The sequence below is a fragment of the Micromonospora sp. BL4 genome, assembly GCF_003667505.1.
GTDB lineage: Bacteria > Actinomycetota > Actinomycetes > Mycobacteriales > Micromonosporaceae > Micromonospora.
The window spans coordinates 1-43,532 of record NZ_RCVJ01000189.1 but is presented as its reverse complement, the minus strand read 5'-3'; the positions used below and the strand labels follow the sequence as shown (position 1 = coordinate 43,532).

At 73.6% G+C, this 43,532-nt stretch carries 39 protein-coding genes; 13 read left to right on the top strand and 26 right to left on the bottom strand.

What is annotated here, in order from left to right:
• The 6 genes from EAD89_RS25395 to tsaB all read right to left on the bottom strand — a co-directional run.
• Positions 1-991, bottom strand: a 991-nt coding sequence (locus EAD89_RS25395; RefSeq protein WP_147458867.1) for an ABC transporter ATP-binding protein, incomplete at its 3' end; no start/stop codon positions are given.
• Complete coding sequence (locus EAD89_RS25390; RefSeq protein WP_121677464.1) at positions 991-2,691, bottom strand: ABC transporter ATP-binding protein; 1,701 nt, start codon at positions 2,689-2,691, stop codon at positions 991-993. The genes EAD89_RS25395 and EAD89_RS25390, both read right to left, overlap by 1 nt.
• A gap of 92 nt (positions 2,692-2,783) precedes the next feature.
• Complete coding sequence (locus EAD89_RS25385; RefSeq protein ID WP_121653987.1) at positions 2,784-3,038, bottom strand: hypothetical protein; 255 nt, start codon at positions 3,036-3,038, stop codon at positions 2,784-2,786.
• A 14-nt stretch (positions 3,039-3,052) separates the two neighbouring features.
• A complete protein-coding gene (gene tsaD, locus EAD89_RS25380) occupies positions 3,053-4,099 on the bottom strand; it encodes a tRNA (adenosine(37)-N6)-threonylcarbamoyltransferase complex transferase subunit TsaD (RefSeq protein WP_121677463.1) in 1,047 nt (348 codons plus the stop codon).
• Entirely contained in the window at positions 4,092-4,571 is a 480-nt protein-coding gene (gene rimI / locus EAD89_RS25375) for a ribosomal protein S18-alanine N-acetyltransferase (protein WP_121653985.1), read from the bottom strand. The genes tsaD and rimI overlap by 8 nt, the downstream gene beginning before the upstream one ends.
• The gene (gene tsaB, locus EAD89_RS25370) at positions 4,568-5,245 is read right to left on the bottom strand and encodes a tRNA (adenosine(37)-N6)-threonylcarbamoyltransferase complex dimerization subunit type 1 TsaB (RefSeq protein ID WP_121677462.1); all 678 of its coding nucleotides are present in this window, start codon (positions 5,243-5,245) and stop codon (positions 4,568-4,570) included. The genes rimI and tsaB overlap by 4 nt, the downstream gene beginning before the upstream one ends.
• A 366-nt stretch (positions 5,246-5,611) precedes the next feature.
• On the opposite strand from tsaB, the gene EAD89_RS25365 reads away from it, so the two are divergent.
• Positions 5,612-6,325, top strand: coding sequence for a helix-turn-helix domain-containing protein (locus EAD89_RS25365; RefSeq protein WP_121677461.1), 714 nt, complete (start codon positions 5,612-5,614; stop codon positions 6,323-6,325).
• A 17-nt stretch (positions 6,326-6,342) separates the two neighbouring features.
• On the opposite strand, the gene ung is transcribed toward EAD89_RS25365, so the two are convergent.
• The 6 genes from ung to EAD89_RS25335 all read right to left on the bottom strand — a co-directional run bounded on the left by ung (position 6,343) and on the right by EAD89_RS25335 (position 11,793).
• Positions 6,343-7,044, bottom strand: coding sequence for a uracil-DNA glycosylase (gene ung / locus EAD89_RS25360; RefSeq protein WP_121677460.1), 702 nt, complete (start codon positions 7,042-7,044; stop codon positions 6,343-6,345).
• Positions 7,045-7,112: 68 nt separating this feature from the next.
• Complete coding sequence (tsaE, locus tag EAD89_RS25355; RefSeq protein WP_121653981.1) at positions 7,113-7,595, bottom strand: tRNA (adenosine(37)-N6)-threonylcarbamoyltransferase complex ATPase subunit type 1 TsaE; 483 nt, start codon at positions 7,593-7,595, stop codon at positions 7,113-7,115.
• Entirely contained in the window at positions 7,592-8,698 is a 1,107-nt protein-coding gene (locus EAD89_RS25350) for an alpha/beta fold hydrolase (RefSeq protein ID WP_121677459.1), read from the bottom strand. The genes tsaE and EAD89_RS25350 overlap by 4 nt, the downstream gene beginning before the upstream one ends.
• Positions 8,695-9,813, bottom strand: coding sequence for an alanine racemase (gene alr / locus EAD89_RS25345; RefSeq protein ID WP_121677458.1), 1,119 nt, complete (start codon positions 9,811-9,813; stop codon positions 8,695-8,697). Before alr ends, EAD89_RS25350 begins: the two co-directional genes overlap by 4 nt.
• Before the next feature lie 88 nt (positions 9,814-9,901).
• A complete protein-coding gene (locus tag EAD89_RS25340) occupies positions 9,902-11,371 on the bottom strand; it encodes an NAD(P)H-hydrate dehydratase (RefSeq protein WP_121677457.1) in 1,470 nt (489 codons plus the stop codon).
• Positions 11,372-11,424: 53 nt separating this feature from the next.
• The gene (locus EAD89_RS25335; protein WP_121653977.1) at positions 11,425-11,793 is read right to left on the bottom strand and encodes a holo-ACP synthase; all 369 of its coding nucleotides are present in this window, start codon (positions 11,791-11,793) and stop codon (positions 11,425-11,427) included.
• 162 nt (positions 11,794-11,955) lie between these two features.
• Between EAD89_RS25335 and EAD89_RS25330 the strand changes: the two genes are divergently transcribed.
• Positions 11,956-12,252, top strand: coding sequence for a hypothetical protein (locus EAD89_RS25330; RefSeq protein ID WP_121677456.1), 297 nt, complete (start codon positions 11,956-11,958; stop codon positions 12,250-12,252).
• Positions 12,249-13,916: an alpha/beta hydrolase gene (locus tag EAD89_RS31285; RefSeq protein WP_305034192.1), complete on the top strand. Its 1,668-nt coding sequence runs from the start codon at positions 12,249-12,251 to the stop codon at positions 13,914-13,916. The genes EAD89_RS25330 and EAD89_RS31285 overlap by 4 nt, the downstream gene beginning before the upstream one ends.
• Positions 13,917-14,029: 113 nt before the next feature.
• Here the strand turns inward: EAD89_RS31285 and glmS are convergent, their stop codons facing one another.
• A complete protein-coding gene (glmS, locus tag EAD89_RS25320; protein ID WP_121677455.1) occupies positions 14,030-15,943 on the bottom strand; it encodes a glutamine--fructose-6-phosphate transaminase (isomerizing) in 1,914 nt (637 codons plus the stop codon).
• A 938-nt stretch (positions 15,944-16,881) separates the two neighbouring features.
• Here glmS and EAD89_RS25315 point away from each other — a divergent pair.
• Both EAD89_RS25315 and EAD89_RS25310 read left to right on the top strand, forming a co-directional pair.
• A complete protein-coding gene (locus EAD89_RS25315; RefSeq protein ID WP_121677454.1) occupies positions 16,882-17,385 on the top strand; it encodes an MmpS family transport accessory protein in 504 nt (167 codons plus the stop codon).
• Between the two features lie 146 nt (positions 17,386-17,531).
• A complete protein-coding gene (locus EAD89_RS25310; protein WP_121677453.1) occupies positions 17,532-18,728 on the top strand; it encodes a pyridoxal phosphate-dependent aminotransferase in 1,197 nt (398 codons plus the stop codon).
• 53 nt (positions 18,729-18,781) lie between these two features.
• Here EAD89_RS25310 and EAD89_RS25305 read toward each other — a convergent pair whose 3' ends face one another.
• The gene (locus tag EAD89_RS25305; protein WP_158610773.1) at positions 18,782-19,432 is read right to left on the bottom strand and encodes a PadR family transcriptional regulator; all 651 of its coding nucleotides are present in this window, start codon (positions 19,430-19,432) and stop codon (positions 18,782-18,784) included.
• A 75-nt stretch (positions 19,433-19,507) separates the two neighbouring features.
• On the opposite strand from EAD89_RS25305, the gene EAD89_RS25300 reads away from it, so the two are divergent.
• Both EAD89_RS25300 and EAD89_RS25295 read left to right on the top strand, forming a co-directional pair.
• Positions 19,508-22,336, top strand: a complete 2,829-nt coding sequence (locus tag EAD89_RS25300; RefSeq protein WP_121677451.1) for an FtsX-like permease family protein — start codon at positions 19,508-19,510, stop codon at positions 22,334-22,336.
• Between the two features lie 2 nt (positions 22,337-22,338).
• Positions 22,339-23,085, top strand: a complete 747-nt coding sequence (locus EAD89_RS25295; RefSeq protein ID WP_121653897.1) for an ABC transporter ATP-binding protein — start codon at positions 22,339-22,341, stop codon at positions 23,083-23,085.
• A gap of 18 nt (positions 23,086-23,103) precedes the next feature.
• Here the strand turns inward: EAD89_RS25295 and glmM are convergent, their stop codons facing one another.
• From glmM to EAD89_RS25260, 7 genes are all read right to left on the bottom strand, one after another.
• The gene (glmM, locus tag EAD89_RS25290; protein ID WP_121653898.1) at positions 23,104-24,459 is read right to left on the bottom strand and encodes a phosphoglucosamine mutase; all 1,356 of its coding nucleotides are present in this window, start codon (positions 24,457-24,459) and stop codon (positions 23,104-23,106) included.
• A 117-nt stretch (positions 24,460-24,576) separates the two neighbouring features.
• Positions 24,577-25,050 (bottom strand): 30S ribosomal protein S9, encoded by a 474-nt coding sequence (gene rpsI, locus EAD89_RS25285; RefSeq protein ID WP_121653899.1) that lies wholly within the window; start codon positions 25,048-25,050, stop codon positions 24,577-24,579.
• Positions 25,051-25,070: 20 nt separating this feature from the next.
• Positions 25,071-25,514 carry a 50S ribosomal protein L13 gene (rplM, locus tag EAD89_RS25280; RefSeq protein WP_121653900.1) on the bottom strand — a complete coding sequence of 148 codons (444 nt, stop codon included), beginning with the start codon at positions 25,512-25,514 and terminating at the stop codon, positions 25,071-25,073.
• Positions 25,515-25,725: 211 nt separating this feature from the next.
• Entirely contained in the window at positions 25,726-27,108 is a 1,383-nt protein-coding gene (locus tag EAD89_RS25275) for a NarK/NasA family nitrate transporter (RefSeq protein WP_121677450.1), read from the bottom strand.
• A gap of 122 nt (positions 27,109-27,230) precedes the next feature.
• Complete coding sequence (locus EAD89_RS25270) at positions 27,231-27,524, bottom strand: hypothetical protein (RefSeq protein ID WP_074314529.1); 294 nt, start codon at positions 27,522-27,524, stop codon at positions 27,231-27,233.
• Positions 27,514-27,801 (bottom strand): DUF6364 family protein, encoded by a 288-nt coding sequence (locus tag EAD89_RS25265; protein WP_121653902.1) that lies wholly within the window; start codon positions 27,799-27,801, stop codon positions 27,514-27,516. The genes EAD89_RS25270 and EAD89_RS25265 overlap by 11 nt, the downstream gene beginning before the upstream one ends.
• Positions 27,802-27,871: 70 nt before the next feature.
• Positions 27,872-28,579, bottom strand: coding sequence for a methyltransferase domain-containing protein (locus EAD89_RS25260; protein WP_121677465.1), 708 nt, complete (start codon positions 28,577-28,579; stop codon positions 27,872-27,874).
• A gap of 159 nt (positions 28,580-28,738) precedes the next feature.
• Between EAD89_RS25260 and EAD89_RS25255 the strand changes: the two genes are divergently transcribed.
• The 5 genes from EAD89_RS25255 to EAD89_RS25235 are packed head-to-tail and all read left to right on the top strand — an operon-like array spanning position 28,739 to position 36,309.
• A complete protein-coding gene (locus EAD89_RS25255; RefSeq protein WP_121677449.1) occupies positions 28,739-30,880 on the top strand; it encodes a molybdopterin oxidoreductase family protein in 2,142 nt (713 codons plus the stop codon).
• On the top strand, positions 30,877-32,313 hold the full coding sequence (locus EAD89_RS25250; RefSeq protein WP_121677448.1) for an FAD-dependent oxidoreductase: 1,437 nt from the start codon (positions 30,877-30,879) through the stop codon (positions 32,311-32,313). Before EAD89_RS25255 ends, EAD89_RS25250 begins: the two co-directional genes overlap by 4 nt.
• Entirely contained in the window at positions 32,310-34,877 is a 2,568-nt protein-coding gene (gene nirB / locus EAD89_RS25245; protein ID WP_121677447.1) for a nitrite reductase large subunit NirB, read from the top strand. Before EAD89_RS25250 ends, nirB begins: the two co-directional genes overlap by 4 nt.
• Positions 34,874-35,221, top strand: coding sequence for a nitrite reductase small subunit NirD (gene nirD, locus EAD89_RS25240; RefSeq protein ID WP_121677446.1), 348 nt, complete (start codon positions 34,874-34,876; stop codon positions 35,219-35,221). Before nirB ends, nirD begins: the two co-directional genes overlap by 4 nt.
• The gene (locus EAD89_RS25235; protein WP_121677445.1) at positions 35,221-36,309 is read left to right on the top strand and encodes a uroporphyrinogen-III synthase; all 1,089 of its coding nucleotides are present in this window, start codon (positions 35,221-35,223) and stop codon (positions 36,307-36,309) included. Before nirD ends, EAD89_RS25235 begins: the two co-directional genes overlap by 1 nt.
• A 40-nt stretch (positions 36,310-36,349) precedes the next feature.
• Here EAD89_RS25235 and EAD89_RS25230 read toward each other — a convergent pair whose 3' ends face one another.
• The 4 genes from EAD89_RS25230 to EAD89_RS25215 all read right to left on the bottom strand — a co-directional run bounded on the left by EAD89_RS25230 (position 36,350) and on the right by EAD89_RS25215 (position 40,969).
• Positions 36,350-36,973 (bottom strand): ATP/GTP-binding protein, encoded by a 624-nt coding sequence (locus tag EAD89_RS25230; protein ID WP_121653909.1) that lies wholly within the window; start codon positions 36,971-36,973, stop codon positions 36,350-36,352.
• The gene (locus EAD89_RS25225) at positions 36,954-37,319 is read right to left on the bottom strand and encodes a DUF742 domain-containing protein (RefSeq protein ID WP_007465174.1); all 366 of its coding nucleotides are present in this window, start codon (positions 37,317-37,319) and stop codon (positions 36,954-36,956) included. Before EAD89_RS25225 ends, EAD89_RS25230 begins: the two co-directional genes overlap by 20 nt.
• Before the next feature lie 90 nt (positions 37,320-37,409).
• Positions 37,410-37,817 (bottom strand): roadblock/LC7 domain-containing protein, encoded by a 408-nt coding sequence (locus tag EAD89_RS25220; RefSeq protein ID WP_007465177.1) that lies wholly within the window; start codon positions 37,815-37,817, stop codon positions 37,410-37,412.
• A complete protein-coding gene (locus EAD89_RS25215) occupies positions 37,814-40,969 on the bottom strand; it encodes a sensor histidine kinase (RefSeq protein ID WP_121677444.1) in 3,156 nt (1,051 codons plus the stop codon). Before EAD89_RS25215 ends, EAD89_RS25220 begins: the two co-directional genes overlap by 4 nt.
• Positions 40,970-41,413: 444 nt before the next feature.
• Here EAD89_RS25215 and EAD89_RS25210 point away from each other — a divergent pair, with 444 nt between their 5' ends.
• Positions 41,414-42,595, top strand: a complete 1,182-nt coding sequence (locus EAD89_RS25210) for an ABC transporter substrate-binding protein (RefSeq protein WP_121652500.1) — start codon at positions 41,414-41,416, stop codon at positions 42,593-42,595.
• A gap of 154 nt (positions 42,596-42,749) precedes the next feature.
• Here the strand turns inward: EAD89_RS25210 and EAD89_RS25205 are convergent, their stop codons facing one another.
• On the bottom strand, positions 42,750-43,517 hold the full coding sequence (locus EAD89_RS25205; RefSeq protein ID WP_233579103.1) for an ABC transporter permease: 768 nt from the start codon (positions 43,515-43,517) through the stop codon (positions 42,750-42,752).
• Positions 43,518-43,532 lie beyond the last annotated feature (15 nt).

Sequence of the window (43,532 nt, the reverse complement as noted above, 5' to 3'; positions counted from 1 at the left end):
GGGCGGGGCTGTCGCCGGTGCGGGCCACCCCCAGCAGGCGGGCCATCGAGGCGCCGCCCACCTGAAGTTCGTCCAGCCAGGACAGCAGCCGGTCGACCGGGTCCACCAGCTGCTGCACGTAGAGGGTCGCCGCGGTGACCTGACCGAGGCTGACCCAGCCGCGCAGGTAGAACCAGCCGCCGATCAGCAGCGTGGCCACCACCGGCACCACGTACCCGATCTCGGCCACCGGGAAGAAGACGGTCCGCAGGTTGAGGGTGTACCGCTCCGCCGCGTACGAGCGACGGATGTCCACGTCGGTGCGGGCCCGCCGGCGCGCCTGCTGCCGCAACGCCTCAGTGGTCCGCGAGCCCTCGACGGTCTCGCTGATCCCGTCGGTGATGTCCGAGTAGGCGGCGTTCTCCCGCAGGTAGCCGGCGGGGGCGCGGCGCAGGTACCAGCGGGTGCCCGCCCAGAGCATCGGCACCGCCAGCAGGCAGGGCACCGCCAGCAGCGGGCCGATCAACAGCAGCGCGCCGAGAATGAAACCGGTGGTGACCACCGCGATCAGCGTCTCGGGCACCGCCAGGCGGACGGTCCGCGACAGCGCGGAGACATCCCGGGAGGTGCGGGTGAGCAGGTCCCCGGTGCCGGCCCGCTCGACGGTGGCCAGCGGCAGGTCGAGGATCCGGTCCACGAACTCCTCACGCAGCTCGGCGAGGACCCGCTCACCGAGCCGCGCCGAGGCCAGGTGGGCGAACCGGACCAGCACCGACTGGGCCAGCACGAAACCGCCGATGAGCAGCGCGATCCGGTCCACGGTGGACTGACCGACGCCCCGGGAGATGCCCTCCACGAGGTCGCCGAGCAGCCGCGGCGCGGCCAACCCGGCGGCAGCGGCCAGCGCGTGCAGGCCGAGCGCGGCGGCCAGCGCGCGTGGATGCCGGCGGACCAGCGTGCGCGCGTACCGGCGGACCTGCCGCGCGTCGGCGACCGGCAGTGCGGTGGCCATCAGTCCTCCTCCCGGCTGACCGTCGCCCGGTAGCGCGGCTCACCGTCCAGCAGCTCGGCGTGCGTCCCCTCGGCCACCACCTTGCCGTCCTCCACGAAGATCACCCGGTCGGCTCGGCTGAGCACCAGCGGGCTGGTGGTGCAGACCAGGGTGGTCCGGCCGGCACGCGCGTCACCCAACCGCAGCGCGATCCGGGCCTCGGTGTGCGCGTCGACCGCGCTGGTCGGCTCGACCAGCAGCAACGTCTCCGGATCGGCGACCAGCGCGCGGGCCAACCGCAACCGCTGCCGCTGCCCGCCGGAGAACTCCCGGCCGCGTTCGGCCACCGGGCTGTCCAGCCCGTCGGGCAGCGCCTCGACGATGTCCGTCGCGCTCGCCGCGACCAGCGCCGCGGCGAGTGCCGCGTCGTCGCCCCGGTCGTGCGGGTCCAGCTCGGTGCGGAGCCGGCCGGTGAACAGATGTGCGTCGTTGTCGGCCACCAGGATCCGCGCGCGCACCGCCGCCAGCGCCAGCGACCGCAGCGGTACGCCGTGCAGCGTGGCATTCGAGTCGGTGTACCGGCCGAGCCGGTCCACGATGGCGGCCGCGTCCTCGGGGGCGGTGGCGGCCAGCGCGGTGAACCGGCCGGGAAGCACCACCACCCCGGAGTCGGGGTCGGCCAGCTCCCCCGGACCGTCCGGCAGCGCCACCGGCTGCGCCGGATCGACCAGTTCCGGGTCAAGTCGCAGCAGCCGGACCACCCGGCGGGCGGACACGTGCCCACGGGTCAGTTTGTCGACCGCCTCGGTGAGGTTGCGCAGCGGGTTGACCAGGAACGCCGTGTAGCCGTAGAAGGCGACCAGTTGCCCGGCGCTGATCTGGTCGCGCAACGCGAACCGGGCGCCCAGCCAGGTCACCAGCACCAGGAACGCGCCCGGCAGCAGCACCTGCGCCGCCTCCAGCAGCGACTCGACCCGGGCCACCCGCAGGCCACGCGTACGCAGCTCCTGCGACCGCGCCCGGTAGCGGGCGGAGAGCACCGGTTCGCCCCCGACTCCGCGCAGCACCCGCAGCCCGGAGACGATGTCGCCGGCCCGGGTGGTGAGCGCTCCCTCCGCGTCCCGGTACGCCTGCTGCTGGCGGTGCAGCGGCCGGATGAGCAGCGCCACCACCGCCATCAGCAGCGGTACGCCGAGCACCACGACCAGCCCGAGCGGCACCGAGGCGTTCAGCAGGATCACCGCGACGGTGGCGATCGCGACCAGCGCACCGGTGCCCCGGGCGGTGATGTCGATGGCGTTCCCGATCTGGCCGATGTCGGCGGTGCCGATGCTCACCACCTCGCCGGCGGCGACCCGGCGGGGCAGCGCGGCGCCGAGCCGGTTCGCCGCCTCCACCGTCAACTGCACCGTCCGGTACGCCCCGGCCAGAAAGTTGTGCACGGCGCAGCGGTGCCGCAGGATCCCGGCTGCCGCCTGGAGCACGCCCAGCCCGAGCAGCACCACACCCCAGGTGAGCAGGCCGTCCTCGTCGCGGCGTGCCAACCCGTCGACGGCCCGGCCGACGGCGGCCGGCATCAGCGCCTGCGCCACCATCCACACCACGCCGAGCGCGATGCCGGCGGTGAACAGCCGCTTGTGCCGGCCCGCCAACCAGATCAGGTAGCGGGTCGCCGACCGGGTATCGGGTACGCCGGTTTCGCCGGCCGGTGAGAAGCGCATAGCGGCTCGACGCTAGGCGGCGACCCTGGTCCCGGCGAATCAATTACCGCCCGAAGGTGCCGCAGCTCACCACGGAGAGCGGGTCGGCGGGGTCAGCGGTCGACCTGGGTGAAGTCCCAGGAGTGCGGGGCGCGGGCCACCAGTAGCGCGGGCGGCTCGGGCAACGGGCGCGGGTTGCTGCGCCACTTGGAGATGACCACGACCCGGTGGTCGGTGGACGAGAAGACCTCGCTGGACACGTGCAGCGGGTCGTGTTCCACCTCGGGCAGGGCGGTGTCGCACACCCAGGTGATCAGGTCCGCCACGCCGTACGCCTCGGCGCGCGCCTCCCACATCCGCACGATCATGTCCGTCGCCCCCGTCACACGCTGACCGTGGTCAACGGCAGCGCCGAGTCGGCCGGCAGGTCCAGCCGGCTGGGCGCGACCCCGGCGGCGACCAGGTGCGATCCGAGCGCGGCGACCATCGCCCCGTTGTCGGTGCAGAGCTTCGGCCGGGGCACCCGGACCCGGATGCCGTACTTCTCGGCCCGCTGCTCGGCCAACGCGCGCAGCCGCGAGTTCGCCGCCACGCCGCCGCCGATCACCAGGGTCTCGATGCCGTTCGCCCGGCAGGCGGCGAGCGCCTTGGTGGTCAGCACGTCACAGACCGCCTCCTGGAAGGACGCGGCGACGTCGGCCACCGGCACGGGCTCGCCGGCGCGCTGGCGCGCCTCCACCCAGCGAGCCACCGCCGTCTTCAGTCCGGAGAACGAGAAGTCGTACCGGTGCGCGGCGAGGTCCTTGGCGGCGGTCAGGCCGCGCGGGAAGGCGATCGCGGACGCGTCGCCGGCCCGGGCTTCGCGGTCGATGGGCGGGCCGCCCGGGAACGGCAGTCCGAGCAGCCGGGCGACCTTGTCGAACGCCTCGCCGGCCGCGTCGTCGATGGTGGCGCCGAGCGGGGTGACGCCCCGGGCCAGGTCGTCGATCAGCAGGAGGGACGAGTGCCCGCCGGACACCAGCAGCGCGATGGCGGGTTCGGGCAGCGGGCCGTGTTCGAGGGTGTCCACGGCGACGTGCGCCGCCAGGTGGTTGACGCCGTACACGGGTTTCTCCGCGGCGAGCGCGTACCCCTTGGCGGCGGCGACGCCGACCAGCAGCGCGCCCGCCAGCCCGGGGCCGGAGGTGACCGCGATCGCGTCGATGTCGGCCAGGGTGACGCCCGCGTCGCGCAGCGCCCGGTCCATGGTCGGCACGATGGCCTCGAGGTGGGCCCGGCTGGCCACCTCGGGCACCACGCCCCCGAACCGGGCGTGCTCCTCCACGCTGGAGGCGAGCGCGTCGGCCAGCAGGGTGTGTCCCCGCACGATGCCGACGCCGGTCTCGTCGCAGGAGGTTTCGATGCCCAGGATCAGCGGTTCGTCAGCCATGGTCGTGTGGTCCGTCCCCGGTCGGCTCGGCGACGCGCTGCATGACCAGCGCGTCGGTGTTGCTCGGTTGGTAGTAGCCGCGTCGCACCCCGATCGGCTCGAACCCGTACGTCGCGTAGAGCCGCTGGGCGGGGGCGTTGTCCACGGCGACCTCCAGCAGGGTGCTGCGGGCGCCGACCCGGGCCGCCTCGGCGAGCAGCTCCTCCAGCAGGGCACGGCCGACGCCGCGCCGCTGCGCGTCGCGGCGGACCGCGATGTTCTGCACCCACACCTCGTCCGGCGGAGCCCCGGCGAGCCCGGCGTAGCCCAGCACCGTGCCGTCGTCGTCGGTGGCGACCCGGTAGTGGTGCCCGTTGGCCAGCTCGTTCCAGAACATCGCCGGCGACCACTGCTCGGCGCCGAAGAGGTCTGCCTCGATCGGCAACACCTGGTCGATGTGCCACCAGCGGAACCGGTCCAGCCGCACGCTCATGGGAGGACCGGTTTGCGGCCGGTCGCCACCACGGCGTCCGGCCGGCGCAGGTAGAGCGGGGTGAGCCGTTCACCGGGCGCGCCGGCCCGGATCCGCTCGCCGGCGAGCAGTGCCAGCACGCCGGCGTCGGGGTAGCGCGGCTCGACCCGGACCGGCAGGCCCAGGGTCTCGGCGTACCGGTGGGCACCGTCGCCGACCGCGACCGTCGCTCCCAGTTCCCGGGCGCGGGCGGCGGCCACGGGGGGCGTGGACACCTCGGGCCCGACGATCCGCTGACCGGCGCCGTCGTAGACGGCCCAGTAGAGCTCCTTGCGGCGAGCGTCACTGGCGGCCAGCACCGGCTCGCCGGCCGCCGCCGGGTAGCCGATGCCGTCCAGCGAGCAGACGCCGTAGGTTGGGATGCCGAGCACCTGGCCCATGGTGGCGGCGGTGACCAGGCCCACCCGCAGCCCGGTGAACGGCCCCGGCCCGAGCCCGGCGACGATGGCGCCCAGGTCCTGCGGACGCGCGTCGACATCGGCGAGGACCGCGTCGACCTGAGGGGCCAGCAGTTCGCCGTGCGCGCGGGCGTCGACCGTGCACCGGTGCGCCCGGGACACCACACCGTCCGCCGAGACCTCCACCAGCGCGGCGGTCACCGCGGGGGTCGAGCTGTCCACCACGAGTACGAGCACGGTTAGCCAGCCTAGCCGCCACGCCGCCGCGCAGGCCCCTCTGAGCCGAGTCTCCACCGGCTCAGAGCTGTCGTCCAAGCTCGGTCACCCGGCGGGGACCGAGAACACGATCGGCCGGGAAACCCATTCCGGCCCGTCACCCGACGCCCCGGCGGAGGCGCGCGGCACCTGGGGCTGGGGCCGCTCACCTCAACGAGCGTGATACCTCTCAGGCATATTTATGCCTCAGAGGTATCACGCTCGTCAGGGCAAGGCCCGCCGCCCCGAGCACGTCGTCCAGGGGGACGGCCTCTGACAGGGGGCCGGCGAGTCAGCAAGTTGCCTCATTGGTATCGCCGTCGCTTCGGCCTGGTCCAGGATGCCGGGATGTCCTCCACTCGCCTCGTCCCCCTCCTCGGCGCCGTCGTGCGACAGCAACGGCACCAGCGCGAGCTGAACCAGCGGGAGCTGGCCGACCTGGCCGGGGTCAGCCAGGCGGCCGTCGCCCGGATCGAGCGCGGGGATCGGTCGCCCAGTATCCCGCTGCTGGAGCGGCTGCTCGCAGCCATGGACGTGCAGTTGGTCGTCGGGGTCGAGCCGCTGGACGCACACCTCGACGCCCGGATCGACGACCTGGCCGCCCGGCCGATCGCCGAGCGGATCGACGAGCTGGGACTGCACCGGATGCTGGACCGGCTCGCCGACTTCCCGCAGGTGATCACCGGAAGCACGGCGGCGCTGTTGCAGGGCGCGCCGGTGCCGGTCGAGGCACTGGAGATCGCCGTGCGTTGGCAGGACTCGAAACGGTTCACCCGCTGGCTGGAGGCGGCCTACGGCCAGCGGTGGAATGCCCGCTGGGGTGAGTTCGGCGGAGTCTGGTTGGAGCCCGAGGAGCAGGGCGAGCACCTCTGGACGACCCGGTACGGCGAGATCAGGGCCACGATGTGCGACGAACTGCCCGAAACAATCGAGGTGCGCCACGGTGCCCGGAGTTACCGTGTCGTGCCGCTGGTCGATCTGGAGCTGACCGAGCCGCGGGCGGCCGACCTGCTGCGCCGTCACCGCGCCCGGCAGGCCGCCAGCGGGAAGCGACGGTCCTGACCCGTCGGCGGACCGGGTCAGCCGGCGGTGCGCTCCCAGTCGATGGTGGGCAGGCCGGCATCGGCGAGCGCCTTGTTGGCCGCGCTGAACGGCCGGCTGCCGAGGAAGCCACGCGGGTTCATCGGGCTGGGGTGGCCGGCCTCCAGCACCACGTGCTGCGGGTTGGTGACCAGGGCGGCCTTCTTACGGGCGTACCCGCCCCAGAGCAGGAAGACCACCCGGTCCGATGACGCGTCCAGCGCCCGGATCGTGGCGTCGGTGAACTCTTCCCAACCGGAGTTGGCGTGCGAGCCCGGGGTGGCCTGACGGACCGTCAGCACCGCGTTGAGCAGCAGCACACCCTGCGCGGCCCAGCCGTCGAGGTTGCCGCTGCGCGGCTTGGGCACGCCGAGGTCCTCGCCCAGCTCCTTGAACACGTTGCGCAGCGACGGCGGCACCGCCACCCCGTCCCGGACGCTGAAGCTCAGCCCGTGCGCCTGCCCGGCCCGGTGGTACGGGTCCTGCCCGAGGATCAGCACCCGGGTGCTCTGCGGCGGGCAGAGCCGGTATGCGGAGAACAGGTCCGCCAGGGGCGGGAAGACGGTCTGCGTCTCGTACTCCCTGGCGACGAACTCGGCCAACGCGGCGGTGCGGGCCGGATCCAGATGGGGGGTGAGCACGGCACGCCACTGCTCCGGCAGCAGGGCCAGCATATCCAGGGCGGAGGCGTCGTCGGCCATCAGGAACCTTTCACACGGCGGGTCGGTCCCCCGACTCTAGGCACCGGGTACGACAGCGACCCGGCGGCCTAAGCCAACTCGGCGAGCCGCCGGGCCCAGTCGCCACCGACCGGATCAAGCTCGACGATCCGGGTGTCGTCGTCGCGGCGGTCGATGCGGACCCGCAGGTGCGCGTCCACCAACTGCTCCACCAGGCCCTCGCCCCACTCCACCACGGTCACCGACTCGTCCACCGAGGCGTCCAGGTCCAGGTCGTCGATCTCGGCGCGCGGGTCCGTGGCGTCACCCAGCCGGTACGCGTCGGCGTGCACCAGCGCCACCCGACCGCCCCGGGCCGGGTCGGGCCGGTGCACGCGGGCGATCACGAACGTGGGCGAGGTGATGTCCCCGAGCACACCGAGGCCTGCCCCGATGCCCTGGGTGAGGGCGGTCTTGCCGGCACCCAGCGGCCCGGTCAACAGCACCAGGTCACCGGCGCGCAGCAGCCCGGCCAACCGGCGGCCGAACTCCCGGGTGTCCTCGACGGCGGGCAGCTTGACGACGTGACTCACCGTTCCTCCACGCTCTCCAGCGACTCGAGGAACCGCGCCAGCGCGGCGTTGACCTCGTCCGCGTGCTCCAACATCACCACGTGCCCGCTGTCCTCGATCTTCACGAACTCAGCGTGCGGCAACCGCCGGACGATCTCCTCCGAATGGGTCACCGGAGTGATCATGTCCTTGTCGCCGACCACCACCAGCACCGGAGTGTCGGCCAGCGCCGCGAGCGCCGGGAAGCGCGAGTGGGTGGCCAGGGTCCGCAGGTAGCGGGTCACCGTGTCGGCCGACGTCCGCGAGTTCATCGTCTCCACGTAGGACACCAGCGCCGGGCTGGGCTTACGGGTGCCGAAGCCGTACTTGCGGGTGAGCAGCCAGGCCACGTTCGAGGTCGACTTGCGGGCCTTGTCGATCACCGGCCCGCCGTACCGGGTGGCGTTGCTGACCATGAACAGCACCGGGCCGCCGACCCGGCCGAGCAGCGCCGGCGCGACCAGCTTGGTCTCCGCGATCAGCCCGCCCGAGGTGGCCATCAGCACGGTGCCCACCACCCGGTTGCCGAACAGCTCCGGGAACAACTCGGCGAACGCCATGATGGTCATCCCGCCCATCGAGTGGCCGACCAGCACCAACGGCCCCTCGGGCGTGGTCCGGTCGATCACCCGGCGCAGCGTCTGGCCGAGCGTGACGAGGTCGTACTCGCCGGTCTCCAGCCGGCCGGACCGGCCGTGACCGGGCTGGTCGTACGTCACGATCCGGTAGTCGCCGCGCGCGGCGAGCATCTGGCGCTGGAAGTGGAACGTGCCCATGTCCAGGCAGAAGCCGTGCACCAGCACCACCGTCGGGTGCCCGGGCACCGGCCGGGTCGGCTCGATCACCTCGACATGGATGTCGGTGCCGTCCGGCAGCTCCAGCCGGAACGCGTCGTCGTACCGCTGCTCGCCGAACGTCTCGTGCGCGTAGCGGTCGGTCGGGTCGGCCTTGAGCCGGCGGACCAGTGTGCGCTCGGTCGCGACGCCGGCCGCCAGGCCGGCCGCGGCCACGCCGACCGCGGCGCCGACCAGCCCGGCGACCCGGCCGGCCGCGGTCCGCGGTCGCGGGATGCGGTACGGACTCATGCCCGCTCACCGTCGTAGACCCGGGGCACGCGCGTGCCGCCGAACCGGGTGACGATCTCGTAGTTGATCGTGCCGACGGCCTCGGCCCAGTCGTCGGCGGTCGGCTCGCCGTCGGCGCCACTGCCGAACAGCGTCGCGATGTCGCCGTCGGCCACCGGGTCGTCGCCACAGTCGAGCACGAACTGGTCCATGCAGACCCGCCCGGAGATGGTCCGCCGCGCGCCGGCGAGCTGCACCGGCCCGCTGTTGGACGCGTGCCGGGGCACGCCGTCGGCGTATCCGAGCGGCACCACGGCCAGGTTCGCGTCGTTCGCCGTGGTGTAGGTGTGCCCGTAGGAGACGCCGGTGCCGGACGGCACCCGCTTGGTGAGCATCACGCGGGCCCGCGCGGTCATCGCGGGCCGCAGCCCGTACGTCTCGCCGGCCACCGGGGAGAGCCCGTAGACGGACAGCCCGGGACGGACCAGGTCGAAGTGGGTGTCGGGGCGGGTCAGGGTGGCCGCCGAGTTGGCGAGGTGCCGCCAGCGCGGCCGCAGCCCGGCCCGCTCGACCATGGCCAGCCCCTCGTGGAAGACGGCCAGCTGACGATCGGTGGTGGGGTGGCCGGGCATGTCCGCGTACACGAAGTGGCTCCACACGCCGACCACCTCGATCAGGCCGTCCGCCTGCGCCTTCGCGGCGGCGTCCAGCAGGGCCGGCCAGTCGGCGACGGTCGCTCCACCCCGCGACAACCCAGTGTCGATCTTCAGGTGCAGTCGGGCGGGACGCTCGGCGAGCCGGCTCGCCTCGATCATCTCGTCGAGCTGCGGCAGGCTGGCCGCACCCAGGTCCACGCCGGCGCGGACGCCCTCGTGCAGCGGCAGACCGGGTGCGAGCAGCCAGGCCAGCACCGGCACGGTGATACCGGCCCGGCGCAGGGTGAGCGCCTCGTCGAGGGTGCAGACACCGAGCCAGTCCGCCCCGGCGTCGATTGCCGCACGGGCAGCCGGAATCATGCCGTGGCCGTACCCGTCGGCCTTCACCACCGCCATCAGCTCGGCGTTGGTGCCGGACCGGAGTCGGCTCACGTTCTCACGGATCGCATCAAGATCGACGCGTACCTCGGCCTGCCACATACGCCCAGCCTACTTTCCGCCGTGATCACCGTGGGCGGCGACGCACGTGCCTGCCGCCGACCCGGCCATCCCGTCCGCAGCGACGCGATCAGCCCAGCCGGGCGAGAACCGGACGCAGCGCGGTGGCCACGTCGGGCGCGGTCACCGGCCCGCCGCGGGCCGCCTCCCGGCCGGCCAGGCCATGCAGGTACGCGGCCGAGGCCGCCGCCCGGTCCGCCGGCACACCGGCCGCCAGCAGCGAGCCGAGCAGTCCGGCCAGCACGTCACCGGTGCCACCGGTGGCCAGCGCCGGGGTGCCGGTGGGGTTGACGTACGCCCGACCGTCCGGCGTGCCGATCACCGTGCGGTCCCCCTTGAGCAGCACCACCGCGTTCATCCAGGCGGCCAGCCGCAGCGCGGAGGCGACCCGGTCCGCGCCCGGCTCCTCCCCGCAGAGTCGGGTGAACTCCCGGTCGTGCGGGGTCACGACGATCGGCGCGTCCCGGCCGCGCAGCCGGTCCGCGAGCGAGCCGTCGACCAGCAGGGTCAGCGCGTCGGCGTCGAGCACCACCGGCACCGGCGCGGCCAGCACGGCGCGCAGCTCGGCCGCCGCGTCCTCGCCCGTGCCCAGCCCGGAGCCGCAGATCCAGGCCTGCACCCGGCCCGCGTCGGCGACCCGGTCGCTGGCGAGCACCGAGGGATGCTGGTGCAGCACCTCGGCCCGGGCGCCGCCGGCGTAGCGGACCATGCCGGTCGGCCCGGCCAGCGCCCCGCCGACGGAGAGCACCGCCGCGCCCGGGTACGTCGCCGAGCCGGTCGCCACACCGACCACGCCCCGGCTGTACTTCTCCGACGCCGGGCCCAGCGTCGGCCACCAGTCGACCAGGTCGGCCCACTCGGTCACCCTCAGCGCGGGGGTGCCCCGCAGCCACGGCCGCAGCCCGATGTCGACCAGCTCCACCTGACCGGCCAACGGGGCCGCCGGCCCGACCACCAGGGCGGGCTTCAGCGCGCCGAAGGTCACCGTCACGTCGGCGCGGACCGCGGTGGGCCGGCCGGACGCGGACAGCGGCACATGCCCGGTGTCCACCGCCACCCCACTCGGCACGTCCACCGCCAGCACCGTGGCGCGGCCGCCGTCCCGCCCGCGCAGCTCACCGAGGCGCTGGACCACCTCGTCCGCGTTCGCCCGCAGCCCGCCGGTGCCACCGATGCCGACGATGCCGTCCAGGACCAGGTCGACCGGGCCGGTCGGGCGGTCCACCAGCCGGCCGCCGGCGGCCCGCAGCGCGGTCAGCCCAGCGGCGTGCGCCCGCCCGGGGGTGAGCAGCAGTGCGGACACGGTGACGCCCCGGCGGGCCAGCCGCTCCCCCGCGTACAGGGCGTCGCCGCCGTTGTCGCCGGAACCGACCAGCAGCAGCACCCGCCCGCCGTACACCCCGCCCCGCTCCGCGAGCAGCAGCGCGGCCCGGCGAGCCAGCCCGGCGGCGGCCCGCTGCATCAGCGTGCCCTCCGGCAGCGTGCCCATCAGCCCCGCCTCGGCCGCCCGTACGTCGGCCACCCGCCACACCGATCTCATGCCACCGTCCCATTCCGCTCGCGGGCGGGCCGGAACTGCCCACCCAGCCGACGTCACCGTTCCGCGATCACCATCGCCGACGCGATCCCGCCGTCGTGCGACAGCGAGACATGCCATCGACTGACCCCACGCTCCACGGCCGCCGCTGCCACCGTGCCGGAGACCGCCAGCCAGGGGCGGCCGTCAGGGTCGGGCACGATCTCGCAGTCGTGCCAGCTCAGCCCGGCCGGCGCGCCGAGCGCCTTGGCGACGGCCTCCTTCGCGGCGAAGCGGGCGGCGAGCGACTCCGGCGAGCGCGGGTTGCCGGAGCGGGTGTACCGCTCGGCCTCGGTGAAGAGCCGGTCGGCGAGCAGCGGCGTCCGGGCCAGGGACCGGGCGAACCGGTCGACCAGGACGACGTCGATGCCGACAGCGACGATCACCAACTCACCCTACCGGCGACGAAGGCGGCAGATTAGCCGTCGGCCCGGCCGTGGGCAACGCCTGTGGACGGCCGCCGGCGGCTGTCCACAGGGCACTCCGGGGTGTTCGTGCCCCGCCTACCGTCGATACGTCGATGCCGGGGCGCACGCGGGGGTGTGGGGATGACAGAGGAGCCGTTGACGGTCCGACCGGAGCTGTTGCGGGGGGTGGCCCGGGCGCTCGACGACGACGCGTACCGGCTGGCGCATGGGCTGGTCGGGGTGCCCGGGCTGGTGGTGTCGGCACCCGACTGGCCGGCCGGCACGGCGCTGGTGAGGCTGGAGTCGGCGGTGCACGGCTGGCTGGGCCGGCTCGGCGGCCTGGTCGCGGTGACGGGCGGGGCGGTCCGGACGGCGGTGGAGTCCTACCGGGCGGTGGACGACCGGGCCGCCCGCCGGCTCGCCTCGCTACCCCGGTGACCGCGCCGACCCGCCCGCGGGTGGTCGCCGGGCCGGCGGGCGCCGAGACGCAGTGGGTCGGCCCGCCGGCGCCCGCGATCGGCTATGCCCAGCTCTGGGCGGCCGACCCGGGGGCGTGGCAGGCTGCGGGAGCCGCGTGGGCCGGGCTGCCCGCGCTGGTCGAGAGGCGGGCCGGTGAGCTGAGCACGGACGCCAGGGCCCTGCGAGTCGCCTGGTCGGGCCGGGCCGCGACGGCGGCCGACGGGCGGCTCGCGGGGCTCCGCGGCGAGCTGACCTCGATCGCACCCGCGCTGATCGAGGCCGATCAGGTGCTCGCCGAGTTCGCCGGTCGGCTCGCGGTGGCAAAGGGCCGGCTGGCCGCGGCGGTGTCGCTGGCGGAGGGCGCGGGGCTGCTGGTCGACCGGCACGGGCAGGTCACCGCCGATCCGGCCCGCTCGCGGCCACCCAGTGAGCGGGACGGGCCGGCGGCGGCCCGGGTGGCGGCGGCGCTACGGGCGGCGCTGGAGCTGGCCGGGGCGGCGGACCGGGCCGCGACGACGCGGCTGGACGAGCTGGCCGCGGCGGCCGTCGACGGCTGGCAGGCGCCACCGCCGCCCGGTCGACCCGCGCCGGGCGCCACCCCGGTCGAGGTCCGGGCGTGGTGGGCGGGGCTGACCCCGGCGCAGCGCCGGTGGCTGGTGGGGCACGAGCCGACACTGGTCGGGCGGCTCGACGGTGTGCCGGTCGCCGCCCGGGACCAGGCCAACCGGTTGCTGCTCGGGGCCCGGCGGGAGGAGCTGGTCGCCGAGCGGCGGCGGCTGCTGTCCCGCGTGCCACCCGGGCCGGTCGACGCGCTGCGGCTGCGCCGGGTCGATGGGCGCCTGGCCGGTCTGGACGCGCTCGCCGACCGGCTGGCCGGGCCGCAGGCCCCACGGGCCTACCTGCTGCGGCTGGACACGGCCGGCGAGGGGCGGGTGGTGGTCTCGCTCGGCGACCCGGATCACGCCGACCGGGTGATGACCTACGTGCCGGGGATGACCGCCGGCCTCGACGACGCGCCGGGCGAACTCGGCCGGGTGGCGCGCGTGCTGGGCCGGTGCGCCGCCCTCGACCCGGGCGAGCAGACCGCCGCGGTGCTCTGGCTGGACTACGACGCACCGGACTTCCTGCACGAGGCGGCCACCGCCGGCCAGGCCCGCGACGCCGGCCCGGCGTTGCACCGCTTCCAGGAGGGACTGCGGGCCAGCCACGAGGGGCCGCCGGCCCGGCAGACCGTGCTCGGGCACAGCTACGGGTCGCTGGTCGTCGGCATGGCCGCCCGGGACCACGGGCTGGCTGCCGACGCGCTGGTCTTCGTCGGCTCGCCGGGGGTCGGCGTCGCACAGGCCGCCGAATTGGGCGTGCCGCCCGGGCAGGTCTGGGCGAGCAGCGCACCGGACGACGTGATCCGGCTGACCCGTCCCGCGGCCGACCTGGCCCGGCAGGTGCTGCTCGGCACGTCACCGCTGGCCGCCACGCTCAGCCTGGTCGGGCAGGGCGAGCACGAGCTGTGGTTCGGGCGGGACCCGGCCGGGGCGGGCTTCGGCGGGCGCACCTTTCCCAGCGGGCGGCACGGTCACGTGGGCTACTGGGATCCGGCCAACCCGGCGCTGGACGGCATGGCCCGCATCGTCCTGGGTCGCTGATCGGTCGGACGGACCCGGTCCGACACGACGAGGGCCCCGGCCGCGCGGTACGACGAGGGCCCCGGCCGTCGCCTGGTGCGACGTCCGGGGCCCGGGTCGGTGGTCGGGCTCGGTTACTCGACGGTGACGGACTTGGCCAGGTTGCGCGGCTGGTCCACGTCGTGCCCCCGGGCGGCGGCGATCTCGGCGGCGAGCACCTGCAACGGCACCGTGGTGACCAGCGGGGCCAGCAGCGTGGGCGTACGCGGCACGTAGATCAGGTGGTCGGCGTACCGGACGACGGCCTCGTCGCCCTCCTCCGCGATCACGATGGTCCGCGCGCCGCGCGCCCGCACCTCCTGGATGTTGGAGACGACCTTGTCGTGCAGCATGCCCCGACCGACCGGCGAGGGCACCACGCAGATCACCGGGGTGCCCTTGTCGATCAGGGCGATCGGGCCGTGCTTCAGCTCGCCGGCGGCGAAGCCCTCGGCGTGCATGTACGCCAGCTCCTTGAGCTTGAGCGCGCCCTCCAGGGCCACCGGGTAGCCGACGTGCCGGCCGATGAACAGCACGGTGGGCTCGGACTTCAGATCCCGGGCCAGCTCGCGCACGGGGTCGATCCGGTCGAGCAGCTCACGCAGCTTGCCCGGGATCTCCTGCAACTGCGCGACCACCGCGCCCACTTCGTCGGCGAACTTGATCCCGCGCACCTGGGCGAGGTGCAGGCCGATCAGGTAGCAGGCGACGACCTGCGTGAGGAACGCCTTGGTGGACGCGACGGCGATCTCCGGCCCGCCGTGGGTGTAGAGCACCGCGTCGGACTCGCGGGGGATGGTCGAGCCGTTGGTGTTGCAGATCGCCAGCACCCGGGCCTTCTGGTCCTTGGCGTGGCGCAGGGCCATCAGGGTGTCCATCGTCTCGCCGGACTGCGAGATCACCACGATCAGCGTGGACCGGTCGAGCACCGGGTCGCGGTAGCGGAACTCGCTGGCCAGCTCCACCTCGCAGGGGATCCGGGTCCAGTGCTCGATGGCGTACTTGGCGACCATGCCGGCGTGGTACGCCGTGCCGCAGGCCACGATGAAGATCTTGTCGACGTCACGCAGGTCCTGATCGCTGAGGCGGACCTCGTCGAGGGCGATCTCACCGGTCTCGGTGAGCCGGCCGAGCAGCGTGTCGGCGATGGCCTGCGGCTGCTCCTCGATCTCCTTGAGCATGAACCAGTCGTAGCCGCCCTTCTCCGCGGCCGACGAGTCCCAGTCGATGTGGAAGTCCTTGCCGGTGGCGGGCTGGCCGTGGAAGTCGGTGATCTCGATGCTGTCGCCGGTGATCAGGACGATCTGGTCCTGGCCCAGCTCCACCGCTTCGCGGGTGTGCTCGATGAACGCGGCCACGTCGCTGGCCAGGTAGTTTTCCCCGTCGCCCCGGCCGACCACCAGCGGCGAGTTGCGCCGGGCGCCGACGACCGCTCCGGGCACCGCGGCGTCCACCGCGAGGAGCGTGAACGCGCCCTCCAGTCGCTGGCAGACCACCCGCATGCCGGCGGCGAGCAGTTGCGGGCCGTCCGGCTGGCCGGCGGCGCGCAGGTCGGCCAGCGCGGCGGAGAGCAGGTGGGCGGCGCACTCGGTGTCGGTGTCGCTGGTGAACTGGACGCCGTCGGCCTCCAGCTCGGCGCGGAGCTTGGCGAAGTTCTCGATGATGCCGTTGTGGATCACCGCGACCCGGCCGTCGGGGGCGAGGTGCGGGTGGGCGTTGCGGTCGGTCGGGCCGCCGTGGGTGGCCCAGCGGGTGTGCCCGATGCCGGTGGTGCCGTCGGCGATGCCGATGGGGCTGGCCGCGCAGGAGGTGGGATCGTCGGCGGCCCGCTCGGAGAGCACCTTCTCCAGGTTGGCCAGCTTGCCGGCCTTCTTCTCGATCAGCAGCTGGTCGTCGCAGACGATCGCGACCCCCGCCGAGTCGTAGCCGCGGTATTCCAGCCGCCGCAGCCCGTCGAGCACGATGCCGAGTGCGGGGCGCGCGCCCGCGTATCCCACGATTCCACACATGGCCCGCAGCCTAACCCAGTTTCGCTCACGATGGTTGCTCGAAAGTCGGCTAAACAATCACTGAATCTGAGCGATCGGGGGCTGGGGGGTCACAACGGGACGAGCCACCCCGGCCCGGTCGGGCCGCGGTTGAGGGCGACAGGGTTGCCACGGGTCCCCAGGTACGAAAGTCTCTCGGCGGGTGCGGCGGTCCTCTCCACGACCCGTTCGCCCCATACCCACTCCCGCCCGGAGCAGCCATGTCCGACGCGCCTCCACCCGAACCGTCCCCGACGCCGCCCTCGGACCCGCCATCCACGCCGTCGAACCCGACATCCACGCCGTCGAACCCGCCATCCACGCCGTCGGACCCGACACCTACGCCCTCGGATCCGACACCCACGCCGTCTAGCCCGGCCGCCGCGGGCAGCCCGCCGGCACCCGACCCGCCGCCCGACTGGGCCCCTGCGGCGTCGTACCCGGCACCCGACCCGCTCGCCCCCGGCCAGCCGTGGGCGCCACCGCCCCCGTGGACGGCCGGACCGCCATCCGCGCTCTGGACGTCCGGACCCGGACCACAGTCCGCGCCGTGGACGCCCGGACCCGGACCGCAGTCCGCGCCCTGGACGCCTGGACCGCCGGAGACGTCGTGGACGCCCGGCCCGTCGTCCGCGCCCTGGACGCCGGGACCGCCGGACACGTCGTGGACGCCCACTTCGGCGGCGCCCTGGCCGCCGTCTCCGACGACCGGCCCCGACCCCTCTCCCGCCGGCCAGCCACCGTCCGGCCAGCCACCGTCGGGGTGGCCACCGTCCGGCCAGCCACCGTCCGGTCAGCCACCGTCCGGGTGGCCGCCACCCGGCTACCCGCCGCCCTACCTCCACCCCGGGCATCCGCAGGTCGCCGGTCGCCCGCCCGGCGGCAACGCCCGGATCGGGATCGTCGTAGCGGTCGTCGCGGTGCTCACCCTCGCCCTCTGCGGCTGCGTCTGCGTGGCCGGCCCGCTGCTCGGCCGGTTGGCCCCGGATCCGATCGCCGAGAACCCGTACGATTCGGACCCCGACGACGACCGCTGGTCCCTACCGACCGCCGAGCCCCCCTCCACCGAACCGACCACCATGCCGACCACCACCGCGCCGACGCCCACGCCCGACAAGAAGCCGATCACCCGCCCCACCTCCGGGCCGGCGCCGGTGACGGTGGCCTACGAGGTGACCGGATCGGGCCGGGCGGACATCTCGTACTACGACGCCGAGAGCGATCTCATCCACGTCGACGCCGCGGAGCTGCCCTGGCGCACCACCATCCGGACCAACGGCCGGAGCCGGGTGATGGTGGAGGCCACCTGGCCCGACATCGAATATCACGGGCCTCTCGACTGCACCGTCACGGTCACCGGCGCCGGCAGGCTGGTCGTCGACAAGACCCGCGGATACTGGCGGACCACCTGCACGGCGGGGTGAGGTCTCGCCTTGATCCACACGGAGTCAGCGATAACGGGGTATCCGAAGGCCGTTGACACCCCGATATCGCCGACCTCGCGTCGATCATGTCGGAACGGCTTGGTGAGGCTGGGGTTCGGCCCACGGGTGCCCGTAGGCTGGCGCAGGTGACGACGAGCACCGATGTCGACCCGCTGGTGGCCCGGATGCGGCCGTTCGGCACGACGATCTTCGCCGAGATGTCCGCCCTCGCCGTACGGACCGGGGCGGTCAACCTCGGCCAGGGCTTCCCGGACACCGACGGCCCACCGGAGATGCTGGCCGCCGCGGCCGAGGCGCTGCGCGGCGGGCAGAACCAGTACCCGCCCGGTCCGGGGATCCCCGCCCTGCGTGCGGCGGTCGCGGCCCACCAGCGGCGGTTCCACGACCTGGCGTACGACCCGGACAGCGAGATCGTGATCACCGCAGGCGCCACCGAGGCGGTCGCGGCCAGCATCCTCGCCCTCTGTGAGCCGGGCGACGAGGTGGTCTGCTTCGAGCCGTACTACGACTCGTACGCCGCCTCGATCGCACTCGCCGGCGCGGTCCGGCGGCCGGTCACGTTGCGTCCCGCCGCCGACGGCCGGTACGCCTTCGACCCGGCGGCGCTGCGCGCGGCGTTCGGCCCCCGCACCCGGTTGGTACTGCTGAACTCGCCGCACAACCCCACCGGCAAGGTCTTCACCCCGGCCGAGCTGACGCTCATCGCCGAGTTGTGCCAGGAGCACGGCGCGTACGCGGTCACCGACGAGGTGTACGAGCACCTGGTCTTCACCGACGCGGCGAGCCCGCACGTGCCGCTGGCCGGCCTGCCCGGCATGCGGGAGCGGACGCTGCGCATCTCCTCGGCCGGCAAGACGTTCTCCTGCACGGGTTGGAAGGTCGGCTGGGTGAGCGGTCCGGCGGCGCTGGTCTCGGCGGTGCTGCGGGTGAAGCAGTTCCTGACCTTCGTCAACGCCGCACCGCTGCAACCGGCGGTCGCGGTGGCGCTGGCGCTGCCGGATGACTACTTCACCGGCTTCCGGGACGGGCTTCAGCAGCGCCGTGACCAGCTCGTCGGTGGCCTCACCGACGCCGGGTTCGAGGTGCTGGCCCCGGAGGGCACGTACTTCGTCACCGCCGACGTCACCGCCCTCGGCGGCCGGGACGGCGTGGAGTTCTGCCGTTCGCTGCCGGAGCGGTGTGGCGTGGTGGCCGTGCCGACGCAGGTCTTCTACGACGATCAGGAGGCGGGCCGGCGGCTGGTCCGGTTCGCCTTCTGCAAGCGTCCGGAGGTGCTGACCGAGGCGGTCACCCGGCTGCGCGGGCTGCACGGGCGGCACTGACCGAGGCGGTCACCCGGCTGCGCGGGCAGCGCGGGCTGCACTGACCGTTGGGGTCAGCCGGCCGCGCGGGCCGGTCCGGCGTCGTCCGCCCGCGGGGGCGGCGCGGCGTCGGCGGCGGACGCCGAGATCTGCGACGGTGTGACCGCCAGGGTGGCGAGCAGCGCACCACTGTCGGCCAGCAGCACCGCCTCGGCATCATCGACGAAGGCGAGGTCGGCCTCGACGTGCCGGCTCGCTGCGGCGAGCAGCAGCCCGACCACCGGGTCAGCGGCCTTGCGGCGCAGCCCGTCGAGGTTGCGCAGCTCGCGGAGCAGGTGCCCGCGTTGGTTGCTCAGCACGGTGCGGACGGTCTGCGCGGAGCCCGATCGGGCGGCAGCGGTGACCTTGAGGAAGAAGTCGTCCCGGAAGCCGCCGCTGCGGGGGCTCGGCTCGTTGAGCCATCGGTCGAGTTCGGCCCGGCCATCGGGAGTGATCTGGTAGACCACCCGGTCGGGTTTGACCTGCTGGGCCTGCCGCTCGGCGACCACCAGGCTGTCCCGGGAGAGCCGGTCGAGGATCTGGTAGAGGTGGCCGATGTTGAGCGGCCCCCACTGTGGACCGGTGGTGGCCTCGAAGGCGCCTTTCAGCTCGTAGCCGTAGCTCGGGCCGCGCGCGAGCAGTGCCAGGACCGCGTGCTGGATCGCCACCGTCTCCTCCGATTCCACTGGTCGACCGGACCAGGTCTTGCATTGTGACAATGTAACGCGCAGAGTGTGAGGTGGCACACGGGGAGGCGCGACATGCTGGGGTTCATCTGGGGGCAGCTACGCGGCCGTGCCGGGCGGTCGGTGGCGCTGCTGGCAGGGGTGCTGGTGGCGACCACCGGCTTCGTCGTCCTGACCGGCGCCACCACCACCTCCCGCCTCGACGTCACCGGCGCGGTGGAGCGCAACACCCGAGCCGCCTACGACATCCTGGTCCGCCCCAAGGGGGCCCGCACGCCGCTTGAGGCCGAGCGCGGGCTGGTCCGCCCAAACTACCTCTCCGGCCTTTTCGGCGGCATCACCCCCGCGCAGTACGAGCAGGTGAAGGGGCTCGCCGGCATCGACGTCGCCGCGCCGATCGCCATGCTCGGCTATTCGACCTCGACGGTGCCGGTCCAATTCGATGTGACCAGCGCGGTCGACCCCTCGCTGGAGCAGCAGGTCATCCGGCTCAACCCCACCTTCACCGCCGAACGAGGGCTTTCCACCGCTGCCAGCAGCCCGCGCTACGTGTACGTGACCAAGCGCCCGCTGCTCTATCCCGAATGGGGCGGCGACGTGAACGCTTCCTTGCAGCCGTACTCGGACGGCAAGACGTACAAGCAGGACGACTATTGCGGGCAGGTCCCACGGGAGGTGCTCCCCGATGGACGAAGCGAACCGATTTGCGACCCGCGCCTGGCGGCAAGGTCCGGGAACGCGGGGCATTCGTCCGAACGGGAGGACTGGAGCGTCGACACCGTCCGGCTCCTGCCCGACGGGCGCTTCGAGGCGAACCGGTGGTTCCCCGGCCGCGCCGAACGCGTCGTCACCGACCAACTGGTGGTCACCTACCGGGTGACGGTGCCGTTCCTGCTGGCGGCGGTCGATCCCGACGCGGAACAGCGCCTCGTCGGCCTGGACGACTCGGTGACCGAGGGCCGCTCGCTCCGGCTCGACGACACGGCCACCGAGACCTCTCCCGGGCCCTATGTGACCGAGCGGTCGGTCCCGGTGTTGAGCACCAGCCGTCCCTACCTCGACGTCTCCGTGCGGTCCGCCCTCACCCGGCTGCCGCAGGCGCGACCCGCGGGGCTGTCGGTCGACGAGTTGGAGCGGACGCTGGGCAGCGCCACCGGGCTCGGGGTCGGGACCGAGGAGTACGCGCTGACCGACGGGTACCGCGACCTGCTGGCCGAGGGGATCTCCAAGACCGGCTGTTGCACAGGTGATTTACAGACGATCATTCAGGCGGGCGCACCGGAGTACGAGCGGCTCCCCGACGGAACTCTCCGCGCCGTCGCGCGACCACCGTTCGATGACGCGCTCTACGGCGGCGAGAACGATCTCAACTTCCGCTCCCGTCCATGGCTGGCCGACGACAACGGCTTCCGCCCGGTGACCGCGCTTCCTCAGTCGCCGTCGGGCGCGCGCCTCCAGGTCCGGACCTGGCGGACCGTCGGCATCTTCGATCCGGAGAAGCTGAGCGGGTTCAGCGACCTGTCCCGCGTGCCACTGGAGACCTACGAACCGCCCCGCACCGACGGTGCCGACGAACCCAGCCGCCAGGCGCTGGGCGGTCGGCCGCTGGAGCCGAGCGGAAACCCGGCGGGCTACCTCTCCTCGCCACCGCTGATGCTCACCAGCCTGGCTGCGGTGCCGAAGCTGTTCGCGGGCGACGCCACCCCCACCCGGACAGCGCCGATCAGCGCGATCCGGGTCCGGGTCGCGGACGTCGCCGGCTACACCGACCGGTCCGCCGAGCGGGTCCGGCTCGTCGCCGAGCGGATCGCCGACACGACCGGGCTGGACGTCGATCTCACCTTCGGCTCGTCTCCCGCCCCGCAGACCGTGGAGCTGCCGGCGGGCTCGTTCGGCCGGCCCGAGCTGCGGCTCACCGAGCCGTGGTCCGCGCTCGGGGTCGCGTCGGTCATCACCAAGGCGGTCGACCGCAAGAGCCTCGTGCTGTTCGGGCTGGTGCTGGTGGTCTGCGGGCTGTTCCTCGGCAACGCCGTGTCCGCCGCCGTCCGGGACCGGCGCCGCGAGCTGGCCGTGCTCGCCTGCCTGGGCTGGCCAGCCCGTCGGATCGCGGCGCTGGTCCTCGGCGAGGTGGCCGCGCTGGGGCTGGCCGCCGGCCTGCTCGCCCTGGGGTTGGCGTTCCCCCTGGCCGCCGCGCTGGACATCGGGATCGGTTGGCGTCAGGCGGTGCTCGCCGTACCGGTGGCTCTCCTGCTGGCGCTGGTGGCGGGCCTGGTCCCGGCGCTGCGTGCCGCGGGCGCCCACCCGGCCGCCGCCCTGCGACCGCTGGTGGCCCCGGCCCGCTGGGTACGACGGCCCCGCGGCCTGTTCGGGCTGGCGCTGTCCAATGTGGTCCGCACGCCCGGGCGCACCCTGCTCGGGGCGGCCGCGCTGGCCATCGGGCTGGCGGCGCTCACCCTGGTCAGCGCCGCCGCCTACGCCTTCCGCGGCGCGATCGTCGGCAGCCTGCTCGGTGACACCATCTCGCTGAACGTCCGGGGTGCGGACACCCTGGCCGCGGTCGTCACCGTCCTGCTCGGCGCGGGCGCCGTCGCCGACGTGCTGTACCTGAACGTCCGGGACCGCGCCGCGGAGTTGTCCACCCTGCGCGCGGTCGGCTGGACGGACGCCGCGCTGGGCCGCCTGGTGGGTTACGAAGGACTCCTCATCGGTGCGCTCGGGGCGGTGGCCGGCGCCGGGCTCGGGCTCGCCGGGGCCGCCTGGTTGGTCGGTGGCCTGCCGAGCGCCCTGGTCCTGGTCGCCGCCGCGGTGGCGCTCGTCGGTGTTCTGGTCACCTGTCTGGCGGCGCTCGTGCCGGCCGCGTTGCTGCGCCGGCTCCCGACCGCACGGCTACTGGCAGAGGAGTGACGATGGAGGCAACGACGGGCAGCACGGTCCGGACCCTCGGGCTGACCCGGCAGTTCCGCACCGGAGCAGAGCGGCTGACCGCGGTCGACGACGTCTCGCTGGAGATCACGGCCGGGTCGGTGGTGGCACTGACCGGCCCCAGCGGCTCGGGCAAGTCGACCCTGCTGCACCTGATCGGCGCCATCGAACAGGCCGACAGCGGCACCATCATGGTCGACGACATGGAGATCACGGCGCTGCGCCGCACCGCGCTGGCCCGGTACCGGCAGCGGGTGGGGTTCGTCTTCCAGCGCTACCACCTGCTGCCCGCGTTGACCGTGCTGGACAACGTGATCGCCCCGGTGCTGCCGCAACGCGGCCGGGCCGACCACGCGACCCGGGCCCGCGAGCTGCTCGACGGGGTCGGCCTCGCCGGACGGGAGCGGGCGATGCCGGCGCAGCTCTCCGGTGGCGAGCAGCAGCGGGTCGCCATCGCTCGGGCGCTGATGGGCGCCCCCGGGCTGCTGCTGGCCGACGAGCCCACCGGCAACCTCGACTCGACCACCAGCGCCCAGATCCTCGACCTGCTGCTCGATTTGCGGGAGCGGCACGGCATGACGATCCTGCTCGCCACCCACGAACGGTCGATCGCGGCCCGCTGCGACCGGTTGGTCCGGCTCGGTGACGGCAGCATGGTCGAGGACCTCGACCTCACCGACGGCGAGGACCCCGCCGACACGTACGAGCGGGCCGCCCGACTGCGGTTGTGACGCCGCCGGGTAGCGGCCTCAGCCGACCGGGCTGGCGGTGCGGACCTGCTCCGCGATGCGCTCGGCGACCTCGCGGGCGGTCGCCTCGGTGGCCGCCTCGACCATCACCCGGACCAGCGGCTCGGTGCCCGACGGGCGCAGCAGCACCCGCCCGGTCTCGCCCAGCTCCGCCTCGGCCCGCTCGACCTCGGCGCGGACGGCCGGCGCGGCCGCGCCGACGGTGCGGTCACCCACCGGCACGTTGATCAGCACCTGGGGCAGCTTGGTGACGACCGAGGCCAGCTCGGCCAGGGACTGGCCGGTGGCCGCCATCCGGGCCATCAGGTGCAGGCCGGTGAGCACTCCGTCGCCGGTGGTGGCGTGCGCGGGCATGACGATGTGGCCGCTCTGCTCGCCGCCGAGCGCCAGCCCGGAGGCGCGCAGCTCCTCCAGCACGTACCGGTCGCCGACCTTCGTCTCGACCAGCCGGATGCCCTGGGCGGACATGGCGAGCCGCAGCCCGAGGTTGCTCATCACGGTGGCCACCAGAGTGTCCTGGGTGAGCGTGCCGGCGTCCCGCATGGCCAGCGCGAGGATCGCCATCAGCTGGTCGCCGTCGACCTCGTCACCGTCGGCGGTGACCGCCAGGCAGCGGTCGGCGTCGCCGTCGTGGGCGATACCCAGGTGGGCGCCGTGCTCGACCACGGCCGCCCGCAGCGCCTCGATGTGGTTGGAGCCGCAGTCGTCGTTGATGTTCAGGCCGTCCGGCTCGGCGTGGATCGCGATGACCTCGGCGCCGGCCTCCCGGTAGGCGACCGGGGCGACCTCGGCGGCGGCGCCGTTGGCGCAGTCGACCACGACCTTGATCCCGTCGAGCCGGTGCGGCACGGTGCCGACCAGGTGCTGGACGTAGTGGTCGGCGCCGTCGAGCAGGTCGTGCACCCGGCCCACGCCCGCGCCGATCGGTCGGTCCCAGGCGGTGGTGGCGTTCGCCTCGACCGCCGCCTCGATCTTCATCTCGATCTCGTCGGGCAGCTTGTGCCCCCCGGCGGCGAAGAGCTTGATCCCGTTGTCCGGCATCGGGTTGTGTGACGCGGAGAGCATCACACCGAGGTCGGCCTTGGCCTCCGCGGTGAGGTACGCGACCGCCGGGGTGGGCAGCACACCGACCCGCACCACGTTGGCGCCGGCGCTGGTCAGACCCGCCACCACGGCGGCCTCCAGCATCTCGCCGCTGGCCCGGGTGTCCCGGCCGACCACGGCGAGCGGCGGATGACTGCGGTCCGTCTCGGCGAGAGTGTGCGCGGCGGCCACGGCGAGCGCGAGCGCCAACTCGGGGGTGAGATCCGCGTTCGCCCGCCCGCGTACGCCATCCGTGCCGAACAACCGACCCATACCCGCCAACCTCCGATGAGCACCACTGATGAGGAGAAAGCGGAACGGCCGGCCCACCTCCCCGGTCGAGGGGAGGCGGACCGGCCGTCCGTCAGAAGTACAACGCGCTGGAAAAGATCAGCGCTTCGAGTACTGGGGAGCCTTACGGGCCTTCTTGAGGCCGTACTTCTTGCTCTCCTTGACCCGGGCGTCCCGGGTGAGGAAGCCGGCCTTCTTGAGGGCCGGGCGGTCGTCCGGCTCGTTGACGATCAGCGCGCGGGCGATGCCCAGCCGGAGCGCACCGGCCTGCCCGGTGGTGCCGCCGCCACGCAGGTTGGCGATGACGTCGAACTGCTCGAGCTTCTCGGCGGTGACCAGCGGGTCCTTGATGAGCTGCTGGTGCACCTTGCTCGGGAAGTAGGCCTCGAGGTCCTGGCCGTTGCAGGTGATCTTGCCGGTGCCCGGGACGATACGGACCCGGACGATGGCCTCCTTGCGGCGGCCCACGGTCTGGATCGGCCGGTCACCACGAGGCGCGCGGGCGACGGGCGCCGGCGCCTCGGTGGCCTCGGGGGCTTCCGGGGCAACCTCGGTCTCGGTGATGTCGGTCATGCTGCTTCCTTCGCCCGCGCTCACTGCGCGATCTGCTTGATCTCGAACGGCATCGGCTGCTGCGCGCCGTGCGGGTGCTCGGCACCGGCGTAGACCTTCAGCTTCTTGATCAGCTGACGGCCGAGCTTGTTGTGCGGGAGCATCCCCTTCACAGCCAGCTCGATGGCCCGCTCGGGGCGCTTGGTCAGCAGCTCCTCGTAGCCGATCTGCTTCAGACCACCCGGGTAACCGGAGTGGCGGTAAGCGACCTTGGTCTGGCGCTTGTTGCCGGTCAGCGCAACCTTGCCCGCGTTCACGATGACGACAAAGTCGCCCGTGTCGACGTGCGGCGCGAAAGTCGGCTTGTGCTTACCACGCAGCAACGTGGCGGCGTGGGTGGCCAGGCGGCCCAGCACGACATCAGAGGCGTCGATGACGTGCCACTGACGCTCGATCTCACCCGGCTTCGGGCTGTACGTACGCACAGGTCTACCTTGTCTCGTCGTCGGTCTGGGGTCGCGCGCCGAGGTGACCAGATCTTGCAGGCCGGACCAGCGCGCACGAACGACCAAGCGTACCTGATAGGGCACGCCTCTGGATGTCGTACAACAGCAGGCAACGATACCCGGCGCCCCGTCAGCAGGTCAAAACGGGGGTACGGCCGCGCGTGCCAGCACGGACCCATCATGGCACAGCTCACACGCCGGCCAGGCGGGCCGCCCCCCGCCGGCGGTAGACGACCCAGGTGATCGCGACGCAGAGGGCGTACCACCCGATGAACGCCAGATACGCGGCGTCGGCCGTGCCGGAGGTCAGGAACGACTGGCGAAACGCGACGTTGACCAGCACCCCGCCGAAAGCGCCCACCGCTCCCGCGACGCCGATCAGCGCGCCGGTCATCCGCCGGGCCCAGCTCGCGGCGGCCACCGGATCGCACCGCCCGTCGGACACCGCTTCCGCCGCCCGGGCCCGGAAGATCGCCGGGATCATCTTGTACGTGGAGCCGTTCCCGACGCCGGAGAAGACGAACAGGGCGAGGAAACCCGCCAGGTAGAGCGTGAACGAGTGCTCCCGTGCCGCGTACAGGACCGTCCCCGCGCCGGCCGCCATCGCCACGAAGTTCCAGAACGTCACCCGGGCCCCGCCCAGCCGGTCGGCGAGGTGCCCGCCCAGCGGCCGGATCAGCGAGCCGACCAGCGGGCCGAGGAAGGTCAGCCAGGCGGCGTCGACCGGGGTGGGGAAGCGTTCGGCGAACTGGAGCTGGAGCACCTGGCCGAAGGCGAAGCCGAACCCGATGAACGACCCGAAGGTGCCGATGTACAGCACCGACATGATCCAGGTGTGCGGGTCGCGGGCCGCGGCGCGCAGCGCGCCGGGCTCGTTCCGGGCCCCGGGGACGGTGTCCAGCCACCGGGCCGCCGCCAGCGCCGCCAGCACGATCAGCGGCAGGTAGACCGCCGGCACCAACCGGGGGTACGCGGCCCCGGCGGTGGCCAGCACCGCCAGTCCGACCAGTTGCACCGCGGGTACGCCCAGGTTGCCGCCGCCCGCGTTGAGCCCGAGGGCCCGGCCCTTGAGCCGCTGCGGATAGAAAAGGTTGATGTTCGCCATCGAGGAGGCGAAGTTGCCGCCGCCGACCCCGGTCAGGCAGGCCAGCACCATCAGGGTCGGGTACGACACGCCCGGCTCCAGCAGCACCGTCATCGGCACGGTGGGCACCAGCAGCAGCAGCGCGCTGACGATGGTCCACCGCCTGCCGCCGAAGCGGGCCACCGCGAGGGTGTACGGCAGCCTCAGCACCGCGCCCAGCGCGGCCGGCACGGCGGTGAGCAGGAACTTGCCGGCCGGGTCGATGCCGTACTCGGGACCGAGGAAGAGCACGGTCACCGACCAGAGGCTCCACACCGAGAAGCCGACGTGCTCGGCGAAGATCGAGACCCAGAGGTTGCGCCGGGCGATCGGCGCGCCCGTCGTCCGCCAGAAGTCGGGGTCCTCGGGGCGCCAGTCGGCGAGCTCCCGCCGACGGCCGGCGGCGTCCGGCGGGGCGGTGGTGACTGCGGTGCTGGTGAGCGTGGGCACTGCGGCTCCTCCTCGTCGGTGTGACGAGGGGGAACGCTAGGAACACCGGATTACCGGGCGGTGCCCGGAGCGGGTCGACCCGGAAACGAGGGCCGCACCGCGGACCGGCGGCGGTGGTGAGGTCAGAGCTGCTGGAGGATGCGCAGCGCGCGACCGACCCGGAGCATGGTGTCGGTGTCGGCGACGTCCACGCAATCGGTGAACCACTTCTTCATCGGCGAGGAGAGCCGGTCGGGCATCACCACGTAGCGGCCCATCGACACGGCGAGCGGCGAGTCCCGCAGCAGCGACTCCTCCACGACCTCGACCACGATCACGATGGGCACGTCGGTGGAGTTGTAGACGTCCGAGCTGATCACGAGTCCGAGGCGTTCCCGGGCGCCCTCGATGCGCCAGACCTCACCCCTACGCAGCACGCGGCCGGCCGCGGAAGAGCAGGTCGTCGACCATGCCCACCTCGCGGGCGTCGGCGAGGGCGGCGGATTCGAGGTCGAGGCCGGCGCGGCTCACGGCGGCCGCGTGCGCGGTGAAGACCTCGCGCAGCGCCTTCTCCCGGGCGGCCTGGTCCATCCACGCGGAGAGCGACAGCCCCTCGCGCTTGGCGAACCGTCGGGCCTCCTCGATCGTCTCGTCTGTGAACGACAGGGTCACCTTGGCAGTCATGCCGGTGAGACTACCCATCGGTATGACCATCAGTCATCCTCGTGGACGGGCGGATCACCACCGGCGTCGAAACGTACATTCCGGCAGCGGGTCGCGGTCGTCAGCGTGCCGCACCGGTCGCCCGGCCGCCGAACACCGCGAAGCGCCACTCCTTGAAGTAGCAGTCGACGTCGACCAGGCCGGCCTCGGTGAGCCAGCGGCACTGGTCGGCCACGGTCGCCGGCCGGTCGTGCCGCATCCGCTCCCGGGCGGCGGCGATCTCCTCGGTAGGCGAACCCAGCTCCGCGATCCGGGCGGTCCACACCTCGTCGTAGCGCCGGTCCAGAGCCGGGGTCGGGCCGGCCACCTGCTCGGCGTTGACGAACACCCCGCCGGGCACCAGCGCGTCGGCGGCCCGCCGGTACAGATCCTGCTTGCCGGCGTCGTCCAAGTGGTGGATCGCCAGGGCGCTGACCACCGCGTCGTACCGGCCGGCCGGCAGCGGGTCGGCCAGGTCGGCCCGGACCATGCGGTGCGGCACGGACCGGGCGTGCAGTTCGTCGGCGGCGCGGGCGAGCATCGCCGGCGCCGCGTCCACCAGGGTCAGGCACACTCCCGGCACGGCGGCAGCGAGCAGCAGCGAGAGCAGGCCGGTGCCCGCGCCCAGGTCCAGCACCTCCGGGGTGCGCCCGGCGGCGAGCGCGTCGCGCAGTGGTGGCGTGGCGACCTGGACGGCCGTGCCGTAGAAGGCGTCGAAGCAGGGCACCAGCCGTCGACGGGCTTCGTCGTAGCTGCCGGCCACCGCGTCGAACGCGTCCGCCACAGTCATCGCACCCTCCCGCATATCGAGACACATTTCCCACATTCTAGATCGCGAACGCCGTCCCGCAAACGCGCCCTCCGCGCCGGTGCGGTGTGAGGCCCACTTGACAGGACCGAAACAGAAGGGACCCGGACCGGAAACCGCCCGACGGCACGCTTTCCCGACATGACAGACGGTGCACGGTCGACAACGCGACCGGGGCCCTCGCCCCGGGAGGTCGCGACGCACTGCCCGTACTGCGCGCTCCAGTGCGGGATGGTGCTGCGCGAGGACGCCGACGGGGTGACGGTGCTCCCCCGCCAGTTCCCCACCAACCGGGGCGGGCTCTGCCAGAAGGGCTGGACCGCCGCCGAGCTGCTCGACCACCCCGACCGGCTGACCACCCCGCTGCTGCGCGACCCGGCCAGCGGCGAGCTGCGCCCCGCCAGCTGGGACGCCGCGCTGCAACGGATCGTCAGCGGCATCCGCGCCGTCCAGGCCGAGTCCGGCCGCGACGCGGTCGCCGTGTTCGGCGGCGGGGGGCTCACCAACGAGAAGGCGTACGCGCTGGGCAAGTTCGCCCGCGTCGCGCTGCGCACCCGGCACATCGACTACAACGGACGGTTCTGCATGTCCTCGGCGGCGGCCGCCGGCCTGCGCGCCTTCGGCGTCGACCGAGGGCTGCCGTTCCCCCTCGCCGACCTGGGCCGGGCCGACACGTTGCTGCTGGTCGGCGCCAACCCGGCGGAGACCATGCCGCCACTGGTCCGCTGGCTGACCGAGCAGCGCCGCAACGGCGGCCGACTGATCGTGGTCGACCCACGGGCCACCGCCACCGCACGCCAGGCCGACCTGCACCTGCAACCGCTGCCCGGCACCGACCTCGCGGTGGCCAACGCGCTGCTGCACATCGCGCTCACCGAGGGCTGGATCGACCGGGCGTACGTCGCGGAACGGACCACCGGCTACGAGGAGGTCCGGCGCAGCGTCGCGGCCTGGTGGCCGGCCCGCGCGGAACAGCTCTCCGGCGTGCCGGTGGCCGACCTGGAGGCGACCGCCCGGGCCCTGGGCACCGCCGGACGGGCGATCATCCTCACCGCGCGCGGCGCCGAGCAGCACGCCAAGGGCGTCGACACCGTCACCGCGTACGTCAACCTCGCGCTCGCCCTCGGCCTGCCCGGCCGACCCGGCTCCGGGTACGGCTGCCTGACCGGCCAGGGCAACGGCCAGGGCGGACGGGAGCACGGGCAGAAGGCCGACCAGTTGCCCGGCTACCGACGCATCGACGATCCGGCCGCGCGGGAGCACGTCGCCGGGGTCTGGGGCGTACCGGCCGACGAGCTGCCCGGGCCGGGGGTGCCGGCGTACCAACTGCTCGACTCGCTCGACACTCCGGGCGGGCCGCGGGCGCTGCTGGTGCTCGGCTCCAACCCGGTGGTGTCCGCACCCCGGGCGGCCCACGTCGAACGCCGGCTGCGCGGGCTCGACCTGCTGGTCGTGGCCGACCTGCTGCTGTCCGAGACGGCCGCGCTGGCCGACGTGGTGCTGCCCACGGCGCAGTGGGCCGAGGAGGACGGCACCATGACCAACCTGGAGGGCCGGGTGCTGCGCCGACGGGCGCTCCGCCCTCCCCCGCCGGGCGTCCGTACCGACCTGGCCATCCTCTCCGACCTCGCGACCCGGTTGGCCGCCGCCGAGCCGACAGCGGCGACGACCGGCACCTCGGCATCCCGGTTCCCGACCGATCCGGCCGCGGTCTTCGCGGAGCTGCGGCGCGCCTCCGCCGGTGGGCCGGCCGACTACGCCGGGATCAGCTGGCCCCGGATCGACGCCGCCGACGGCGTCTTCTGGCCCTGCCCCACCGAGGACGGGCCGGACACGCCTCGGCTCTTCACCGACCGGTTCGCCACCCCGGACGGCCGTGCCCGGTTCCATCCGGTGGACCACCGCCCCGCCGCCGAGCCGGTCTGCGACGAGTACCCCCTGCACTTCACCACCGGCCGGGTGCTCGCCCAGTACCAGTCCGGCACCCAGACCCGGCGGGTGGACGCGCTGCGCCGGGCCGCCCGGGACGCCTTCGTCGAGCTGCACCCCGACCTGGCCGCCCGGCTCGGCATCGGCGACGGGGAACCGGTGCGGGTCACCTCCCGGCGGGGCGAGCTACAGGCCCCGGCCCGGGTCAGCCCGACCATCCGGCCGGACACCGTCTTCGCGCCGTTCCACTGGCCGGGCGCCGCCCGGGCCAACTCGGTCACCAACGACGCGGTGGACCCGATCTCCGGGATGCCCGAGTTCAAGATCTGCGCCGTGCGGGTGGAGAGGGCATGACCGAACGCGTGGTGATCGTCGGCAACGGGATGGCCGGCGCGCGGCTCGCCGCCGAGCTGCACGCCCGCGCCGGCGACCGCAAGGTGACCGTGCTCGGGGCGGAACCGCACCGGGCGTATAACCGCATCATGCTCTCCGCGCTGCTGGCCGGACGGATCCGCGAGCGGGACGTGGCGCTGGCCGAGGCCGCCGGGCACGGCGGCGACCTGCGCCCCGGCGTGCCGGTGACCGGCATCGACCGGGCCGGACGGACGGTCCGCACCGCCGACGGTGACCGGATCGGCTACGACCACCTGGTGCTGGCCACCGGCAGCCGAGCGGTGGTGCCGCCGCTGCCCGGCCTGGACGGGGAACTGCCCCGCCGGGTGGTGCCCTTCCGCACCCTGGACGACTGCCGACGGATCCTCGCGGTGGCCGACGGCGCGCGCAGCGCGCTGGTCCTCGGCGGCGGGCTGCTCGGCCTGGAGGCTGCCCGCGCACTGGCCACCCGGGGGCTGGCGACCACGGTCGTCCACCCCACCGGGCACCTGATGGAACGGCAGCTCGACCCGGCGGCCGGCGCGGTGCTCGCCGGCACCCTGGCCGGCCTGGGCGTCACCATCCAGCTCGCGGTGGCGGCGACCGGCGTGGCCGCGGACGCCGCGGGCGTCCGCCTCGCGCTGGCCGACGGCCGGTCGCTGCATGCCGACCTGCTGGTGCTCTCCTGCGGGGTACGCCCCGACACCACGCTCGCCGCCGCAGCCGGCCTGGCCGTGCGTCGTGGCGTCGTGGTGGACGACCGGCTGCGCACCAGCGACGAGCGGATCTCGGCGATCGGCGACTGCGCCGAACACGACGGCACCCTCACCGGGCTGGTCGCCCCCGCCTGGGCCCAGGCGGGGGTGCTGGCCCAGGTGCTCAGCGGCGCCGAGCCGCCGGCCCGGTACCGGCCTCGACCGGCGGTGACCCGGCTGAAGGCGGCCGGGATCGACCTGGCCGCGATGGGCGACGCCACCGGCGACGGTCCGGACGAGGAGCTGACCTTCACCGACCCGGCCCGGGGCACGTACGCCCGGCTGCGCATCCGCGACGAGCGGCTGACCGGCGCGATCCTGCTCGGCGACAACCCGACGATCGGCACGGTGATCCAGCTCTTCGACCGGGGTCAGCCCGTTCCGGCCGACCGGCGGTCCCTGCTGCTGGGACGGGCCTCGGGCGCCGCCGGCACGGCACCGGCCGCGTCTCCGGCGCTGATGCCGGACGCGGCCACGGTCTGCCAGTGCAACGCGGTAACCAAGGGCGCCCTGGTGAGCTGCTGGCGCTCCGGCGCCCGGAGCGTCGACGCCGTGCTGGCGGCGACCCGGGCCGGCACCGGCTGCGGCGGCTGCCGGGACGCCGTCGCCGGCATCGTCGACTGGCTGTCCCAAGCGGATTCGGTGGAGGTGACGCGATGAACGGCGGCGATCTGGTCGTCATCGGCAACGGCATGGTCGGGCAGCGGTTCGTGGACGCGTTGCGGGCCCGCGACCCGCACGGGCGGTGGCGGGTGACGGTGCTCGCCGAGGAGGGCCGCCCGGCGTACGACCGGGTGCGGCTCTCGGCGTTCTTCGACGGCGTGGACGCGGACGCGCTGAACCTGCACACCCCGCACGACGGGGTACAGCTGCGCCTCGGCGAGCCGGCCACCGCGATCGACCGCGAGCGGCGGGTGGTCAGCACGGCCACCGGCGAACACCGGTACGACGCGCTGGTGCTGGCCACCGGGTCGTACCCGTTCGTGCCGCCGGTGCCCGGCGCGGACCTGCCCGGGGTCTTCGTCTACCGCACCCTCGACGACCTGGCGGCTCTCCGGGCCTACGCCCGGGGCCGGCGGGCCGGCGCGGTGATCGGCGGCGGGCTGCTGGGGCTGGAGGCGGCGAACGCCCTGCGGCTGCTCGGACTGCGCACCGACGTGGTCGAGTTCGCGCCCCGGCTGATGCCGGTGCAGGTGGACCCGGCCGGCGGCGCCATGCTCCGGCGCTACGTCGAGGAGTTGGGCGTGCGGACCCACCTCGGGGTGGCCACCACCGCGATCCGGCCCGGCCCGGACGGCTCGGTCGCCGCCCTGGAACTCTCCGACGGCCACATCGTGGAGGCCGAACTGGTGGTGGTGGCCGCCGGCATCCGGCCCCGGGACGACCTGGCCCGGGCCGCCGGCCTGCCGCTGGGTCCGCGCGGCGGGGTGCTGGTCGACGAGACCTGTCGCAGCGCCGACGAATGGATCTGGGCGGTGGGCGAGTGCGCGGCGGTCGACGGCACCTGCCACGGCCTGGTCGCCCCGGGGTACGCGACGGCCGAGGTGGTGGCCGACCGGTTGCTCGGCGGCGCGGCGACCTTCCCCGGCGCGGACACGGCCACCAAGCTGAAACTGCTCGGCGTCGACGTGGCCTCGTTCGGCGACGCGCACGGCGTGACCCCGGGCTGCCTGGATGTGACCTTCACCGACCCCGCCACCCGGGTGTACGCCAAGCTGGTCCTCTCCGACGACGCGCGCACCCTGCTCGGTGGTGTGCTGGTCGGTGACGCCAGCGCGTACCCGACGCTGCGGGCCAGCGTGGGTGGCCCGCTGCCGGCCGCCCCGCTGGCGCTGCTCGCGCCGGACGGCGGCGCGGACGCCGGCGCGCTGCCCGCCGCCGCCCAGGTCTGCTCCTGCAACGCGGTGACCCGGGGCGACGTGGACGCCGCCATCGCCGGTGGCTGCGCGGACGTGCCGGCGTTGAAGGCGTGCACCAGGGCCGGCACCAGCTGCGGCTCCTGCGTGCCGATGTTGAAGCAGCTCCTGGACGCGGCCGGCGTGGCGCAGTCCACCGCGCTCTGCGAGCACTTCGAAGCCAGCCGGCGCGAACTGTTCGAGATCGTCCGGGTACGCCGCATCCGCACCTTCTCCCGGCTGGTCGCCGAACACGGCCGGGGGCGCGGCTGCGACATCTGCAAACCCGTGGTGGCGTCGATCCTCGCCTCGTTGGGCGCCGGGCATGTGCTCGACGGTGAGCAGGCGTCGCTACAGGACACCAACGACCACTTCCTGGCCAACCTGCAACGCGACGGCAGCTACTCGGTGGTGCCCCGGATCCCCGGCGGTGAGATCACCCCGGAGAAGCTGATCGTCATCGGCGAGGTGGCCCGCGACTTCCGCCTCTACACCAAGATCACCGGTGGTCAGCGGATCGACCTGTTCGGAGCCCGGGTGGAGCAGCTGCCGCAGATCTGGCGGCGGCTGGTGGATGCCGGCTTCGAGTCCGGCCACGCGTACGGCAAGGCGCTGCGTACGGTGAAGTCCTGTGTCGGCGAGACCTGGTGCCGGTACGGGGTGCAGGACTCGGTGGGCCTGGCCGTCGCGCTGGAGCTGCGCTACCGGGGGCTACGCGCCCCGCACAAGATCAAGTCAGCGGTCTCCGGCTGCGCCCGCGAGTGCGCCGAGGCGCGTAGCAAGGACTTCGGCGTCATCGCCACCGAGACCGGCTGGAACCTGTACGTCGGCGGCAACGGCGGCTTCCGGCCCCGGCACGCCGACCTGTTCGCCACCGACCTGTCCACAGAGGCGCTGATCTCGCTGATCGACAGGTTCTTGATGTACTACATCCGCACCGCCGACCGGCTGCAACGCACCGCCGCCTGGATCGAGGCCATGGACGGTGGCCTCGACCATTTGCGGTCGGTCATCGTCGACGACGCGCTGGGGCTCTGCGCCGACCTCGACGCGGCGATGGCCCGGCACGTCGCCTCGTACTCCGACGAGTGGCGGGACGTGCTGAACGACCCGGAGCGGCTGCGCCGGTTCACGTCCTTCGTCAACGCCCCGGACGTGCCCGACCCGTCGATCAGATTCGCACTGGAGCGCGGCCAGCCGGTGCCGGCGCGTGGGGCTCCGCCGCCGACAGCGCCGGGCGAAGAGCGGCACGGCCGGGAACGGGAAGCGGACGACACCGACCAACGGCGACAGCCGGTGGCGCTGGGCCTGCCGGAGGTACGGCGATGACCGCGACCGTCACGCTGACCTGGACCCGGGTCTGCCGGCTCGACAGGCTGGAGCCCGACCGGGGCGTCGCCGCCCTCGTCGACGGTGTGCAGGTGGCACTCTTCCGGACCGCGGACGGGCTGTTCGCCATCGACAACCACGACCCGGTCGCCGACGCGTACGTGCTGTCCCGGGGCATCGTGGGCAGCCGCGGCGTGGTGCCGACGGTTGCCTCGCCGCTGCACAAGCAGGTGTACGACCTGCGCACCGGGCAATGCCTCGACCGGCCCGGCGTGGCCGTGGCCCGGCACGACGTGCGCTGTCGGGACGGGCTGGTCGAGGTGCGGCTGCGACAGGAGGCCTGATGCGTACGGAACTGTCCGGCTTCACCGTCGGGGTGACCGCCGACCGGCGGCGCGACGAGCTGGCCGCGCTGCTCGAGCGACGCGGCGCCCGGGTGGTCCTCGCGCCGGCACTGCGGATCGTGCCGTTGTCCGACGACACCGAGCTGCGCGAGGCGACCCGCGCCTGCCTGGACCGGCCGCCGGACATCCTGATGGCCAACACCGGCATCGGCATGCGCGGGTGGCTGGAGGCCGCCGAGGGCTGGGGCCTGGCCGAGCCGCTGCGCTCGGTGCTGGCCAGGTCGTACGTGGTGGCCCGGGGCCCGAAGGCGCGCGGCGCGATCCGGGCCGCCGGGCTGCACGACCAGTGGTCGCCGGCCTCGGAGAGCTGCGACGAGGTGGTCGACCACCTGCGGCGGCGCGGCGTGGCCGGGCAGGTGATCGCCATGCAGCTGCACGGCGAGCGGCAGCCGGACTGCACGCTCGCGCTGGAAGCGGCCGGCGCCACGGTGATCGAGGTGCCGGTCTACCGCTGGGCCCCGCCGACCGACCCGGCGCCCCTGCACCGGTTGGTCGACCTGATCGCCGGACGACTGGTGGACGCGGTGACGTTCACCTCGGCACCGGCGGTCGAGGCGCTGCTGCGGGCGGCCGGGGACCGCACCGACGCGGTGCTCTCCGCCCTGCGCGACGACGTGCTGGCCAGCTGCGTCGGCGCGGTCACCGCCGAGCCGCTGCTGCGGCTCGGGGTGCCGGTCAGCGCGCCGAACCGGGCTCGGCTCGGCGCGCTGGTGCGGACCATCGTCGACGAACTGCCCCGCCGGACGACGACGCTCAAGGCCGGCGGACACCTGCTCACCCTGCGCGGACACGCCGCGGTGATCGACGGTGAGCTGCGCCCGCTCGCCCCCGCCCCGATGGCGGTGCTGCGTGCGCTGGCCCAGTCCCCCGGCCGGGTGCTGTCCCGCACCGCGCTGCTGCGGACCCTGCCCCGGGGCGCCGACGAGCACGCGGTGGAGATGGCCGTGGCCCGACTCCGGGCCGGCCTGCACGCCCCCCGCGTGGTGCAGACCGTGGTCAAGCGCGGCTACCGGCTCCGGATCGACTGACCAGCGCGGCCGGTCGGTGTGCGCCGCCGGCCGCGTCGGATCAGCCGACCGGCGTGGGAAAGCCCCGGCCGTGCTCGGCCTGAAGCCGGATCATGGCGTGCTCGACCACCGTCACCAGCACCTGCTTGACCGAATCCCGTTGCCGGGCATCGGTCATCACCAGCGGCACCTGCGGCGAGATGGCCAGCGCCTCCCGGACCTCCTCCAGCTCGTACTGGGGAGCGTCGTCGAACCGGTTCAGCGCCACCACGTACGGCAGGTTGCGGTTCTCGAAGTAGTCCAGGGGCGCGAAGGCATCCGTGATCCGGCGGGTGTCCACCAGCACGGCGGCGCCCACCGCACCCCGGATGATCTCGTCCCACATGAACCAGAACCGGGTCTGGCCCGGCGTACCGAAGAGGTACAGGATCAGGTCCTGGGCCATGGTGATACGGCCGAAGTCCATGGCGACCGTGGTGGTCTCCTTGCCCGGCACCTTGGACGGGTCGTCGATGCCGACACCGGCCGCGGTCATCACCGCCTCCGTGGTCAGCGGTGTGATCTCGGAGATCGACCCGACCAGCGTCGTCTTGCCGACGCCGAAGCCGCCCGCGACGACGATCTTCGCGGAGACGATTCCCCGGCTCGGCCGCCCCCCGGCGGGGTCATAGCCTGCGAAGTCCACTTAGCACCCTTCCAAGCAGTTCCATCCGCTCCTCGAACCCCTCGGCGGGAGCAGCAGTGTGTAACGTCAGCAGGCTCTCGGCCACCATGTCGGCGACCAGCACCCGGGCGACGCCGAGCGGCATCCGGGTGTACGCGGCGATCTCCGCCAGCGACTGTGCACGGCCCTCACAGACCGTGGCGATTCGGTGCTTGTCATGCCCGGCGAAGCGGGACTCTGCGACCTGGGTGGGAGAAGCCGTGAGGACCGCCTCGAGGGCGATGTCCTGCCGGGGCTCGGTACGACCACGGGTGACCGCATAGGGACGCACCAGAGCGCCGCGCGGGTCAGCGCGCCGTTGGTCCATCCCCGATCACCTCCTCGTCCCCCGTGGAGCCGGTCCACACCGCCTCCCCTCCCTGGTCCTGCGCGCGGTCGGCACGCCGTCGTTCCGTCGCTACGAGCGCACCGCGTCGCGCGGCAGCGGCACCAGCGCGGCACCCACCCGCTCGACCAGCAACGCCATCTCGTAGCCCACCTGACCCACGTCGCAGCTGCGAGCGGCCAGCACGGCCATCGACGAGCCGTCGCTGATCGACATGAGGAAGAGGTAGCCGCTGTCCATCTCGATGACGGTCTGCAACACCCCGCCCGCGCTGAACATGCGGGCCGCGCCCTCGGTCAGGCTCACCACACCGGAGGTGATCGCGGCGAGCTGGTCCGCCCGGTCTCCCGGGAGGTCCCGGGAGGAGGCGAGCAGCAGCCCGTCTGCGGACACCGCCACCACGTGGGCGATACCCGCCACGCTGTCGGCGAAGTTGGTGAGCAGCCAACCCATGTCCTGCATGGCAGCTGGCCTGTTCATCGGCTCTCCTTGGTCGAGGTGCTGTTCAGGTCCGTACCGGCCGTCCGTCCGCGCTGCACGCCACGGTGGTAGGCCGACAACAGACCGCGTACTTCATCGGGGGTCCGCCGGCTGCGGTCCCGGCCGACCTTCGGTTCGATGCCGCCCGGCACGAGCTGCGCCTGCGGCACCCGCTTGGGAAGGCCCGAGCGGGTCGTACCAGCGGCGGCCGGCTCGGCGGCACGGCTCGCCCGGGACCAGCCCTCGTCCGCCGCGGTCCGCCAGGCGCTCGGGTCCGTCGCCGGAGCTGCGGGAGCGCTCGGGGCGGCCGGCGCGCTCGGGGTGGCCGGCGCGGGCCGGGCAGCCGGCGGCGGGTTGTACGACGGCGGCGGCGGTGCCGCTGCGCCGAGCCCACCGGTGCTCGCGGCGCCGAGCCCACCGGTGCTCGCGGCGCCCGGGTTTCCGGTGCCGTCGGTGGCGGATCCGCCCGGGGTACGGGTCGGCAGTTTCGGTCGGGCCGGCGTCGCGGCCGGCGCGGACGCGGCGGCCGAGTGACCGCCGCCCGAGCGCAGGCCGGCGTCGGCCGAGCTGGCACCGGCCGCAGGTGGCGGCGAGTCGAACTTCGGCCGAGTGAAGATCGCCGTGGCGTCGTCGCCGTGCGACCGGAACCAGACCGCTTCCATCTCCCGGAAGATCGGCGCCTCGGCGGGGAAGTCCGGCCGGTTGGTTACCGGCGCCGGCACCGGCGGCGCGGCCGGCGGTGCGACCGCACCGGGGCCGGCGACCGGCCCGACCGGCAGCACCGGCGCATTCCGCGCGTCGGTGGCGTCCGCCCCCGAGCCACGCCGGGGCAGCGGGTCGACGGTCGGGTAGGCCACCGTCGGGCTGCCCACCGAGGCACCCCCACCGGTGAACGGGGTCCGGGCCGGCGGCACCGGAGCGACCGGGGCCGGCGCGGGCGGCGCCGGCGTCTGCGCCCCGGCGAAGCCGCCGGCCTGCACGGCCGGGGCGGTGTTCCGGGCGTCAACCGGTGACGGCCAGGTCGCCGGCGCCGGCGTGCTGGTCCGCCACTGGTCGGGCAGCGTCGCCGCCGAGGTGGTGGCGCCGGCGAACGGCTCGGCGTGATTGACCGGGGTGAGCGGCGTCTGCTCGACCGCCATCGGTTGGCGTGGCCGGGTCAGCACCTGCTCGCGGCCCCGGTTGGTGGGCAGCACGACGGTGGCGGCGGGCAGCGTCACCTGGGCAACGGTGCCGCCCTCCATGTTGCGGCGCAACTCGACGCGGATCCCGTAGCGGGAGGCGAGCCGGCTCACCACGGCCAGACCCATCAGACGGAACGCGGCGACGTCGACGCTCGGCGGCGCGGCCAGCCGCCGGTTGAGCGAGTCGAGCTGCTCGTCGCTGAGGCCGAGCCCCCGGTCCTCGATCTGGATCAGCACGTAGTCGCGGATCCGGCGACCGTCGGCGACCACGGTGGTGTTCGGCGGCGAGAAGCGGGTGGCGTTGTCGAGCAGTTCGGCGACGAGGCGTACGACGTCGTTGACCGCGTGCGCGGCCACCGAGATGTCGGTGTCCACCGTGCCGAACTCGATGCGGTTGTAGAGCTCGACCTCGGACTGGGCGGCGCGCAGGACGTCCACCACCAGGGCGTCGTCGCGGCGCGGTACGGCGGAGTCGGCGCCGGCCAGGACCAGCAGGTTCTCGTCGTTGCGGCGCATCCGGGTGGCGAGGTGGTCCAGCTCGAAGAGCTGCGCCAACCGCTTCGGGTCCTCCTCGCCACGCTCGATCGCGTCCAGCTCGCCGATCATCCGGTCGACCAGGGTCTGACTGCGGCGGGCCAGGTTGAGGAACATGGCCGAGACGCTGGTACGCAGCGCGGCCTGCTCGGCGGCGACCCGCACCGCCTCCCGGTGTACGACGTTGAAGGCCAACGCCACCTGACCGACCTCGTCGCGGCTGTTGAGCCGGATCGGGTCCCGGACCTGACGGACGATCTCGTCCACCCCGCCGTCGCCCACGCTGCCCATGTTCTGCAGCCGCTGCACCGCGTCGGGCAGGTCGTGGTTGGCCACCGAGAGCGCGCCCTCGCGCAGCCGGCGCAGCGAGTGGTTCAGCGAGCGGGCCAGCACCACGGCCAGCGACACGGCGATGATCAGGGTCAGCAGCACCAGCACCGACTCGACCACGGCCTGCCGGATGACGCTCGAGCGCGCCTGGTCGGCCTGCTCGAGCAGCCGGTTCTGCAGTTGGATCTCGGCCCAGCGCATCAGGTCGTGGACCGCGCCGATGGCGGAGGTGGCGTCCTGGGCGCCGACCAGCGGGCGCTGCCCCACCGAGCGGGTGATGTCGGTGGCCACCCGGTCGGCCAGGCCGACGGCGTCACCGGAGACGGTGCTGTCGACCAGAGCGCGCTGCACCGGGTCCGCGGCGAGCGAGAAGGCGACCAGTGCCTCCTGCTGGCTGGTCAGCGTGGCGACGAAGGAGGAGAACTGCTCCTCGTCGAGTTGACCGGTGGTCAGCGCGGTGAAGGCGACCGCCTCCTCCTCGGCGACGGAGGCCTTGGCCCGGGCGAACGCGGCGACCGCCCGGCGGCTGTCCGACAGGCTCTCCTCGCCGGGCAGCTGGGCCAGCCCGTCACCGTAGGCGACCAGGTCGGTGAGGATGACGCCGTACCGCAGCACCGCCTCGGCGACGGCCATCTGCCGGCGGTCGAGCACCTCCTGGCGGGTGCCGTCCAACGTGGTCAGGTGCTCGTCGATCGCGGCCAACCGGTCCCGCAGGGCCGCCGGCACCTCGCCGATCCGGCCGCGCTCGGCGCGGTACTCGTCCACCCGCTGCTGCGTCTGGCGGACCCGCAGGTTGTACGTGTCGGCGGGCTGCTGCGGCGCGGCCAGGTAGGCCGCCGCGGCCATCCGCTCGACCTGGAGGTCCTGGGTCAGGGCGCTGACGTCGATGGAGAGCGCGGTGAGCGACCGCGCCCGGGTGGCGTCGAAGGCGCCCTCGCCAACCGAGATCAGCCGGACCGTGGCCAGCGCGATCACCGCCGCCACCGGGACGACCAGGATCAGCGCCAGCTTGGACCGGATCCGGGCGTCGCGCAGTCTCGGCATGCGTCGGCGCGTGGGCCGAGCGGTGTCGCCGAGCGCGGGCAGGGTCGTCGGTCCGGTGCTCACGACATCGCCTCCGTCGTTTCTTCCCCGCCTGACCCGCCGAACCGTGCCGCCAGCGGAGGGGACCACGCGCGGCACGGCCGCGATTTCATCAGAGAAGGTCCTCTTTGGGAAGCCGCAGTGGGGTAGGAAACGGTCGGACGGCGCGCAACCCGTGATCCGGTCAACTGATACCTTCATTTCCGCAAGCCCCTGAACAGGGCATGTAACTCCAGAGTGGTCGCGCGTGTATGCAAAGTGAGCTTTTGCAAACATTGCGTTACCCCAGCATGTGGGATGGCCGTCCCGAAAATGCGACCCGCGTCCGCGCTTGACCACAGCGCCGGCCATTGGCAAGGTTTTGCAGGCTTCGCGCACACCGTACGGCAGAGGAGATACCGTCCTCCACTGAGGACGGATTAGCGGCGGTGACCGGGCAGCGCCCGCGCCCGCACCTGGAGGACTGAGTTGAGCCCCATCCGCTCCGCGACCATCGCGGCGCTCGCATCGGCCGTAGTTGCCACCACGCTCACCGGCTGCCAGTTCGGCGGGGACGACAAGGACACGAGTCCGATCGTGATCGCCGCGGACCTCGAACTCTCCGGCGCCGCCGCACCGGTCGGCCGGGCATACCAACGGGCCCTGGAACTCAAGCGCGACCAGTTGAACTCATCCGGCGCGCTGAACGGCCGGAAGATCGAACTGAAGTGGAAGGACAACCGTTCCGACGCCGCCGAGTCGTTGCGCAACATCGCCGACTTCAGCGGTGATTCCCGGGTCAGCGCCATCATCATGGGCGGCTGCAACGAATGCGCGGTCGGCGCGGTCGGGGCCATCAACGAGAAGCGGATTCCCACCATTGCGCTCGCCGCTTCCGGTGCGATCGCCAGCCCGGTCGCGGAACGGCGATACGTGTTCAAGCTGGGCCCGAACGCCGCGGACAGCGCCGCGGCACTCACCACCGAACTGCGTCGCAAGAACGTCCGCAAGGTGGGCCTGCTCCACACCGACGACGACTACGGCCGGGAGGGCGCGGTCGCGCTCCGCCGGGAGCTGGCCAAGACCACCATCAAACCGGTCGGCGAGGAGTCGGTGAAGACCACCGACACCGACGTCTCGCAACAGGTCGGGCGGCTGGCGAAGCTCAAGCCCGACGCGCTGGTCATCTGGACCCCGCCGGAGCAGGCGGCGCTGGCCGCCACCAGCGCCCAGCAGACCACCTTCCGCGGGTCGCTCTTCTTCGATCCGGGGGCGGCGGGCGATCTCTTCCTCGGCGCGGCGGCCCGGGCCACCGAGCGGGCCACGCTGATCTTCACCCAGACCATGGTGATCGATGACGTGATCGCCACGACGCCGGCGAAGGCGGCCCGGCGGCAGTGGTTCCAGGACTACACCGCGCGTTTCGGCGGGTACAACGGATCCTCGTCCTTCGCCGCCGACGCGATGCAGCTCATCGCGGACGCCGAGCTGCGTGCCGGCGGCCCGGCGGGCAAGGTGGACCGGGACGGCCTCCGGGACGTGCTGGAGACGTCCCAGATGGACGGCCTCTCCGGCCCGATCCGGATGACGCCGGACAACCACTCCGGGCTGATGCCCCAGGCGCTCACCACGCTCGTCGCCCGCAACGGGCGCTGGCGCTTGGCGGGGTAGACGCTTCGCACCTGGGGTTCTGCTCGCGGCCTGGTCCGCCGTGGTCGGGGTGGGCCACACCCGGTGCGTCACCGGCGAACGGAAAGGGCCGGCCTCCATTGGGGGGCCGGCCCTGCGCGTTTCCGAGGGTGGATCTTGTTTGTGGCGTCCCGGGTCAGCGGCTGCTGGTGGTCTCCCGGACCCAGGGCAGGGAGATCCGCTCGAGCAGCACCAGCACCGAGTAGAGCAGGATGCTCACCAGTGCCACCAGCATGATCGCCGCCCAGGCGGTGGGGGTGTCGCCGATGCCGGCGTACTGGACGATGACGTAGCCCAGGCCGCTCTCGCCGGCCTGGAACTCACCGATCACCGCGCCGATCGCGGCCAGCGGCATGGCCACCTTGAGCCCGACGAAGATCTGCGGCAGCGCGGCCGGGAAGCGCACCTTGCGGAAGGCCTGCCAGCGCGAGGCGTTCCAGGAGCGGACCAGCTCCGCCAGGTCGGCCGGGGTCGTGGTCAGCCCGGTCGCGGTGGAGAGCACGATCGGAAAGAAGCAGAGCAGGAACACCATGGTCAGGATGGGCGTCTGACCCCAGCCGAACGCGACCACCAGCAGCGGACCCAGCGTGATCTTGGGCACCGCGTTGACGGCGACCAGCAGCGGGGTGAACATCCGCTCCACCGTGCTGGAGCTGGCCAGGGAGAGCCCGATCAGGACACCGGCTGCCGCCGACAGGGCGAAGCCGATCACGATCTCCAACAGGGTGTCCCAGGTGTGCTCCAGCATCCGGGCGGGCTTGTCGACGAACGCCGTGAGCACGTCGCCCGGCGGTGGCAGGGCGGCCGGGTGCACCAGCTCCAGCCGGGCGATCAGCCACCAGGCCGCCAGGGCGACCAGGATGCCGGCCACGGGCAGCAGCGTCGCTCCGGCCCCGGCACGCAGGCCGGCGCCCCGCCC

What these genes read in the sequence shown, in the direction of transcription:
- EAD89_RS25390 (WP_121677464.1), bottom strand. Translation starts at nt 2,691, where the DNA reads ATGCGCTTCTCACCGGCCGGCGAAACCGGCGTACCCGATACCCGGTCG.
- EAD89_RS25385 (WP_121653987.1), bottom strand. Translation starts at nt 3,038, where the DNA reads ATGATCGTGCGGATGTGGGAGGCGCGCGCCGAGGCGTACGGCGTGGCG.
- tsaD (WP_121677463.1), bottom strand. Translation starts at nt 4,099, where the DNA reads ATGGCTGACGAACCGCTGATCCTGGGCATCGAAACCTCCTGCGACGAG.
- rimI (WP_121653985.1), bottom strand. Translation starts at nt 4,571, where the DNA reads ATGAGCGTGCGGCTGGACCGGTTCCGCTGGTGGCACATCGACCAGGTG.
- EAD89_RS25365 (WP_121677461.1), top strand. Translation starts at nt 5,612, where the DNA reads ATGTCCTCCACTCGCCTCGTCCCCCTCCTCGGCGCCGTCGTGCGACAG.
- ung (WP_121677460.1), bottom strand. Translation starts at nt 7,044, where the DNA reads ATGGCCGACGACGCCTCCGCCCTGGATATGCTGGCCCTGCTGCCGGAG.
- EAD89_RS25350 (WP_121677459.1), bottom strand. Translation starts at nt 8,698, where the DNA reads ATGAGTCCGTACCGCATCCCGCGACCGCGGACCGCGGCCGGCCGGGTC.
- alr (WP_121677458.1), bottom strand. Translation starts at nt 9,813, where the DNA reads ATGTGGCAGGCCGAGGTACGCGTCGATCTTGATGCGATCCGTGAGAAC.
- EAD89_RS25340 (WP_121677457.1), bottom strand. Translation starts at nt 11,371, where the DNA reads ATGAGATCGGTGTGGCGGGTGGCCGACGTACGGGCGGCCGAGGCGGGG.
- EAD89_RS25330 (WP_121677456.1), top strand. Translation starts at nt 11,956, where the DNA reads ATGACAGAGGAGCCGTTGACGGTCCGACCGGAGCTGTTGCGGGGGGTG.
- glmS (WP_121677455.1), bottom strand. Translation starts at nt 15,943, where the DNA reads ATGTGTGGAATCGTGGGATACGCGGGCGCGCGCCCCGCACTCGGCATC.
- EAD89_RS25300 (WP_121677451.1), top strand. Translation starts at nt 19,508, where the DNA reads ATGCTGGGGTTCATCTGGGGGCAGCTACGCGGCCGTGCCGGGCGGTCG.
- EAD89_RS25295 (WP_121653897.1), top strand. Translation starts at nt 22,339, where the DNA reads ATGGAGGCAACGACGGGCAGCACGGTCCGGACCCTCGGGCTGACCCGG.
- glmM (WP_121653898.1), bottom strand. Translation starts at nt 24,459, where the DNA reads ATGGGTCGGTTGTTCGGCACGGATGGCGTACGCGGGCGGGCGAACGCG.
- rpsI (WP_121653899.1), bottom strand. Translation starts at nt 25,050, where the DNA reads ATGACCGACATCACCGAGACCGAGGTTGCCCCGGAAGCCCCCGAGGCC.
- EAD89_RS25265 (WP_121653902.1), bottom strand. Translation starts at nt 27,801, where the DNA reads ATGGTCATACCGATGGGTAGTCTCACCGGCATGACTGCCAAGGTGACC.
- EAD89_RS25260 (WP_121677465.1), bottom strand. Translation starts at nt 28,579, where the DNA reads ATGACTGTGGCGGACGCGTTCGACGCGGTGGCCGGCAGCTACGACGAA.
- EAD89_RS25255 (WP_121677449.1), top strand. Translation starts at nt 28,739, where the DNA reads ATGACAGACGGTGCACGGTCGACAACGCGACCGGGGCCCTCGCCCCGG.
- EAD89_RS25250 (WP_121677448.1), top strand. Translation starts at nt 30,877, where the DNA reads ATGACCGAACGCGTGGTGATCGTCGGCAACGGGATGGCCGGCGCGCGG.
- nirB (WP_121677447.1), top strand. Translation starts at nt 32,310, where the DNA reads ATGAACGGCGGCGATCTGGTCGTCATCGGCAACGGCATGGTCGGGCAG.
- nirD (WP_121677446.1), top strand. Translation starts at nt 34,874, where the DNA reads ATGACCGCGACCGTCACGCTGACCTGGACCCGGGTCTGCCGGCTCGAC.
- EAD89_RS25235 (WP_121677445.1), top strand. Translation starts at nt 35,221, where the DNA reads ATGCGTACGGAACTGTCCGGCTTCACCGTCGGGGTGACCGCCGACCGG.
- EAD89_RS25225 (WP_007465174.1), bottom strand. Translation starts at nt 37,319, where the DNA reads ATGGACCAACGGCGCGCTGACCCGCGCGGCGCTCTGGTGCGTCCCTAT.
- EAD89_RS25220 (WP_007465177.1), bottom strand. Translation starts at nt 37,817, where the DNA reads ATGAACAGGCCAGCTGCCATGCAGGACATGGGTTGGCTGCTCACCAAC.